Raw genomic sequence first — 56372 nt, 5'->3', positions numbered from 1 at the left:
TGGGCGACTACGAGCAGACCGTGCGCGCCCATGCGCTGGGCCGTTTCCGCGACCTGCTGGGCGCCACCCTGTACCACCCGGCCATGATACGGTACCTGGACAACGAGCAGAACGCCGCCAACCGCATCAACGAGAACTACGCGCGCGAGCTGATGGAGCTGCACACCCTGGGCGTGGATGGCGGCTACAGCCAGCGCGACGTGCAGGAACTGGCGCGCATCCTGACCGGGGTCGGCATCAACCTGGGAGGGGCCAAGCCGAATGTGAAGAAGGAGCTGGCCGACCAGTATGTGCGCCGCGGCCTGTTCGAGTTCAATCCCAACCGCCACGACTACAAGGACAAGGTGTTCCTGGGCCAGACTATCAAGGGCCGAGGCCTGGCGGAAGTGGAGGAAGCGCTGGACCGCCTGAGCCGCAACCCGGCCACGGCGCGCTTCATCAGCCGCAAGCTGGCGCTGTACTTCGTGTCCGACGACCCGCCGCCGGCCCTGGTCGAGCGCATGGCGGGCGCGTTCACATCTTCAGACGGCGACATCGCCAGCGTGATGCAGGCCATGATCGCCAGCCCCGAATTCGCGCAGTCGCTGGGCCGCAAGTTCAAGGACCCGGCCCATTACGTGGTGTCGGCCGTGCGCCTGGCCTATGACGACAAGGCCATCCTCAACGCCGGCCCCATGATGCAATGGCTGCAGCGCATGGGCGAGCCCCTGTACGGGCGCGCCACCCCGGACGGCTATCCGCTGACCGAGTCGGGCTGGGCCAGCTCGGGGCAGCTCAGCACCCGCTTCGAGATTGCCAAGGCCATCGGCTCCGGCAACGCCGGCCTGTTCAAGACCGACGGCCCGCAACCGGTCGAACAGCCGGCCTTCCCGCAGCTGGCCAACGCCCTGTACTACCAGAGCCTGGAGAGCAGGCTGGGACCGCGCACGCGCGAGGCGCTGGCCCAGGCCAATTCGCCGCAGGAATGGAACGCCTTCCTGCTGTCCTCGCCCGAACTGATGCACCGCTAATGCACCGCCAAGGAGACGCCATCATGAAACGCCGTACCCTGCTCCAGTCCATGGCGGCCCTGCCGCTGGCCGCCCTGGGCGGCAATCTGTGGGCCGCACCGGCCGGCAATCCCCGGCTGCTGGTGGTCTTCATGCGCGGCGGCTACGACGCCGCCAGCCTGCTGGTGCCCATCTCCAGCGATTTCTACTACCAGGTGCGGCCCAACATCGCCATCCCGAAACCGGGAGCGGAGCCGAACACGGCCCTGCCCATCGACGCCGACTGGGGCCTGCACCCGGCCCTGCGCGACTCGGTCTATCCGCTGTTCCAGGCCGGCCAGGCCGCCTTCGTGCCCTTTGCCGGCACCGAAGACCTGTCGCGCAGCCACTTCGAGACCCAGGACAGCATCGAACTGGGCCAGCCGCTGGACCGCAGCCGCGACTACCGCTCCGGCTTCCTGAACCGGCTGGCCACTACCCTGAATGCGGACCGGGCCAGCACCATTTCCTTCACCGACCAGCTGCCGCTGGTGATGCAGGGCGGCGCGCAAGTGCCCAACATGGCGCTGCGAAATGTCAGCAAGGCGGCGCTGGACCCGCGCCAGAGCAAGCTGATCGCCGCCATGTACCAGGGCACCCGCCTGGAAAAACAGGTGGAGGAAGGCTTTGCCGTGCGCGAGGACGTGATGAAGCAGATGATAGGCGAGATGGCGGCCGCCAACCGCAACGCCATCACGGCCAAGGGCTTCGAGCTGGAGGCACGCCGCATCGCGCGCCTGATGCGCGACAAGTACAACATCGGCTTCGTCGACGTGGGCGGCTGGGACACCCACGTCGGCCAGGGCAACGGCAGCGGCTACCTGGCCGGCCGGCTGGACGAGCTGGGACGCGGCCTGGCCGGCTTTGCCCAGGAAATGGGACCGGAGTGGAACAACACGGTGGTGGTGGTGCTGAGCGAATTCGGCCGCACCTTCCGCGAAAACGGCAACCGCGGCACCGACCACGGCCACGGCTCGGTGTACTGGGTGCTGGGCGGATCAGTCCAGGGCGGCAAGGTGCGCGGCGAGCAGCAGCAGCTGGTGCAAACGACCCTGTTCCAGAACCGCGACTATCCGGTGCTGAACGAATACCGCGCCCTGTTCGGCGGCCTGTTCGCACGCATGTACGGCCTGAACGCGGGCCAGGTCGAGCACATCTTCGGGGTCAAGGGCAAGGACCTGGGCCTGGTGTAGCGGCCTCGCGCCGCAGCCAGGCCTCCAGCTCGACGGGTTCCAGGGCCGGCGCATACAAATGGCCCTGGAACAGGGTGCAGCCCTGGGCCGCCAGGAAGGCGGCCTGCTCGCACCGCTCCACGCCCTCGGCCACCACCTGCAGCCGCAGCTGGCGCGCCAGCGCGATCACGCTGCCGGCCACGGCGTTGGCGTCCGCCTCGCCCGGCACGTCCATCAGGAAGCTCTTGTCCAGCTTGATGCCGCTGACCGGCAGGCGGCGCAAGTAGCTGAGCGAGGAATAGCCGGTGCCGAAATCGTCCAGCACCAGGCCGCAGCCGCGTTCGCGCAGCCAGTACAGCACCTGGCTGCCGTGGCTTTCCAGTTCGATCACGTCGCGCTCGGTGAGTTCGATTTCCAGCGCCGCCGCCGGCAGCCCTGAGGCCTGCAGCGCGCTGTCCAGCTCCGCCAGGTAGCGGCTATCCATCAGTTCGCGCGCGCAGACGTTCAGGCACAGGCGCAGGTCGGGGCGTCCGCCGTCGTGCCAGCGCCGCAGCTGCGCCATGGCCAGGGGCAGGCACCAGTGCGAAATCTCCCACAGCAGGCCGTATTCCTGGGCCAGGGACACCACGTAATCGACAGGATACTGGGCCAGCACCGAGTCCGGCGCCACGCGCAGCAGGGCCTCCACGGCGCGGGTATGGCTGCCGCCCGCGTCCACGATGGGCTGGTAGGCCAGCCGGCAGCGGCGCTGCGCCACCAGGCGCCGCAGCTCGCTCACATCGGCGCTCTTGCGGTGCGCCGCCTGGTCCAGTTCATCCGTGTAGTATTGGAAGCGGTTGCGCCCGCCATCCTTGGCCTGGTACAGCGCCAGGTCCGCCTTGCGCAGCAGCGCGCCGGCCTCGGCCGCATCAAGCGGGCAGATGGCGATGCCGATGCTGGCGCTGATGCCGGCCTCGCGCCCATCGAGCAGGAAGGGCTGCGCCAGTGCGGCCAGCAGCTTGTCGGCCAGCGCGCCGCCCGCCATGGCCGAGGGCGCGTCCAGCTGCATCAACGCGAACTCGTCGCCGTCCAGGCGGGCGATGAAGTCACTGCCGCGGCTGACCTGGCGGATGCGGGCGGCGGCCTGGCGCAGCAGCTCGTCGCCAGCCTGGTGGCCGAGCGCATCGTTGACGGCCTTGAACTGGTCCAGGTCGATCAGCAGCAACAGCAGGAAGCGCCCGCTGCGCTGCGACAGCGCGGCCAGTTCGCCGCTCTGCATGTCGAAGGCGGCCCGGTTGGCCAGGCCGGTCAGGGGATCGCTGGTGGCCAGGCGGCGGATTTCATCCTCGTCCTGTTTGCGCTGGGTGATGTCGCGCAGGATTTTCAGGTAGCCGGCAGGCTGCGGCCCGCCCGCATAGACCGGCGAGAGCACGCCGTCGGCCCAGAAGCGCGTGCCGTCGCGCCGCAGGTGCCAGCGGTAGTCGGCGGCGCGGCCGGTGGCGGCGGCCTGCGCCATTTCGCGGCGCGGCTCGCCGCGGGCGATGTCTTCCGGCGTGAACAGCATGTCGGTGGGGCGGCCGCGCATGTCGTCGGCGCGGCAGCCGAATATCAGCTCGGCGCCGATATTCCAGCTGGTCACCAGGCCCTCCGTGTCCATGGTGAAGACCGCGAATTCGGTGGCGTTGTTGTAGATGCTGTCGAGCAGGATCTCGGGGGTCAGCTGGTTATGGCCCAGCATGGTGCGCGGCATGGCCTGCTCCTGGCGGGTGGCGATAATGCTTGGATCGCGCCGCCCTGCCCCGGTTCCGTCAGCGCGCCAGCGCCTGCTGCAGCGTGTCCGGCGAGCCGTCCGACGGACGGGCCGGCAAGCCGGCCAGGCGCATCAGCAGCGGGTAGACATCGACGTTGTCGAAGGCCGGCAGCAGTACGCCCTGGCGGAACGCCGGCCCGGCCGCCACGAACAGCGCCTGCATGGCGGGCGCGCCATTGTCGTAGCCGTGGCTGCCGGCCTTGAGCCGCTTGTCGCTCTGGTCGCCGGCGCGGATGTTCCAGCCCGGTTCGGCCAGGCAGTACAAGGACGGCACGCGCGCATGGCTGCCGTAATGCAGGCGCGCGGGGATGTCCTGCTTGCGCCAGCATTGCATGTGCGGGTGCGGGCGCAGCAGGGCGGCTGCCACGGCGACCTCCCGTCCCGGTTGCGGGATGATGCCGGCAGAGGGCCCGCGCGTGAGCAGGCGGTAGCCGCCGGCCGGGGCGACGCGGTTCAGGTCTATGGTGCGCGCCGGGTCGTTGGCCGACATGCCGTGGTCGGACACGATCACCAGGTTGGCGTCGATGCCGCGTGCGCGCAGGCCGTCCTGCAAGCGGCCCACGGCGGCGTCCACCCGCGCCACGGCGGCCAGCACTTCCCTGCTGTCCGGGCCGTGGTCGTGGCCGGCGTGGTCGACATCGCTCAGGTACAGGGCCAGCATGCCGGGGCGCTGTTCTCCGGCCAGATCCAGCCAGCCAAGCAGGATGTCGGCGCGGCGATCGGCGGGGATGTCGTCGTCGAAGCGCATGCGGTAGGTGGGCAGCACGCCGTGGATGGGCGTCTCGGCGCCGGGCCAGAACAGGATGGCGGTGCGCATACCCTGCTTCTCGGCCGTGACCCAGGCCGGTTCCGCCTGGTCCCACCAGAACGGGTCCAGCACCTGCTCACGCTGATGCATGTCGAACTTCTGTCCGGGGCGCGCCGCATCCTCCATGGTGTTGTCCACCATGCCGCTGTGGTCGGGGCGCAGGCCGGTGACCAGGGTGTAATGGTTGGGGAAGGTAAGCGACGGGTAGGACGGGCGCATGGCCTGGGCCCGCACGCCGCGCGCCGCCAGCCGCTCCAGGTGGGGACTGGCGCCGCGCCCCAGGTAATCGGCGCGGAAACCGTCCAGCGAGATCAAGACGACCGGGTGGTCGTCAGCCGCTGCCACGGTATTCTGCGCCAGCACTGCAATTGCTGCCGGCACCGCCAGTATAGCCCTCACACAGCACTTGTACATGCGGAAGAACGACTTCATCCGATAATTATTTCTCGTGTTTTTATCGCACGCGATGGTATCACGCCAGCCCGCTTTTTCGCCCAGCCTATGCGCAGCGTCAACATCTCGGGATTCCAGTCAGCCTAAGGTGAAATCCCGCTTTGGCCTGCCAGGGTGCTATAGTGAAGCAAGAACCGAAGGCACGAGTATTCAAGACACGCTGGTTCACAAAAGCGGCCATCAAGCGAGGCATTGCCGACCACGAACTTTGCGCTGCCATCGAGCACATCAGGAAGGGCAAGGCAGACGATCTCGGCGGTGGAGTGTGGAAAAAGCGCCTCAATCAGAATCGCGACCGCGCCATCGTTCTGGCCAAGGGGCGACGGAATTGGATACTCGTCTATCTATTTCAGAAGCAGGACAGGGAAAATATACAGCGCGACGAGTTGGAGATATTTCGCCGGCTTGCCGCCGACTATGAGCGAATGTCCGAAGATTCGCTTGAACAAGCAATTGCAAACAAGGATTTGACGGAGATCTGCCATGAGTAAGGCTCAGCTGAAATATCGCCCGGGCGCTTTCGAGGCCGTGCACAGCGCCGCATCCGGCTTGCAGGCGGCCGGGGCATTGGACCGGGAGGCCATGCGCGGCTACGACGCCGCCTGCTTGGCCCGGCAGGAGATCACTGCGGCCGATATCCGCCGCCTGCGCCAGGAGCTGAATGTAAGCCAGGACGTGTTTGCCAGCTATCTGGGCACCTCGACATCCACCGTAAAAAGGTGGGAGTCCTCAGCGAACTCGCCCAATCCACTCGCCCAGCGGCTGCTGCACATCATTGCCAAGCACGGCTTGGGCGTGCTCGAATAACTCTTACCAGACGTATTCCACGCAGCCGTCCTGGCGGCAGAAACTCACCAGTTTCAGGCCGGCCTGGCGGGCGATGTCGATCGCCAGCGAGCTGGGGGCGGAGATGGTGGCCAGCATGGGGATGTTCATCCGCGCCGCCTTGCGCACCAGCTCGTAGCTGGCGCGGCTGGACATGAACACGAAGCCGCGCTGCAAATCGGCGCCCTCCAGCGCCAGGTAGCCGATCAGCTTGTCCAGCGCATTGTGGCGGCCCACGTCCTCGCACACGCGGACGATGGCGCCGTCCGGCCTGCACCAGGCGGCGGCATGCACGCCGCCCGTCATGCGCATCAGTTCCTGGTGGGCGCCCAGTTCGCGGGCGGCGCGCGCCACGGCCGGCACGATGGCGGCGGAATCGAACAGCGGACCGTCGCCGGGATGCGCTATGGGCTCAGGCTGCAGGTCCAGCAGTTCCAGGCTTTCGATGCCGCACACCCCGCAGCCGCTGCGCCCCGCCAGCGAGCGGCGCTTCTGCTTCAATCCCATGAAGGAGCCGGTGGCGATGCGCAGTTCCACTTCATAGCTGCGCTCATGCGCGTGGACTTCCGATTCGTACAAATCGGAACGCTCGGCGATCAGGCCCTCGGTCAGCGCGAAACCCAGCGCGAACGCCTCCAGGTCGCGCGGCGTGACCATCATGACGGCGTGCGAGATGCCGTTGAATACCAGCGCCACCGGCATTTCCTCGGCCACCCGGTCGGTGCCGGCCGCCACCGCCGGCACGCCGCCGCGATGGCGCAGCACCGCCTGCTCGCGCCAGCCGTCGCGTTCCGCTGGCGTATCGTCGTCCCTGTCCATTGCCGCTCCCGTGTTCAGCGCAAAAGCGCATTATTACACGGGGCGCGGCCGGGCATCAGGCGGCTACCGCTTCTCCAGCCACGCCGTAGTGGCGCGCGTAGCGCGCGTCCAGGTTGGACAGCGGCAGCAGCAGGAACAGGTCGGCGCTTTCGAAGTCGGGATCCCAGGCCGGCTCGCCGCAAATCCAGGCGCCCGAGCGCATATAGCCTTTCAGCAGGGCAGGCACCTGGGCGCGCTGCGCCGGCTCCAGCTTGGCGAAGGGGAATGGCAGGTGCGGGGTGACGCGGTACTCGGCCGGGGCCAGAAAACTGTTTTTTAGCTGGTTGTAGACGGCGACGGCGTTGTGGCCGCCATCGGCCAGGCTGATGCTGGCGCAACCGATCAGGAATTCGGAACGCTCCCGGCGCATGTAGTCGGCCAGGCCGGACCACAGCAGCATGATGACGCTGCCGCCACGGTAGTCGGGATGGATGCAGGCGCGGCCGGCCTCCACCATGCGGCCGCGCACATTGTTCAGGCGGTTCAGGTCGAATTCGTTCTCCGAGTACAGGCGGCCCAGCTTGCGGGCGCGCGAGGGGCTCAGCAGGCGGTAGGTGCCCACCACTTCCAGGCTGTCGGTATCGCGCACGATCAGGTGATCGCAATGCTCGTCGAATTCGTCGCTGTCCAGGCCGTCGGCGCGCATCAGCGAGGTCAGGCCCAGGGTCTCGATGAAGACCTTGTAGCGCAGCCGCTGTACTTCGCGCAGTTCCTCCGGGGTGCTGGCCATGCTCAATACCAGCTTGCCGGCGGATGCCCTGACGTCTGCTTGTATGATCGATTGTTGCATGCTTTCATCCTTTCTGTTGGAGAACGAAAGCAAGCGTAACGACGTAATACTTCAGGAAAATGACATGGACATGTCATTTTGGTTACATCAGGGCAGTGTTGTTTTTCCTCAATCCTTTTTGGGACGGCCGGTTTTCAGCTGCGGCAGGCTGGCCAGGACTTTTTTCACGCCGGCGGCGTCCAGCTTGGCAATCAGCGCCACGCCGATGCGCAGCAGTTCGCTTTTCTTGACCTCGAAACCGGCCTTCAGGCAGGCTTTTTTCACCTGGCCCAGCACCGCGTACTCGGTTTCCGGCATGGTGAAGCTGTCGCGCACCAGCTTGTCCTTGCGCGGTTTTTCCTCGGCCTTGCCAGGAGCGGCCTTGCGTGCTGCCTTGGCTTCCGGCTTGGCGGCGGACTTGGCGGCTGCGGGCTTGGCGGCGGTCTTGGCAGCGGGTTTGACCGGGGCGGCTTTCGCGGCCGGCTTGGCGGCGGCCGGCTTGGCTGGCTTGGCCTTGTCGGCAACCGGGGCCTTGGCTACGGCCGCAGCCTTGGCGGTGGCAGGTTTTTCGGCAGCCGGCTTGGGGGCAGCCGATTTTTCCGCACCAGCCTTGGCGGCGGCAGGCTTGGCGGCAGCGGTTTTTTCCGTGGTGGCCTTGGCGGCGGCCGGCTTAGCCGCGCCAGCCTTTGCCGCTGCCGGTTTTGCCGCAGGTTTGGCGGCGACGGCTTTGTCGGCGGCCGGCCTGGCCGCAGCCTTGGCGACCGGCTTGGCCTCGGACGGTGCAGCTTCCGGCAGCGCCGCGGCCTTGTCGTTGACGGGGTTTTCGGTGCTGATCTTGCTCATGTCCACTCCATGTTGTTCATTCATATAAACAATATATACCATTTACGGAGTTTTTGCTTGCACAAAACAAGTTCACCCCTGCGCGCGCAGGGTGAAATCGACCCCCACCTCATCCCAGAATTCCTGCTCCTTTTCCAGCCAGTAGGCCACGGTCGGGTGGCCGCCGATGCAATCGCGCTTGATCTCCAGCTCGATGCGGTTCTTCAGGCGCAGCCGTATCGTGCGGCTGTCCACCTCTATGCGCGAGTGCATGAACAGGATGGCCAGGCGCAGCGCCACCACGGCCTTGCAGAAATCCGGCTCCCCCAGCGCCTCGCCGATCTTGCGCAGGTTGCCCTTCTGGGCCAGGATCAGGCGCCCCATGGTGCGCTGCTCGCGGGTGGTGAAGCCCGGCAGGTCGGCGTTTTCCACCATGTAGGCGGCGTGCTTGTGGTAGCCGGTCTGCGACACCACCAGTCCCACCTCGTGCAGCAGCGCGCTCCAGTACAGCGGGCGGCTATAAACATCCGTGGCGGGCTTCATCTGCGCGTACAGGGCCAGGGCGTCGTCCGCCACCCGGTTGGCGCGCTGCTCGTCGACGTGGAATTTCTGCAGGAAGCCGCGCACCGACTGTTCGCGGCGGTCACGCTTGGTGGAGCGCAGGTACAAGTCCCACATCACGCCCATGCGCAGTCCGGCCTCGATAGGCTGCACCTGGGGGATGCCCAGTTCGTGCACCAGGCCGATCAGGATGGCCAGGCCGCCAATGATGGTGGAGGCGCGGTCCGGGCGCAGGCCCGGAATGTCGATGCGGCTGACCTGGCCGAATTCGATGAAGCGTTTTTTCAGCGCATCGAGGCTGCCGGCGTTGATGTCGCGCCCCAGGTTGTTCTTGACGATAATCTCGCCGATGGTGCGCGCGGTGCCGGAGGAGCCATAGCAGCGCTTCCAGTGCTGTGGCAGATAGGCCGCCGCCGCATCCTCGAAATGGCTGCGCGCCGACAGGATGGCGGCTTCGAACGAAGGCGCGTCGATGCGGCCGCCGACGAAGAAGGACAGGCTTTGCTTGACGGTGCCGACGCTGAACGACTCGACCCGCTCGATTTCCGGACCGCGCCCCAAAATCAGCTCGGTGGAACCGCCGCCGATGTCGATCACCAGGCGCCGCTCGACCGGCTGGGCCAGCGAGCAGGCCACGCCCATGTAGATCAGCCGGCCCTCCTCCTCGCCCGAAATGATTTCGATGGGATGGCCCATGGCCTCCTCGGCCAGCGGCAGGAACACGGCGGAGTTGCGCGCCACCCGCATGGCGGAAGTGGCCACCACGCGCACCGCCTCCAGGTCGTAGGCGGCCAGCGCTTCGCGGAAGTTGCGCAGGCAGTTGAGGGCGGACTGCATGGCCGCCTCGGTGAGGTTGCCGGCGGCGTCCAGGCCGGCGGCCAGGCGTATCGGTTCGCGCATGCTTTTCAATACGCGGATCTCGCCATCCTCGTATTGTCCGATGTGGAGGCGGAAGCTGTTGGAACCCAAGTCGACTGCTGCGTACATTTCTAGGCTTTCAGGCACGGTATCTGACAATACGGAATAAACGGTTTACATGGTTTAATCCGTAACACTAAAGGCCGATTATGACGGCCTCATGACATGCTGTCTACCATGTCAGGCTTCCAGCGGACTGGCGCTGCCGGCCTGGGCCACACGGTTGCGGCCATCCTGCTTGGCCTGGCGCAGGGCGTCGTCGGCGCGCTGGAACAGCAGCACCGGGGTATCGTCTGCGCGGATGGTGGTCACGCCCAGGCTGGCCGTCATGTTGATCAGGGCGCGCTCGGCCTTGACCGGGGTGGCGGCCACCGCGCCGCGGATGCGCTCGGCCACCAGCAGCGCGTCCCCGGCCGAGGTGCGCGGCAGCAGGATGGCGAATTCGGCGCCGCCCAGGCGGCCCATCAGGTCGCTGTCGCGCAGCTGGCGTTGGCAGATCTCCACCATGGTTTTCAGCACCAGGTCGCCCACCGGATGGCCATAGCCGTCATTGACGCGCTTGAAATGGTCGAGGTTGAGCACCAGCAGGGCTGTCGCCTGTCCGGGACGGCGCGCCAGCGCCAGCCACGGTCCCAGCGCCTGGTAGAAGCCGCGCCGGTTGGGTACCCCGGTCAGGCCATCCACCACTTCCAGGCGCGCCAGCTCGCCGCGCAGGCGGTCGCCGGACAGCAGCAGGTAGCCGTAGGCGCTGCCCAGGGTCAGCAGGTAGAGCAGCGCCACGCCCAGCCATTGCAGCACGGCCGGCGTCAGCCAGCCCCAGCCCTCGGGACGGATGGCGCCCAGCATCCCGCGCGCGGCCAGGGCCAGGGCCAGCACGCCGGTGGACAGCACCAGGTAGCGCCGCAGCGCGCCGGCCGTGGCCCAGCCCTGCGCCAGGGCGGCCACGCCGGCGCAGGCGAAACCGGACAGTATCAGGGAGGCGGCCGCCACCCGCTGGCCGGGCGGCAGGTCCATCACATAGCAGGCGGCGAACACGGCGATGGCGCCGCCCAGCGCCGGCAGCAGGACGCGGCGCCAGCCGCGCCTGCCGGCCTGCTCCCACAGGGCGCCCGCGTCCAGCGCGAAGCCGGTGAACAGCAGGGCGTTGGCCAGGCCTATGGTCAGCAGATCAGGGGCGATGTCGCGCAGGGCAAGCAGCAGCCAGGCCACGGCCTGGCACAGGCGTGCGCTGGCGAAGGTGGACGGGCGGCGCGGCGGCCGGCCTTCATGTCCGGAGAAAAACAGGGCCGCGCACAGGCTCAGGTTGGCCAGCGCCAGCGCCAGGAGCAGCGTCTTGATATCCATGCGGCGGCCGGCGGCGCAGCGCCGCCCTTAAACCTCGTGCTCGACGTTGCGGGTGCCGTCGCCCATCCTGCTGGACCAGGCCTTGGCGAAGTATTCCTTCTCTTCCTCGGTCGGGCTGTCGTGCCAGAACACGATCAGGGTGCCTTTATGGTCGTGGATCTGGCTGAATTTCTCGATGAACTGGTTATTGCCGTCGGCCTCGGACAAGGCCACCGCATAGCCGTAGACGCGCGTCAGCCGTTCCAGGCGGTCCGGCTCGGTGAAGCTGTTGGTGGCGGTAATGGTCGGGTGGTCTAAAAACATCGTTCTCTCTCCAAGGGGGCCGTAGGCGGCCCGTGCTAACGCCAATGTACCTATAATTTTTCCGTCTGTAAATGACGGCAACTGTCGAAACCGTCGAAGGCGGCATGCTACTATAAATGCCGCCATGCCGCCCGCCTCCAGTCCACATTCGCCCGCCGACGACCACGGCCCCGCGCCGCGCGTGCATACGCGGGGCGACCGCCGCACCCTGGAATTCCGGCCCGGCATGGTGCAAAGCGAGATGCGGCTGTCGCGCCCGGACGATATCCTGCTGGCCTACGTGCGCGCCATGATGTGCTTCACCCTGTTCCAGCCGCAGCCGAAACACATCGTCATGGTGGGCCTGGGCGGCGGCTCGCTGGTCAAGTTCTGCCACCGCTACCTGCCGCACAGCCGCATCACGGTGCTGGAACTGCGCGCCGACGTGATCGCCCTGCGCGAACAGTTCGCCATCCCGCCGGATGGCCCGCGCCTGCGCGTGATCGAAGCCGACGCCGCCGCCTACCTGCCCCGGCTGGCCGGCAGCGCCGACGTGCTGCTGGTGGACGGCTTCGACCAGGACGGCCTGCCGCCGGCCCTGGGCAGCGCCGCCTTTTACGCCGACTGCCGCCGCGCCCTGCGCCCGGGCGGCGTGATGGCGGCCAATATCTTCAGCTACGACCCGCACTATGCCGCCATGCTGCGCCGCCTGCGACTGGTGTTCGAGCAGCGCGTGTGCCAGTTCCCCGGCATCGCCGGCAACAACCGCATCCTGTTTGCCGTGGCCGGCGGTGCCCCCTCGCCCGCCCTGCGCATGCTCGAGCAAGTCCGGCGCGGCGGCGGCTGGGGCCTGGGACCGCTCAACCGCCTGCTGGCGCGCTGGGTGGTGTTCAAGCTGCAGCGCGGCCGGCGCTAGCATGTCGCAATTTGACCGCAGCCGGCCTTGCTAAACTGTCGGTTAGGAAATTTTTGTGACACACTAGCAGCAAAGCCGGCCATTGCCGGCGCGCAGAGTGAGCCATGCCCACGTCCCGTCCCTTGCCATCCATGCCGCTGGCCGCCATCCTGACCCTGCTCAGCGGACTGGCGCTGACGGGACTGCTCTACTCGGCGGTGTGCTCGCTGGAGCGCGGCACCCTGGAACTCACCTTCCGCCAGCGCGCCGAGCAGCGCGTGGCGGCCATTCGTCGCGGACTGGACGACACGGTGGAGGTGGCCACCGTGGTCGGCGGCCTGTTCGGCAGCATGGATACGGTCAGCCGCCAGCAGTTCCGCGACTTCACGGCGCCGCTGCTGGCGCGCTATCCCTTCATCCAGGCCTTCAGCCGCCACCGCGTGCTGGACCATGAGCAGGCCGAGGCCCACCAGGCGGCGGCACGGCGCGAGCTGCCGCAATACACGCTGCACGAGCAGTTCGGCGGCGAGGCGGCGCCGCTGCAGCCGCGCACGCCCCACATCATCGTCGACTACCTGGAGCCGCTGGCCGGCAACGAGCCGGCGCTGGGGCTGGACATCGCGCCCAATCCCCTGTTGCGCGCCACCGTGGAGCAGGCCGTGGCCAGCGGCCAGCCCACTGCCACCCCGCTGCTGCAACTGGCGCAGGACCGCCAGCGGCAGACCAGCTTCCTGCTGCTGGTGCCCCTGTACCGCTCGGGCCCGGCGCCGCGCGATGCCGAGGCCCGGCGCGCCGCCTGGGTAGGCAACGTGGCCGCCGTGATACGCTCCACCGACCTGGTGCAGCGCATCCTGCGCGGCGCCGGCCTGCACGACGAGGAGGGGCTGCGGCTGCAGGTCTACACCGGCATCCAGCTGTCACCCGCCAACCTGGTGTACGGCGCCGACAGCACCCCGCCAGAGGCCCCGCTGCCGCGCTGGATGGGCGGTCCCGACACGGAGCCCTACCACGCCAGCTTCCAGGCCGCCGGCAAGGCCTGGCAGGTACTGGCCACGCCGCTACCCGGCTCCTACCTGGCGCAGCACCTGGGGTCGGTGTCGGCCCTGCTGGGCGGCCTGCTGTTCACCCTGCTGACCACGGCCCTGGTGCACACCCTGGCGCAGCGCTCGCAGCGCGTGCAGCGCCTGGTGGACGCGCGCACCGCCGACCTGCGCGAGGCCAACGCGGCGCTGGAGCGCGACGTGGCGGCCCGCATCCGCGCCGAAGTAGCGCTGCAGGAAAGCGAGCACCGCTTCCGCCGCCTGCTGGCGCTGTCGTCCGACTGGTACTGGGAACAGGATGCGCAATTACGCTTCACTCACATCACCGATGGTTTCTACCAGAAGAGCCGTTTGTCGCCGGCCGACTTCATCGGCCGCCGCCGCTGGGATAACGGCGGCATGGCCGATACGCACTGGGGCCGCGACCACATGGCGGTGCTGGAGGCGCGCCAGCCATTCTCCAATTTTGAATATGCGCTGACCGGCGCCGACGGCCAGCTGCACTGGTTCCGCATCAGCGGCGAACCGGTGTACGACCGCCATGGCGTGTTCGCCGGCTACCGCGGCACCGGGGCCGAGATCACCGAGCGCAAGCTGGCCGAGCAGCGCATCGAACACATCGCCCACCACGACGTGCTGACCGGCTTGCCCAACCGCGCACTGCTGCAGGACCGCCTGAACCAGGCCGCCGCCCACGCCAACCGCAGCGGGCGTCCGCTGTGGGTGATGCTGATCGACCTGGACCGCTTCAAGTTCGTCAACGACAGCCTGGGGCACAAGGCCGGCGACCTGCTGCTGCAAACCGTGGCGCGCCGACTGCGCGAGAGCGTGCGCGACAGCGACACCGTGGCGCGCCTGTCCGGCGATGAATTCGTGGCCCTGCTGACCGAGTATCCGGACGAGCAGCTGTCGCCCGAGGTCACGCAGCGCGTGATGCATGCCGTGGCCCAGCCAGTCATGTTGGAGGGTAAGGAATTCTTCGTCACCTGCAGCATAGGCGTGGCGGTGTACGCCGGTGACGGCAGCCCGGCCCAGCACCTGATCGAGCATGCCGACATCGCCATGTACCGCGCCAAGAAGCTGGGGCGCAACAACACCCAGTTCTACGAGCCGGCCATGAACGAGGAAGCGCTGGAGCGGGTGCGCATCGTCAGTGCGCTGCGCAATGCGCTAGAGCGCGACGAGCTGGTGCTGCACTACCAGCCGCAGGCCGACGTGCGCAGCGGCGCCGTGGTCGGGGTGGAAGCGCTGCTGCGCTGGCGCCATCCGGAGCTGGGCATGGTGGCCCCGGACCGCTTCATCGGCCTGGCCGAGGAAACCGGGCTGATCGTGCCGATCGGCGCCTGGGTGCTGCGCACCGCCTGCCTGCAGGCGCGCGCCTGGCAGGAGGCGGGCCACGGGCCGCTGCGGGTGGCGGTCAACCTGTCGCCGCGCCAGTTCGCCGAAGCGGGGCTGGCGGACCAGGTGGCGGCCGTGCTGGCCGAGACCGGGCTGGCGCCAGCCTGCCTGGACCTGGAGCTGACCGAGGGGCTGTTCATGAACGATGTCGGACAGGCGGTGGAGCAGCTGCAGCGCCTCAAGGCGCTGGGGGTGGCGATTTCCATCGACGACTTCGGCACCGGCTATTCGAGCCTGTCCTACCTGCGCCGCTTCCCCATCGACGTGCTCAAGATAGACCGCTCCTTCGTGTCCGATATCGCCGGCGACGAGGCCGCCATCGTGGACTCCATCATCGCCCTGGCGCACAACCTGGCGTTGAAGGTGATAGCGGAAGGAGTGGAGACGGCAGCCCAACTCGATTACCTCCGCGGCCACGGCTGCGACGAATACCAGGGCTATTACCTGAGTCCAGCGCTGCCGCCGGAGGATTGCGCCGCCATGTTTGAACGTGGTAGCAGATAGTTACAAAGTGCGCAATTTTGCGCAAACGAAACTGCTATGCTGTACGCTCTGTACGCTGCGAGAGCCGTGATGAAAAAACTGATCGCCATATTGCCGCCCCTGATGATGTGGACCGGCGCGTCCTCGGCCCGGCAGGTGGAGCAGCTGGCGCAGCCGGAGCCGCTGGAGAGCAGGGAAGCCATCCCGGCAAACTGGGCAGACAAGGATGGCAAGCTGGACCTGAATGCGCGAGCAGAAGGCGAGCGCCGCGCTGCCCGCGAGGAAGTGCGCAGCGAGGAAAGCAAGGAATACACGCGCCGCCACGAGATCGACACCTACCGGCTCACCACCAACGACAGGTTCACCCGGCAGTTCGCCAGCGCCAAGATCCCCAGCTGCCTGCATGCGGACGGCCTGAAGTTCCAGCCCACCAACATAGGCCCCATCGGCGTCTGGGGCATCTACGCCCTGCCCTTCATCCCCATCGCCTACCTGCGCGGCAAGTGCAACTGAGTCAGGCGTGGCGTTCGTGTTCGAGGAACTCGGCCAGTTCCTCGGCCGTCGGGGCAGCAAAAGGGTAGACGCGCACTTCGTACTCTTCCACCAGCCGGGCCAGGGCCAGCAACCGCTGTCCCTCGGCGCTACCCGGGGCGGGATCGCAAACGATCAGCTCGCCCAACTCGGCCAATGCCGCCCTGTACTCGGCCTCTGTCGCCACGATATTAGCTGCCATGATGATGCCTCCTCATGTACTGAACGTGCGAGCCTATCCACGTTACGGCGACCGCGCCCACGCGATAGGCAACCTGGGTCTCCAGGTGGTACGCATTTCCGCGCACATTAAATATAACCACATTGCCGGGCAAAAAACTCGCAGACCGGTAACGAAGTTTGATGTCATGGCTGCTGCGCCACTGGCTAGCCGTCACGTCGGCAAGCCACCTCTCTATCCAGGAGCGGCAATCGGCATGCTGCTGGCAAAATTGGTTGAGCAACTCCCGCCCTGAAACTATCACATCAGCTCCTTAGATTAGCACGTGCGCGCAGGGCGCACGTCATGCAAACTTTAAGGAATCGCTATCCGTGGAGATTGAGCCAGCTCAAGCCCTGCGTTGCCTGGGCAGCAGGCGGACAACCTTGGACTGCAGCAGGCTGGCGAGTTCAGGCTGCAACATGCTCGGCGGTCGGGCTGCGCAGGCGATTCTGGGTGCAGATAAACAGCAAACGCTTCATAATGGACGGATGAAATACGCGATAACCATCATGATACTGTCTGCCGCCTGCGCGGCCCACGCAGGAGAAGCCATGAAGCAAATCAGCGGCACCTTCGAAGTCAAGCTGACGCCGCAGCCGGCCGAGGAAGGCATTCCCTGGGGACGGCAGCGCATCGCCAAGACTTTCCACGGCCCGCTGGACGGCAGCAGCGTGGGCGAGATGGTGGCGGTGCTCACCGCCACCAAGGGCTCGGCCGGCTATGTGGCCCTGGAGCAGGTCAGCGCCACGCTGGAAGGCCGCAGCGGCTCCTTCTTCCTGCAGCATTCCGGACAGATGGACCGCGGCCAGCCGCACTTGTCCGTGACCGTGGTGCCGGACTCCGGCACCGGCGCACTGGCCGGCATCAAGGGCGACATGAGCATAGACATCGCCAACGGCCAGCACAGCTACACCTTCCGCTACAGCCTGCCGGAATCCACGGTAAAATAATTCATTCATGAATTTTTCATGAGAGCTAGCGTGCTGTCCCACTTATCAGGCAAGCTTGCTTTCATTACTATATTGCTGGGCCAGGCCGTCATCCGGCCCGCAATGTAGCTGTTTTCCCCGAAACGAGGCCCAAACAACGCCTCACCCACCGGAGTTTTTAGTGCTGATTGGTGCCGTCCGCGTCGCCCTGCGACGCCCATATACGTTTGTCGTGATGGCGTTACTCCTGTTGATAGCCGGCCCGCTGGCTGCCCTGCGTACCCCCACCGATATCTTCCCCGAGATCCGCATCCCCGTCATTGCCGTGGCCTGGCAGTACACCGGCCTGCCGCCGGACCAGATGGCAGGCCGCATCTCCACCCTGTTCCAGCGCAGCCTGACTACCACCGTCAACGATATCGAGCATATCGAGGCCAACACCTACCCGGGCGTGAGCATCGTGAAGATCTTCTTCCAGCCCGGCGTCAATGTGGCGGTGGCCAACGCCCAGGTGACGGCCATCTCGCAGTCCACCCTGCGCCAGATGCCGGCCGGCGCCACCCCGCCGCTGATCCTCAACTACAACGCCGCCACCGTGCCCATCCTGCAGCTGGCCCTGTCCGGCAAAGGACTCACCGAACAAAGCCTGTTCGACCTCGGCATGAACACGGTGCGCACCCCGCTGGTGACGGTGCCCGGCGCCGCCATCCCCCTGCCCTACGGCGGCAAGCAGCGCCAGGTGCAGATCGACATCCGCCCGGAAGCGCTGCAGGCGCGCGGCCTGTCGGCCCAGGATGTGTCGGCCGCGCTGGCCGCGCAAAACATCCTGGTGCCAGTCGGCAACCAGAAAATCGACAGCCTGGAATACACCATACAGCTCAACAGCGCTCCCTCCGCCATTGCCGACCTGGGCCTGCTGCCGGTCAAGGCCGTCAACGGCAATGTGATCTACCTGCGCGACGTGGCCGACGTCCACGACGGCAACGCGCCGCAGACCAATGTGGTGCACGTGGACGGCGGCCGCTCGGTGCTGATGTCGGTGCTGAAGAACGGCGCCACCTCCACACTGGCCATCGTGGACGGCGTGCGCGACAAGCTCAAGGCGCTCAAGCCCGGCTGGCCGGAGGCGCTCAACGTCACCCCCATCAACGACCAGTCGGTGTTCGTGCGCGCCGCCGTGAAAGGGGTGGCCACCGAGGGCGCCATCGCGGCGGCCCTGACTTCGGTCATGATATTGCTGTTCCTGGGCAGCTGGCGCTCCACCGTCATCATCGCGGTGTCCATTCCGCTGTCCATCCTGGGCTCCATCCTGGCCCTGGCGGCCATCGGCGAGACGCTCAACCTGATGACCCTGGGCGGGCTGGCGCTGGCGGTCGGCATCCTGGTGGACGATGCCACCGTGACCATCGAGAACATCAACTGGCACCTGGAGCACGGCAAGGACGTGGAAACCGCCATCATGGACGGCGCGGCCCAGATCGTGACCCCGGCCTTCGTCTCGCTGCTGTGCATCTGCATCGTGTTCATCCCCATGTTCTTCCTGGAAGGCGTGTCGCGCTTCCTGTTCGTACCCATGGCCGAGGCGGTGATCTTCGCCATGGTGTGCTCCTTCATCCTGTCGCGCACCCTGGTGCCGACCATGGCCAACTACCTGCTGCTGCCGCACCATGACGGCGAAGGCCACAACCATGGCGCGGCGCCCTCGCGCAATCCGCTGGTGCGCTTCCAGCGCGGCTTCGAGGCCCGCTTCGAACGCCTGCGGGTCGGCTACCGGGGCGTGCTGGAAGGCGCGGTGCGGCACCGCAAGTCCTTCCTGGCCGGCTTCCTGGCGGTGGTGGCGCTGTCCTTCGGCCTGCTGCCCTTCATCGGCTCCAACTTCTTCCCGGCCGTCGATTCGGGCCAGGTGCTGATGCACGTGCGCGTGCCGATCGGCACCCGGGTCGAGGAAACGGCGGTGCGCTTTGCCGCCATCGAGAAAGCCATCCGGCGCGTGATTCCCAGCGGGGAAATCGTCACCATGGTGGACAACATCGGCCTGCCCTCGTCCAGCATCAACCTGACCTACAACAGCACCGGCACCATCGGTTCGCAGGACGGCGACTTCCAGATCGCCCTGCACGAAGGCCACCGCCCCACCGCCGACTACGTGCGCAAGCTGCGCGAAGTGCTGCCGCGCGAGTTCCCCGACACCACCTTCTCCTTCCCGCCGGCCGACATCGTCAGCCAGATCCTGAACTTCGGCGCACCGGCGCCCATCGACCTGCAAATCCGCGGCAGCAAGGTGGAAGAAAACTACGCCTATGCGCAGAAGCTGCTCAAGCGCGTGCGCGCCATCCCCGGCGTGGCCGACGCCCGCATCCAGCAATCGAACAAGGCCCCGGTGTTCAATGTGAACCTGGACCGCACCCAGGCCCAGCTCCTGGGCCTGACCACGCGCGACGTCACCAACAGCGTGGTGGTCAACCTGGCCGGCAGCAGCCAGGTCTCGCCCACTTACTGGCTCAATCCGCAGAACGGGGTCAGCTACCCCATCGTGATGCAGACCCCGCAATACCAGATGGACTCGCTGGCGGCGCTGCGCAACCTCCCGGTGGGCAACGGCAGCAGCAGCGGCACCACGACGCTGGGCGGCGTGGCCACCTTCGAGCGCGCCAACGGCAGCGCCCTGGTCAGCCAGTATGACGTGCAAGCCATGGTGCAGATCCTGGCCACCACCCAGGACCGCGACCTGGGCGCGGTGGCGGCCGAGATCCGCCGCGTGATCGAGGACACCCGGGCCGAGGCGCCCAAGGGCTCGACCGTGCAGCTGCTGGGCCAGGCCCGCACCATGGACAGCGCCTTCAAGGGCCTGCTGTTTGGCCTGCTGGGCGCGGTGGTGCTGATCTACCTGCTCATCGTGGTGAATTTCCAGAGCTGGACCGATCCGGCCGTGATCGTGTCGGCCCTGCCGGCCGCGCTGGCCGGCATCGTGTGGATGCTGTTCGCCACCCAGACCACGCTATCGGTGCCGGCCCTGACCGGCGCCATCATGTGCATGGGCGTGGCGACCGCCAACAGCGTGCTGGTGGTCAGCTTCGCCCGCGAGCGCCTGGAGGAACTGGGCGACGCCACCGCCGCCGCGCTGGAAGCGGGCTTCGTGCGCTTCCGCCCGGTGCTGATGACGGCGCTGGCCATGGTGATCGGCATGCTGCCCATGGCCCTGGGCCTGGGCGAAGGCGGCGAGCAGAACGCCCCGCTGGGCCGCGCCGTGATCGGCGGCCTGGTGTTCGCCACCATCGCCACCCTGATTTTCGTTCCCGTGGTGTTCAGCCTGGCGCATGGCCGCAAGGCGCGCCGCCACGCCACGGTGCAACCATAACAGTTCCGGAGTCTTCATCATGCAAAAAACCGTTTTCCGCTCGCCGCAAACACTGCTGGGACTGACCGCGATCGCCATCGCGGCGGCCGTGGTGGTGACCGGCTTGAGCACCCGTCACCTGCAGGCCGAACAGCTGCAGCAAGGCGCCAGCGAGCACGCCGTGCCGACCGTGAACGTGGTGAGCGCCTCGCCCGTCGATGGCGCCGCGCTGGAACTGCCGGCCCGCATCGAACCGTGGTCGCGCGCGCCCATCTACGCCCGCGTCAGCGGCTATCTGAAACGCTGGAACGTGGACATAGGCGGCGCCGTGAAGGCCGGCCAGGTGCTGGCCGAGATCGAAACGCCGGACCAGGACCAGCAGCTGGCCCAGGCCCGCGCCGACCTGGTCACGGCGCGCAGCAACCTGGCGCTGTCGGCCAGCACCGCCAAACGCTGGGAAGCGCTGCTGGCGTCCAACGCCGTCTCCAAACAGGAAGCCGACGAGAAGGCCGGCGACCTGGCGGCCAAGCAGTCGGTCGTCAACGGCCTGCAGGCCAATGTCGAGCGCCTGCAGGCGGTGCAGCGCTACGCCAGGCTGACCGCGCCTTTCGACGGCGTGGTCACGGCGCGTAACACCGATGTCGGCGCCCTGATCAGCGTGGGCGGTGCCGCCGGGACGGAATTGTTCGTGGTGTCGGACGTGAAGAAACTGCGCATCTACGTCAGCGTGCCGCAAAGCCAGGTGGGGCTGGTCAAGGCCGGCAGCACGGCGCGCATCACGGTGCCGGAGCGTCCCGGAAAATCGTACACGGCCACGGTGCAATCGACCTCGCAAGCCATTTCAGCCGGCACCGGCGCCATGCTGGTGCAGCTGGTGGCCGACAATGCCAGCGGCGAACTGCTGCCGGGCGGCTTCGCCACGGCCAGCTTCGACACAAAAGGACAGGCCGGCCTGCTGGCGGTCCCGCCGGGCGCCCTGATGCTGGGCAAGAATGGGACCCGGGTGGCCACCGTGGGCGCCGACAACCGGGTCCAGATCAAGCCGGTGCAGGTGGCGCGCGACTACGGCAACGTCATCGCGCTGGGCGGCGGAGTCTCCGCCTCGGACCGCGTGATCGACAGCCCGCCGGACGGCCTGGCCAACGGCGACCTGGTGCGCATCGCCACGACGCAGAAGTCCAAGCCGTAGATCGCCACCATAGCCCTATCCATGAAACCAGCCCTGGAGGCCACCCGATGACTGTCTTTGACTGGCACGGCGGAAAAATCGATTCCGCCACCCTGATCGACGCCAACTACCGCAACACGCAAAACGTGCGCCGCTTCCTGCTCCTGCAATGCGGCGCCGGCTTCAAGTTCGACCGCGAACTGATGGCCTGGATACGCAGCGGCGCCCCAAAAACCATGGGCGACGTGGCCGAAGAATGGCGGCGCCGCCACAACGCGGAGACTCCGGCATGAAGATGGCGCGCCTCATCGTGCTGGCCGCCAGCCTGTGCGCTTTCAACACTTACGCCGACCAGCCATGCGGCCAGGACCATCTCTCGCAAGTCCAATGCGGGGCTGAACAGAACAAGCGGCTGGACGCGGAACTGAACGCGGCCTACCAGGCGGCGCTGGCCAAGCTGCCCGACCAGGACCAGTGGGACATCCGCAAAGGCAAGGAACAGCTGCGCAAATCGCAGCGCGCCTGGCTCAAGTTCAAGGATGAGAACTGCGCCCTGGAGGGTGGCCTGGAAGGCGGCAGCAACCTGGCGGTCAGCGAGTTCGCCAACCAATGCGCGGCGCGCGAACTGGCCGAGCGCATCAAGTTCCTGCGCCGCGTGGCTGACGGCGGCTTCGGCGGATAAAAGGGATTGGGGACTGTCAGTTCTTTTTGGCCCCATGCACCATCTGCCGCGCCTGCTTGCGCAGCACCGCCTGGGCATGGCGCTGTTTCTGTTCCTCGGTTTCCGGCACCAGTTCCGGCACCGGCACCGGCTTGCGGTTCTCGTCCACCGCCACCATGGTGAAGTAGCAGCTGTTGGCGTGGCGGACCAGGCGCTGCTGGATGTTTTCCGTCACCACGCGGATGCCCACCTCCATCGAGGTGCGGCCGGTGTAATTGATCGAGGCCAGGAAGGTCACCAGCTCGCCCACGTGGATGGGCTGCAGGAACATCACCTGGTCCACCGACAGGGTCACCACATAGCTGCCGGAATAGCGGCTGGCGCAGGCATAGGCCACGCTGTCGAGGAATTTCAGGATGGTCCCGCCGTGCACGTTGCCGGAGAAATTGGCCATGTCGGGGGTCATCAGAACAGTCATGGTCAGCTCGTGCGCGGACCAGGTCATCGGTTTTTCCATGTGGGCTTCCTGTAGGTGGCGTTTCCTCCATGCTATCCGCTCAGCTGCCATCCGGCAAATAGTTAGCAGAAATATCCGGCATTCACTTATGATGCAGCCTTCCCCCCCGCCACAGAAAGGATCACCATGAAGTGGAAATTGCTGGCCGCCAGCGTGCTGCTGGGCTTGTCCGCAGCCGCCCAGGCCGCCCTGGCGCCGGACCAGGTGCAGACCTTCACCCTGGCCAACGGCATGAAGTTCATCGTGCTGGAAAGCCACGCCATCCCGAACGCCAATATGTACACGTTCTGGAAGGTCGGCTCGCGCAACGAGGCGCCCGGCATCACCGGCTTGTCGCACTTCTTCGAACACATGATGTTCAACGGCTCGAAGAACTTCGGCCCCAAGATGTTCGACCGCACCATGGAAGCCAAGGGCGGCTCCAACAACGCCTACACCAGCACCGACCTGACCGTGTACCAGGACTGGTTCCCGGCCACCTCGCTGGAAACCATCTTCACGCTGGAGAGCGACCGCATCGCCCACCTCAGCATCGATCCGAAGATGGTGGCCAGCGAGCGCGGCGTGGTACTGTCCGAGCGCAGCACCGGGCTGGAAAACTCCAACGCGCGCATGCTGCACGAGGCGGTCAACAGCGTGGCCTTCTCGGCCCACCCGTATTCCTGGTCCGTGATCGGCCATGAGTCCGACATCAAGGCCTGGACCCAAGAGGACCTGGTGCGCTACTTCCAGACCTACTACGCGCCCAACAACGCCGTGTCGGTGATCGTCGGCGACGTCAAGGCCGACGAGGTCAAGAAGCTGGCCAGCAAGTACTTCGGCGCCATCCCCAAGCGCCCGGCGCCGCCCGCCGTACGCACCGTGGAGCCGCCGCAGAAGGGCGAACGCCGCGTCTTCGTGCAGAAGGAATCGGCCACCGCGCCCAATCTCACCATCGCCTACAAGATCCCGTCCATCAGCGATCCCGATTACTACGCGCTGGACGTGCTGCAAAGCGTGCTGGCCGACGGCCGCACCTCGCGCCTGTACCGCGCCCTGGTCGAGCAGCAGCTGGCCACCCAGGTCAACGCGTCCAGCCTGGACGGCTTCGACCCCGGCCTGCTGTACCTGAGCGCCGTGGCCGCCGCCAAGGTGGAACCGGGCAAACTGGAGCAGGCGCTGCTGGCCGAAGTCGACAAATTGATCAAGGATGGCGTGACCGACGAGGAACTGCAGAAGGTGCGCAACCAGAAGCTGCTCAACCTGTACCGCACCCAGGAAACCATCAACGGCAAGGCCCAGCTGCTGGGCAATTACGAGGTGTTCTTCGGCGACTACAAGAAGCTGTTCGACGCCCCGGCCGCCTACCAGAAACTCAGCACGGCCGACATCCAGGCCGTGGCCGCCAAATACCTGAAGAAGTCGCAGCGCACCGTCGGCGTGCTGGCCGCGAAGGAGGACTGAACGCATGAAGCATTTGAACACCCTCGCCGCGGCAGCCCTGGCCGCGCTGGCCACCGCCGCCCACTGCGCCGAGTTCCGCCTGCCGGTCTACGACACCGCCACCCTGCCCAATGGCCTGACCGTGTACCTGATGGAGCGCCACGAGGTGCCGCTGATCTCGGTGCGCGCCGTGGTCAAGGCCGGCGCCGTGAACGATGCGGCGCAGCCGGGCGTGTCCAACCTGACCGGCGACGCCCTGCTGCTGGGCAGCACCAGGCACGACAAGAAAGCCATCGACCAGGCCTTCGACTTCCGTGGCGCGCGCCTGGCCGGCGGCGCCGGCGCCGAGCAAAGCTCGGTGCAAGCCAACTTCGCCAGCGGCGATGCGCCGGCGCTGCTGCCGCTGTTTGCCGAAATCGTCCAGCAGCCCTCCTTCGACGAGGCCGAGCTGGCCAAGCTGCGCGCGCGCAAGGTCAATGGCCTGAAGCAAGCCAAGGAATCGCCGCGCAACGTGGTGGCCAACTACTACCGCAGCATGCTGTACGGCGACGCCCCCTACGCCAACCCGGCGGGCGGCACGGCCGCCAGCGTGGCCGCGCTCGGGCAGGCCGACGTGCGCAGCTTCCACCAGCGCTACTACCGTCCGGACAACGCCGCCATCATCGTGGTGGGCGACTTCCAGGCCGGCGAGATGCGCAGGCAGATCGAATCCCTGTTCGGCGCCTGGAAGGCCAATGGCCCGGCCCTGCCGCGCCAGGATTACGGCCAGGTGCAGGCCGGCAAGGCGCGCGTCTGGCTGGTCAACAAGCCGGACGCCATCGAGACCACCTTCCTGATCGGCGGCGCCGGCATCGCCCGCAACGACCCGGACTACGTGCCGCTGCAGGTGCTCAACACCATCGTGGGCGGCCGCTTCACCTCCTGGCTGAACGATGAGCTGCGCGTCAATTCCGGCCTCACCTACGGCGCCCGCAGCGAGTTCGCCACGCTATCGCAAAGCGGCACCTTTGCCATCTCCAGCTTCACCGCCACCGCCAAGACCGAAGCGGCGCTGGCCCTGGCCCACAAGACCTATGAGCGCCTGTGGACCAAGGGCATAGACCAGGCCACGCTGGAATCGGCCAAGGCCTACGTCAAGGGCCAGTTCCCGCCGCGCTTCGAAACCAGCGAGCAGCTGGCCGGCCTGCTGGGCGATATGTACGTGTCCCAGGTCAGCCGCGACCAGATCGACAACTTCATGCGCGACGTGGACAGCCTGACGCCACAGCGCGCCAGACAGCTGGTGGACAAGCACTTCCCGCGCGCCAACCTGCAGACGGTGCTGATCGGGAAGGCGGCCGATATCCGCAAGGTGGCCGCCAGTTATGGCGAGGTGACCGAGCTGGAGATCGCCGGCGACGGCTTCAAGCCAAGCGCGACGCCTGTTACCCAGTAAGGCCGCGCATGGCGCGCAAGCTGGTCATCTTCGACTTCGACGGCACCCTGGCCGACACGCTGCCGTTCTTCCTGTCCGCCTTTGACGAGGCCGCAGCCAAGTACGGCTTTGCGCGCCTGGACCGGGCCCGGCAGGCCGAGCTGCGCGGCTTCGACGCGCACCAGATCATGTCGCATCACCGCATTCCATTCTGGCGCGTGCCGGCCATCGCCAGCTTCATGCGCAAGCGCATGGAGGACCATGCCGGCGGCATCGCCTTGTTCCCGGGCGTGCCCGAAGCGCTGAGCGAACTGTCGCGGCGCGGCGTGACGCTGGCCATCGTGACCTCCAATTCCAGGGCCAACGTGGCGCGCGTGCTGGGACGGGACTGCGCCGCCCTGTTCGGACAGATGGAATGCGGCGCCTCGCTGTTCGGCAAGGTGCCCAAGATACGCAAGGTGCTGGCCCGCACCGGCATCGCGCCGGCCGACGCCATCCTGGTCGGCGATGAAATCCGCGACGCCAGGGCCGCCGCCGAAGCGGGCCTGGATTTCGGCGCCGTGGCGTGGGGTTTCAATCACCTGGACGCCCTGCTGGAACAGCGGCCAAGGGAGGTGTTCATGCAAACAGCCGACCTCAGCGCCAAACTCAGTCCCTAGCCTCGGAACGTCGCTGCCGCGCACGCGGCAGCCTATGCCGAGCGTGCATCCCCCGGCGGCGCCTGCTCTGCATGGGCTGCCTCCCTCGCGGCAGCGACGGCGCGCACTCATGCTGGTTGCGCCGACCTGGGCAGGCCGAAAATGCGGTCGAAGGCGATATTGAACACCAAACCGTAGACCACGAAAAAGGCCACCAGCCCCAGGTTGACCACCAGCGCCTCCAGCAAGGTCACGCCCAGCCACCAGGCGAAGAAGGGCGCCAGCACCACGACCAATCCGCCCTCGAAACCCAGCGCGTGCACCACGCGCCGCAGGGCGCTGCGGCCCCGGGTGGCCTGGCGCGCCTCCCACATTTCGAACAGGCTGTTGTAGGCCATGTTCCACACCATGGCGAGGGCCGAGGACACCACGGCAGCCACGCCCGCATGGCCCAGGTCATGGCCCAGCAGGGCCAGCCCGGCGCTGGTGCAGAGCACGGCGATCACCTCGAACAAGGTGCTATGGACGATCTTGCGCTTCAGGCCTTGCATGTGCTTCTCCTCGATATGGGCGCATCATACCGTGGGAAAACTGAATGAAAAAGTCGACAGCCATCAGTTTTTCTGACAGCATTGCCCCATGGCTTTCTCAAGCGATAACGTGACCCTGTTCCTCGCCGTGCTCGACCACGGCTCCTTTTCAGCCGCCGCGCGGGCGCTGGGACGGGTGCCGTCCGCCGTCAGCATGGCAATTGCCCAGCTGGAGGCGGAGCTGGACCTGCCGCTGTTCGAGCGCAGCCCGCGCGAGGTGCGCCCCACCGAGGCGGCGCGCGCGCTGGAACCGGAAGCGCGCCAGCTGGCCGGCCAGCTGCGCCGCCTGCAGGCCCACGCCCTGTCGCTGCACCAGGGCCTGGAGCGGCGCCTGACATTGGCGGTCGCGCCCGAACTGCTGTCGGCGCCCTGGAACGAACCGCTGGCGCGCCTGGCCGAGGAATTCCCGGCGCTGGAAGTGGAAGTGCTGTCCGCGCCCCAGGCCGACGCGCTGCGCATGCTGCGTGCCGGGACCGCGCAGTTGGCCCTCATGTACGAACGCCCACAGGTGGACGAACACGAGAGTTTCCAGGAACTGGGCAGCGAAGTGCTGCAGGCGGTGATCTCGCCCGCGCATCCTCAGGCGCGTCAGTGCAATGGCTTGTTCCGGCTGGAGGAACTGGTGGACCTGCGCCAGATCGTGATCGCCAGCCGCGACGCCCAGGACGGCGATTTGCGCGTGCTCATTTCGCGCAAGGTGTGGCGCACCGACAGCCACCTGGCCGCGCTGGGACTGGTGCGCGCCGGCCTCGGTTGGGCCTATTTGCCGCGCCGGCTGGCGGCGCCGCTGCTGGAATCGGGCGAGCTGGCAGCCATCGCTTTCGAGCACATGAGCAACCAGCTGCGCCTGTGGGTGGACGTGGTGTGGCTGAACGACCGCCCGGTGGGCCTGGGCGCCCAGCGCCTGGTGGCGCTGATGAAGGATATCGCCGGGCTGGAAAGCCGCCCCGCCGCCGGCTAGTAGTTCGCGCAGGCTCCCGGGGGCTAGGCTGGGGTCGTCGCCGGCGTCCCACGTCCGGCCAGCGCCAGCGCATCCGCGCCGGCCGCAAACCTGAGGCGGTCACTGCCATCATTGACCGCTTCCCACACGACTTGCGCGACATCGCGCCCGGTGGTGACCGCGGCGATCTGGGCGAAGCCGGCAAACACGCTGTGGGCGAATGATTCATAGGCCGGCGGTATCAGGCCCTGCATGCGCTGCTGGCCATTGGCGGTGAAGCTGGTCGACGGCCCATAGCCAGGCTGCACCAATTTCACACGCACCCCGAACTCCTTGAGTTCCCACTCCAGCGACGCTGTAAATCCTTCGATCGCCGTCTTGCTGGCCGTGTAGGCTGCGACCAGCGGAAACGGCGCCAGCACCGCGCTTGAGGTGACATTCACGATGCAGCCCGCCCCGCGTTGCCGGAATTGCGGTATGACCGCCTGGCACATGGCCATGGTGCCGAAGGTGTTGGTCTCGAAGATATCGCGTACGGTGGACATGGGGGTAGCCTCGAAAGCCCCGAACAAGCCCAGGCCTGCATTGTTCACGAGCACGTCCAGCGGCCCGGCCGCGTCCAGCGCCTGGGCGATGCTGTCGGGCCGCGTCACGTCCAGCTGGAGCAGGCGCAGCCTGCTCGACTGCGGCAGTACGTCGGGGCGCGGCGTACGCATGGTGGCGATGACATTCCAGCCTTGTTCCAGGAAATAGGCAGCGGTTTCGCGGCCATAGCCGGAAGAACAGCCAGTGATCAGTACGGTTTTCATGTTGGGCTCCAAGTGTTGAGTTGACGTGGAGTGAACAATAAAGGAATATTCCCGAATGATCGATGATGGAAAGTGCATTTATGTTTAGCCAAAGTCCAAAAGTGGAGGACCCCCTCTCCGAGGTGGTGAGACTGTTGCGTCCCCATGCGGCGTTTGCCAACGTGATCAGCGGCAAAGGAAACTGGGCCGTCAGATATGCCGAATATGGCTTGCCCAGCTTCTGCATCATGCTGGAAGGGAGCTGCCTGCTGGCGGTGGATGGGCACGAGCCGATAGCCATCGGCGCAGGAGACTTCATACTGTTGCCTGCCACGCCGGCGTTCACCTTGTCGAGCTTTGCACCCGCGCCGGCGGTCTGCCTGGACCCGCATCAAGTGGCGCAAGACCGGGCGGAACTGCGCTACGGAGACCAGGCGGGCGAACCGGACATGCGCTCACTGGGCGGCGCCTTCCTGCTCAATTCCAGCAATGCGGGCCTGCTGCTGTCCTTGTTACCCGCCGTCGTGCATGTACGCGACTCGGCCCGCCTGTCGCTGCTGGTGCGGCTGGTGCGCGAGGAATCGGCCGGGCTGCAGCCTGGCGCCGGGTACCTGCTGTCGCGCCTGGCGGAAATGCTGCTGGTGGAAGCCATGCGTTGCAGCGCGGCGGGCAATGCGCCGCCAGGCCTGCTGCGCGGACTGGCAGACGCCCGCCTGGCGCCCGCCTTGCAGGCCATGCATGGGCAAGTTCACCATGCCTGGACCATCGATCAACTCGCCAGTATCGCGGCCCTGTCCCGCACCGCGTTCTTCGAGCGTTTCGCGCGCACGGTGGGCGCGACGCCCATGGACTACCTGTTGGCCTGGCGCATGGAGATCGCGAAGGAACTGCTCACCGCTGGCGAGCTCACCGTGTCCGCCATCGCGGAGCGTGTAGGATACGGATCAAGCAGCGCTTTCAGCGTCGCCTTCAGCAGATATGTGGGGCTGGCGCCCAGTCACTACGTGCGCTCCCGCCCAAGTCGGGGCATCGGCGCCAGCTCCCCATAGCCTGGGCGCCCAACGAAGGCGCCAGCATGGCCGCCCCGTGATGGCGGTGGCGGACCGTCCATCCGGTCGGCTCACGGGAGAGCAGCCAGGAAGGCGGCTAGACCCCGCCCTTGTGCTTGAGATACAGCGGCATCAGCCACCACGCCACGCTGACCAGCACCGCCATGATGGCCGCCGCGATAAAGCCCACCGTGGCGCCGAACACTTCCGACAGCACCAGGTCGGTGCCCAGCACCAGGGCGATGGCCAGCGCGATGGCGCCGGCCAGGATCTGGCGCGAGGCGATGCGCTTGAAGCGCTCGCGGTCCTTCAGCGGACGCAGCATGCGATGCTGGACTGCGGGCGCCGCCAGCAGCACCAGGCTGGTGAGGGACAGGAAGAAGGTGGCCAGGAACATCAGCTTCTCCGCATGCACGATCTTGGAGAAGCCGGCATTGAAAGGCAGGATGATGAGGAAGGCGGACAGCATCTGCGCGCCGGGCAGCAGGATGCGCATCTCGCTCAGCATGTCGGAGAAATCGCCGTCGCCGGCCTCCGCGCCGTTGTAGTCGTCGTCCTTGGACATGGGGCTCACAGGGGAAGATGGTGAGCCGATTATACGGTCGCGGCGCCCTAACCGCGCGCCCGCTACGCCACCACGCTCAGGGCTGGGTCACGGCGGCCGACGCCGGCACGCGCGTCGAGAGCGGGTTCTTGCGCACCTGGCCTTCCATCCACCAGGCTGCTTGCAGTCGCGCTTCTGGCGGCACCGGATTGGCGCGCCGCCAGCAACGGTGAGGGATGGGCTTAGCTGCCATACCACTGCAGCCGCACGCCGTCGCCGCTGCCTCCCACCGGACCGGGACTGTCCGCCGTCAGCTTGCCACTGTCCGGGTGGACGCGCAGGTAGCGGTTGGTGGCCAGGGACATCAGCAGCAATTCACCGCTGGGGGTCTCCATCCACTGGAAGCTTTGCGCCACGCCGGGCTGGCCGGCGGCCAGGGCCACGGCCCCATCCGGCGCCACGCTCAGGTAGCCGGCGGCTCCCTGCAGCGCGACCCGGCCCAGTCCCAGGTCGCGCACGGTGAGAGCGGCCAGCTGGCCGGCGCCGCGCAGGCGGATGGCCTGGCCGTAGGGAATGGGCCGCATCAGGCCGCGCGGATAGGGCTGGCGTATCTCCACGCTGTCGATATCGGCATAGCCGCCCTGCCCTGCTCCCTGGTGATAGTTGAACAAGGCGTAGCGCACGCCCTGGAAGGTGTTCAGCTGGAACACCATGGTGAATTCCTCGCCGATGCGCACGAAGTCCTTGCCGTTGACGGAATAGCTGAAGCGCGCCTTCTCGGTGAGGAAGTTACAATCGGCGCGCAGCCAGAGCCGCGCGGCCGCCACGCTGGCGCGCGCGCTGGCGCCGCTGGCCTGGTCGTAGGCCACCAGCGCCAGCCCGTCCGCGCTTTTTTCCACGGCCAGGGTGCCGTAGGGCGTGTTCAGCAGGCCCAGACCGGCCACGTCGCCGGGCCGCATGCCGGCCGTGTCCAGCAGCACGGTAGGCGTGGACAGCGGGCCGATGGCGCGCTGGGTCAGGGTATTGCGCGCATCCCAGAATGAGGTGGCCGGCAGCGCATGCAGGCGCAGGTAGCCGGGCCGCTGCGTCAACGACCACTGTCCGTCGACGGGCGCATGGTTCCACTGCCAGATGGGCTTGAGCGTCGCCGAGGCGAAATCGTCGCTGCGCTCGAATGGCGCCTGTGGGGCCTGGGGCGTGGCCGTGGCGGGCTTGACCCAGGTGCGCGGCGTGCGCGTGAGGTTGCCGGGCAAGCCGAAATACGGCCAGCCATCCTGCCAGGTGACCGGCGACAAATTCAGCAGCCGGCCCACCGAGTTATTGTCGCTCATGGAAAAGCCCCACCACTCGCCGGCCGGGGTCAGCACGATGCCGCCCTGGTGCAGCGGCGCCGCCGCGCGGGCCGGATCGGGCGGCTGGATCGAGGCCGGCGCTTTCTTGTCCCTCAGGCTGTAGCCCTGGCGCAGGCCGAAGGACTCGTCCTTGCTGATGGCGAGGTTGACCTCGTAGGGGCCATACAGGCTGTCGGCGCGCGCCGCCGGCATGCGGAAGCCACCCGCGTAATTGGCGCTGAGGATGTAGTATTTGCCGTTGATCTTGTAGAAGTGGGCGCCCTCGCCCATGCCGGCGGTCTTGGAAAACAGGGTGCGCTCGGTGCCAGGCACGATGTCGGTCAGGTCATCATTGAGGCGGGCCAGCTGCAGGTCCTGGTGGCCCCACACCACATAGGCCTTGCCGTCATCCTCGAACAGCACCGATAAATCGTGCAGGCCGCGCTTCATCTCGCGCCGGGTCCACGGTCCGCGTGGATCGGTGGCGCTGTAGACCTGGGTGGCGCGGCCGTTCACGTTGCTGAAGATGTAGAACACGCCGTCGCGGTAGCGCAGGCTGGGAGCCCAGATGCCCTGGCCGTGGATGGACTTGCCCTGCTCGAGCCGGTATTGCGGACCGTAGTCCAGCCTGGGCTCGGCGTAGGCCAGGAATTCCCAGTTGACCAGGTCGCGCGAGCGCAGCACCGGCAGGCCCGGCATGGCATGCATGGTGGTGCCGGTCAGGTAGAACCAGTCGCCGACGCGGATGATGTCGGGGTCGGAAAACTCGTCATGGAAAATCGGATTGGTGTATGTGCCGTTGCCGTTGTCCGCCATCCACGTCTGCGTGGCCAGCGCCGCCTGCACGTAGGGGCCGATCACCACGCCGACGAAGCCCTTGGCCTTTTGGGTGGACAGGAAGGTCACATCCACGTCGTCCTTCAGCAGCACCGCCTGCCCGCCGGAGCGGTAGGAGGCGCGGGCGCGGCCGCCATGCATGTCCAGCACCAGTTCGGCGCGGCTGCCGTCGTAGGGTGCGCTGGCCAGCAGGGTTTCCTGGCCGTTCTCGGTCTTGAGCAGGGCCACCACGCGCCGCCCTTCCAGCTGCGCCAGGCCCAGGAACAAATGGGCGTCGTCGTTCTGCAGCGCCAGCAGGCCGGCGCGGTCGCCGTCGCGCTGCGGCGCGTACTCCACCGTGGTGGCCACAGTGGCCTCGTGGTGCTGCTGGCGCCGCCCGATGAAACCGGGGACGCCGGACAGCTCGCCCAGGCGCTGGCCGGAGTTGAGCACCAGCGCGCCCTGCTCCAGCCGATATAAAGGAGCGCGCGGCACGCGCAGGCCTATCCAGGCCGGCGACAAAGGCCGGTCGAATTCATCCACGTAGCTGAAATCGCCATTCATGGGTGGCGCGGCCGGCGCCTGCGCGGGCAGCGCGGGCTTGGGCAGGCTGTAGGGCAGCACGCGGCCCTGCTCCAGGATCAGCGGCCAGCCATCCTTCCAGCTCACCGGCAGCAAAAAAGTTTCGCGGCCTATGTTATAGAAATTACCAGGGTAAGGCCGGGTGGCCAGGAACACGGCCCACCAGTCGCCGTTCTGGGTCTGCACGAACTTGGCGTGGCCGGCCGTGGTGACCGGGTGCGGCCGCCTGGGATCCAGGTCGCGCTGGGTCAGGATGGGATGCACGGGTCCCGGCACGTAGGGTCCCATCACCTCGCGCGAGCGGAACACCACTTCCGAGTGGTTGTCGCCAGTGCCGCCCTCGGCGCAGATCAGGTAGTAATAGCCATCCTTCTTGAACAGGTGCGGGCCTTCGATCCAGATCGGCTTCTGGTCCGGGAAGGTGCCGCCATCGACCAGCACCTTGCGCTGGCCGATGCGCTGCAGCGTGGCCGGATCCAGCTCCACGATCCAGATGGCGCGGTGGCCGTCGTAGCGCGGCTTGCCCTCGGGCGCATCGTTGTGGACCACATACAGCCTGCCGCCATCCCAGAACAGCGAGGGGTCGATGCCGTTCAAGCCCTGGATGGTGACCGGCTTGGACCACGGCCCGGCCGGATTGGTCGCCGTGATGACGAAATTGCCAATGCCGCCGGGGCAGCTGGAGCAGGTGGTGACGATGTAGTAGCGGCCATCGTGGTAGGAGATGTCCGGCGCGTAGATGCCCTGCGAGCCGCGCACGCCGCTGAAGTCGACCTGGTCCGGACGGTCCAGGGCATTGCCGACCTGGGTCCAGGTCACCAGGTCGCGGCTGTGCATGATGGGCAGGCCGGGGAAGTTGGTGAACGAGGAATTGACCAGGTAGTAGTCCTCGCCCACCCGGGTCAGCGAGGGATCGGGGAAGTAGCCGGACAGCACGGGATTGAGGAATTCGCCCGGGCCGGGGCGGACCTGTTCCTGGCTGTGTCCCGTGTAGCTGTAGCGCTCGAAGCGGGCGCTGGCCGAAGGGTCCGCCGCAGCGGATAAAGAAAGGCTGAGTGCGCACAGCAGTGTGGCCAAGGATTTCATCATGTATGCATTGCGAGCAAAATGGTAAAAACGTACTTTCTCAGATCAAAATGAATAGCGCAATCATTTTGATTAGCACCGTTGCTGAAAAGAGAATATTTTACGCCGCCAGGCGCCGCTCCATCAGCTCGCAGGCATCCAGCACAGCGGGCAACGCGGCCAGCACGGCTTCCAGCGGTTGCCACACCACGCCGGCCTCGGCCAGGTCCTTGAGCATCCACTCGGCCTGGGCACACAGGGTGGCCAGCTGGCTGGCGCCTATGGTTCCGGCCAGGCCCTTGAGGGTGTGCAGCGCGCCCAGCGCGGCGCCGCGGTCATGGGCCGCGCGCGCGCCTTCCATCCTGGCCGCCAGCTTGCCCGCCTCGGCGGCAAAGCTGCGCAGGGCCAGCAGGTAGACTTGCTGCAGGCCGCCCATGCGCTTGAGCGCGGCGGCGCTGTCCAGCCCCGTCACCTCGGGCGCCGGGGACGGCACGGGCGGGGTAGCAGGCGTGGAGGGCGTAGCGGCCATGGCGGGCATGGCGAACGTGGCGGGCGGAACCTGCGCGGCGGGCGTTGTGGAGCGGGCGGCGGACGCCGGGTCCGGGGCCGGTTCAGGGGCCGGGTCCGGCGCCGCCGGCCGCCGCGCATGGCGCAGGATGACCTCGACCAACTGGTCCAGGTCGAAGGGCTTGCCGATATGGTCGACCATGCCTGCCGCCAGAGCGGCGGTGCGGTCGGACGGCATGGCGTTGGCGGTCATGGCGACGATGGGCGGGCAGCGCCCGGCCAGGCGGGAGCGCAGCGCCGCCGTGGTGGCGTAGCCGTCCATGTCCGGCATCTGGATGTCCATCAGGACCAGGTCGGGCGGCGCGCCCGGGCCTGGCCCTTCCAGCACTTCCAGCCCGTCCAGCGCAGCTAGCGCCTGCAGCGCGGCCCGGCCGCTGCCGGCGATATCGACCGCAGCGCCCTCGTTGGCCAGCAGTTCGCTGGCCACCTGCTGGTTGGTCAGGTTGTCCTCCACCAGCAGCAGGCGCAGGCCGGCCAGCCGCCGGGTCGCGGGCGGCGGCGCCTGCGCGGCCGGAGCGCGGCCCAGGCGGGCGTCGGCCACGGCGTCGAACAGCATGGAGGCGGTGACCGGCTTGACCACCACCCCGTCCAGCACCGGCCCCATCCCGGCCTGGCGCTGCGCCAGCAGTTCACGGTCGTGCGCGGTCACCATCACCACCAGCGGCAGGCGGCCGGACGGCGCCAGCGCGCGCAGGCGCAGGCTGGTTTCCCAGCCATCCAGGCCCGGCATGCGCCAGTCGATGAACACCACGTCGTAGCCCTGCCCCGGCGAAGGTGCGGACACGGCGGCCAGGGCCTGTTCGCCGCTTTCCACCGCGTCCGCGCGCCAGCCGAAGGAGGCCGCCATCTCGGCCAGCACGGTGCGCGCGGTCGGATTGTCGTCCACCACCAGGCAGCGCAGGTCCTGCAGCGCCTGCAACGCGGAGCCTGTTGCGGCCGATGCCGGCATGGACTGGGCTGCGGGCGGAGCCTCGGCCGGTTCGCAATCCATCTCGAATTCAAAGGTACTGCCCTGGCCCAGCACGCTGCGCACCTGCAGCCTGCCGCCCATCAGCCGCACCAGGCGCGCGCTGATGGCCAGCCCCAGCCCGGTGCCGCCGTAGCGGCGCGCGGTGGAGGCCTCGGCCTGGGCGAAGCCGTCGAAAATGCGGCGGCACTGCTCCTCCGAAATGCCTATGCCGCTGTCGCTGATGGCAAAGGCGATCGCCATGCGGCCATCGGGCCGGGCCACAGGCCGCGCCGACAGCACCACCTCGCCGCGCTCGGTGAACTTGATGGCGTTGCCGGCCAGGTTGAGCAGCACCTGCTGCAGGCGCAGCGCATCGGCCACGATCCAGGACGGCAGCGCCGGATCGATGCGGAACAGCACCTCGACCTGCTTGTCGCCCACGTTGGCCGACAGGATCACGGCCAGGTCGCGCCACAGCTTGTCCAGGCAGAAGCGGTGCGGGTCCAGGCTCAGCTTGCCGGCCTCCACCTTGGAAAAATCCAGGATATCGTTCAGCAGGCCCAGCAAGGCGCTGGCGGCCGCGTGGGCCTTGACCGTGTAGTCGCGCTGGCGTTCGTTCAGCGCGGTCTGCTGCAGCAGCTGCAGCATGCCCAGCACCGCGTTCATGGGCGAGCGGATCTCGTGGCTCATGTTGGCCACGAATTCGGACTTGGCGCGGCCGGCCTTGTCGGCCGCCTCCTTGGCGCGCAGCAGCTCGTCGTGCGCCTGGCGCACCTCGGTGATGTCGGTGCTGCTGCCAACCCAGCCTGTGATGGCGCCGTCCGCGCCGCGCTGCGGCAGCGCGTGGTGGTCGAACATGCGCCATACGCCGTCGCGCCGGCGCAGGCGGGCGTCGGCGCGGAACACGCCTGTGGCCGGGGCCAGGTCCCAGGCGCCGCGCACGGCCTCCAGGTCGTCCGGATGGATCACGCTGCGCCAGTCGCCGCTGGCCAGCAGCTGGCTGGCCGGGATCCCGCTGTACTGTTCCCAGTGGTGGCTCATGAAGTCGATGCGGCGGTCGGCGCCGGCGGTCCACACCATTTGCGGCAAGCCCTCGGTCAGCGAGCGCCAGCGCGATTCGGACACGGTCAGGCGCGCCAGCGAGCCTTGCAGGGCGCCGTCGGCCTCGATCAGCCTGCGCACCGCATCGTACTGGCGCCGCAAGGCGTAGCGCACGCCCAGCAGCAGCGCGGCCGCCAGCATCACCTCCAGGCTGACAAAGATGGAGGCGTTGCGCGCCTCCTTCTGCCAGGGCGCCAGGAAATCCTCGCTGGCCAGGCCCACTACCACATACACCGGGTAGCTGCCGACCTTCTCCAGGCTCAGCACCCGCTCGCGGCCGTCACGCGCGCTGACGGCCCGGTAAGTGGCGCGCTGCGCGCCGCTGGCCAGCACCGATTCGGTGGCGGCCGAGACCCGTATCGGCGTGCCGGGGGGCTGGTCCGGCGCCGCCGGGTAGCGGTGCAGCACGCGCTTTTTATCGTCCAGCAGCACGATGCTGCCGTGCGGTCCGGTCGCCAGCGATGCGAACAGCTGGTCGATGCGCCGGATGTCCAGGTTGGCGTACAGCGCGCCGCCGAAACCGCCGTCCGGCAGCGTGAGCGCATAGGCCAGCGGCAGCACCAGTTCGTTATTGATGCGCGACAGCAGCGGCGCGCCGAAAATCAGGCCGCGCTCACTGCGGGCGCGCTGGAAGAATTCGCGGATGCCCAGGTCCTGCGGGTGGGCAGGATCGATCTCCTCGCCGTACACCACCCTGCCCCGCGCGTCGGCGCCGCGCACGGCGCGCGCCTGCGGCAAGCGCTCGCGCAGCGCCGCCACGTAGTCGCGGTAGCGCGCCTCGTCGTAGCGGCCCTGTTGATGCAGGGCCGTGTATTCCTGCGCGCCGCGCCGCAAGGCCAGGTCGGTTTCCTGGAAATGGGCGTGGAAGTAATACTGCAGCGTGATGGCGAGGTTGCGCGAGGTTTCCTCGGCCGCCGCATAGTAGCGCTGCTGGCTCTTATACAGCACATGCACCGCGAACAATCCCAGCAGCACTACCCCTGCCGCCACGGCGGCCACCAGCACGCCAAACAGCTTTTCCAGTTTGTGCAGGGTACGGAATCTCATGGTGGCGCTGCGGAACCGGGCAATGGCTCAGAAACCCAGCTGGTCGATATCGGCCAGCGAGGCGCGGCCCTTCTCGGTGAACTCATGTCCGGCGCCATCGGCGCGCGGCTGGATGTGGGATTTTTTGCCCAGGAACAGGGCGACGTCGGCATCGAGCACGGTGGCCGGATCGGCCGCCAGGGCGCGCATGCCCAGGATGCAACGGCGCAGCAGCAGGGTTTGCTGGCCTGCAGGGGTCAGGGTGACCTGGCCATTCTTGGCCACGGAAAACAGTTTTAAACCGGCCAGCCGCTTGGTGTTGCGGCCTACGCAGGCGCTGGGCTTGCCCTTGATGCCACGCGCCACTTCAGCCACCGCGTCATATTCGTCCTGCGTTAACTTCTCATTTTTCATTGCCATACATTCCATGAAAGACTGCTAAGCCCTCATGGTACGCGCCCGGCACAGCCAGGGCAAGGCAGGGACCGCCCGCGCGGTCCCGGAGACGCTTCAGAATGCGCGTATCAGCAGCCAGATGGCGCCGATGGTGGCGAAGGCCGCCGCGCAAATCAGGGCTTGCACACGCTTGTCGGCCAGCATGGCGGCGCGGCCGCGGCGGCCGAGATAGATCTTGTTGTGCAGGGAATTGCCCATGATGGCCTCCGGTTTAATTAATCAATGACATGAACAAATTATAGGAATTCTTGCGTGACGCCTATGTGACATACAGCACAAATATGAAAATATGTATCCACTAAGCAACACTCTGTGGCGCTGTACGCAACGTTGCTGAAACCTCACTCCGGGCGCCCTTGTACGACGCAGCATGGCGCTAGCTGCTAGCATGGGGGCAGCGGATTTCATCACTACGGGAGCACACCATGGATCAGGAGTTGCAGCAGAAAACGGAGCACGACCGGTCACCACGCAAGCGTCCGCCGCCTCGCGCAGGCGATAACCTGTACGAAGAGACGGACATCGGCAGCGGCGAAAAAACACCGGCCCAGTTGGACACGGAGGAGGATATCAAAAGCATACCGCCGTTGCCGCACGATACGCCGCCAGCCTCCCCGCCAGCTACATCCTGATGGGCGGCTTGGGCGGAGTGGGCTCCTCGATGGGCGCCTGATCGGGCGGCGGCAGCTCGTCCGGCGGTGGTTCGTGTGGCGGGTCCTTTTCCGGCTGGGGCGGCGGCGCCTCGGGATCGGGAGTGGTATGGGCCCTCAGCGGGGCGTGGTGCTTGTTGGTCATGCTGGCCTCCTGTATGAGTGAGATGTAACCCTTGCAGGAGGCAGATTAAGGGCAAGCGCGCGCAATCGAGCGCACGGTATGCGCGCTTGCGTGCAATGGCTCACTTGCCGATGCGATAAATCACGTCCACGCTTTGGGTATAGCGCAGCGATTCGACGCCGTAGAAATCCTTGGCCTGGGGCGCGGTCCGGCTGCCCGCCGCATTCTCGGCCGGCGCCAGGCCTACCGCACGGCTGATATTGCGCAGCTGGCCGGTAGAGACCGCGTTGACCGGCCCCAGCTTCTTGCCGAAGCCGGCCGCCAGGTTTTCTGCCTTGGCTTGCGCGTCGCGCAGTGCCTGGATGGCCAGTTCGCGTTCGAGCTGGGCGCGCGAGCTCAGTCCGAAACTGGCAGGACGGCGGCCACGGCAAGCTGCTTCAACATCGCGTGTCTCCTGTTGTTTTGAGGAAAGCGCAGTATTCAGGAGATTTTATTATTTAGCAACTTGCAAACTGAACAAATTGCCCCATTTGCACTTCCAATCACCATATAGATCAACACTTAGCCAGGATATCCCGCCATGCTCGCCCCCAAGCCGCCCCGCTCCGTCGTCAACAACAAACCGGTCGCCGTGCAGGTGGTCAAGCAGGAGCAATCCGGCGCCGTGAACAAGCATGTGCTGATCGTGGAGCGCAAGCCGGGCAAGGCCGACAAGCCGAAATGAGGGCCGGCGGCGCGCTGTAGCGCGGTTTGCGCTGCTTAAAGATAAGCGCCTATGGCCGCCATCATGCGGTCCACGTACGCTTCCTTTTCGCCGACCGGGGCAATGTAGTGCATGGCGTCGCGCGCCGCCTGTTCCCCCTCCAGCCTGGCGATCATCCAGCCAGCCAGGTAGGCGGAAGCGAGGCAGCCGCCCGCCGTGGCCAGGTTATCGCGCGCATGGAAAGGCTGGTCCAGCACCGTGGCGCCGGTCTCCAGCACCCATGGCCTGGTGGTGAGGTCGGTGCAGACCGGCAGGCCTTGCAGGATGCCCAGCCTGGCCAGCACCAGCGCGCCCGAGCACTGCGCGCCTATCAGCTGGCGCGCCGGGTCCAGCTGGAGCGAGGCCATGAAACCGGCGTCATTGACGTAATCGCGGGTCTTGATCCCACTGCCGATGATCACCGCATCCGCCGCGCAAGCCTCGGCCATGGTGGACTGGGCGTGCACGGACACGCCGTTCATCGACGTCACCGAGGCGCTGGGGCAGGCGATGGTCACGCGCCAGCCGGGCTTCTTGACCCGGTTCAGCAAGCCCAGGGCAATGAAGGAATCGAGCTCGTTGAATCCTTCCAGGGTCAGGATGGCGATGTGCATGGCCGCTTATTTGTTCAGCGTGGTCAGCAGGACGAAGACTTCATGCTCGATGGCCGGCTCCACGGCCTTGAAGGCCTTGTCGGCTTTCACGTAGGCGGGACGGCGCAGTTCGGCCGCTTCGGCGGCGGTCGGCTTGGGCGCGGTCTCGTACAGGGCCGGGCCGCTGTTGTAGGTTTGCTTGAGCACTTTCTGGCCGTAGCTGGACTGGTAGTAGCGCGTGATCTCGGTGGCGGTCTCGGTGTCGACCAGCTTGGAGACGGCCGGCGTCAATCGCGTGTAGACCTGCTCGGCCGGCAGGGCCAGCACCTTGTCCATCACGGCCTGGCGCTGCTGCGGCGTGGCGTAGCGGCTGGAGCCGGCCTTGTAGCGCAGCATTTTCTCGATCTGCATGGCGGCCAGCAGGTCGTGCGTGGCCTTGGGATCGGCGGGCGGCGCCGCCTGCGCCAGGGTCGAGACGAACACGGCGCCGGCGGCCATCAAGCTAGTCCACTTCATGGAATTCCTTTAGTTGCAGAAAGCTTAATGGTAGCGCCAAACGCACGTTACGCATAGGCCGGCATCTTGGCCAGCAGCTTGTCCAGCGTGATGGGATAGTCGCGCACCCGCACCCCGGTGGCGTTGTAGATGGCGTTGGCCACGGCCGCCGCCACGCCGCAAATGCCCAGCTCTCCCACGCCCTTGGCTTTCATGGGCGAGGATATGGGGTCGGTCTCGTCCAGGAACACCACTTCCTGGTGCGGGATGTCGGCATGCACCGGCACTTCGTAGCCGGCCAGGTCGTGGTTGACGAAGTAGCCGAGGCGCTTGTCCACCACCAGGTCTTCCATCAGGGCCGCGCCCACGCCCATGGTCATGGCGCCTATCACCTGGCTGCGCGCCGACTTGGGATTGAGGATGCGGCCGGCCGCGCACACGGCCAGCATGCGCCGCACCCGGGTTTCGCCGGTGGCAATGTCCACGCCCACTTCGACGAAGTGGGCGCCGAAGGTGGATTCCTGGTAGGTCTTGTCCAGCTTCCCGTATTCCATCGTATCCTCGGCCGACAGTTCGCCGGCCTGCGCCAGCGGCACGCTCCTGCCGTTCGCGCTGACCGCGCCGCCGGCGAACTGCGCGCCGGCCGGGTCCAGCCCCAGCTTGGCCGCCACCGCCTCGCGCAGCTTGACGCAGGCCGCGTACACGCCGGCAGTGGAGCTGTTGCCGCCCCACTGCCCGCCCGAGCCGGCCGACACCGGATAATCGGAGTCGCCCAGCCGCACCACCACCTGGTCCAGCGCCACGCCCATCATCTCGGCCGCGGTCTGGGCAATGATGGTGTAGCTGCCGGTGCCGATGTCGGTCATGTCGGTTTCCACGATGACCTTGCCCTTGCCGTCCAGGCGCACCCGCGCGGCGGACTTCATCACCAGGTTGTTGCGGAAGGCGGCCGCCACGCCGTAGCCGACCAGCCAGCGGCCGTCACGCAGCTGGCCCGGTTTGGCGCTGCGCTGGTTCCAGCCGAAGCGCTCGGCGCCGCCGCGCAGGCAGTCGATCAGGCGCCGCTGCGAGAACGGGCGCGAGGGCTTTTCGGGATCGACCTTGGTGTCGTTCAGGATGCGGAAGGTGACCGGATCCATCTTGAGCTTTTCGGCCATTTCATCGATGGCGATTTCCAGCGCCATCAGTCCGGGCGCCTCGCCCGGGGCGCGCATGGCGTTCCCCTCCGGCAGGTCCAGCACGGCCAGCTTCATGGATGTCATGCGGTGCGCGCCCGCGTACAGCAAGCGGGTTTGCATCACGGCCGTTTCCGGCTTCCCGTCGGGCAGGTCGCCGGACCAGCTTTCATGGGCGATGGCCGTGATCTTGCCGTCGCGGGTGGCGCCAATGCGGATGCGCTGTATGGTGGCCGGACGGTGGGTGGTGTTGTTCATCATGAGGGGACGCTGCAGCGCCACCTTGACCGGACGGCCGGCGGCGCGCGCGCCCAGCGCCGCCATCAGCGCTTCCGAGCGCACGAACAGCTTGCCGCCAAAGCCGCCGCCGATATAGGGCGACACCAGCCGCACCTGGTCCTTGGCCAGGCCCAGGGTCTTGGCGACGTCGCCCTGGCCCCAGGCGATCATCTGGTTGGAGGTCCACAGGGTCAGCTTGCCGCCGTCCCAGGCCGCGATGGAGGCGTGCGGCTCCATCATGGCGTGCGACTGGTCGGGCGTGGTGTAGCTGGCGTCCAGCTTGACCGGCGCCGCCGTGTAGGCCTTGGAGAAATCGCCCACTTTGGTCTCGGGCTTGTCATCGCCGCCCTTGGGCACGGTGGCGCTGTCCTTGGCCCTGGCCAAGTCGTAGGCGCCCTGCTCCTTGCTGTACTTGACGCGCACCAGGGCGGCGGCGGCGCGCGCCTGCTCGAAGGTCTCGGCCACCACCACGGCCACGGCCTGATGGTAGTGCTGCACCTCGGGGCCGGCCAGCAGCCTGGCGGTGTTCATCCTGCCCTTGCCCAGCTTGCCCGCATTCCCGGCCGTGACCACGGCCAGCACGCCCGGCGCCCGTTTGGCGGCGCTGGTGTCTATGGAGTCGATGCGGCCCTTGGCGATGGCGGCCCCCACCACGTAGCCATAGGCGGCGTTGGGCGCGGCGGCGTGCTGCTCGTAGGCGTAGGGCGCGGTGCCGGTGGTCTTGTACGGACCGTCGATGCGGTCGACCGGCTTGCCGACCACCTTGAGCTGGTCGATGGGATTGTTGGTGGCGGGAGTGTCGAATTTCATGGCTCAGCCTTTCTGCGCTTCCGCCAGCGCGGCGGCGATGGTCCGCTGTGCCAGCGGAAGCTTGAACTCGTTTTCCGGGGTCGGCCTGGCGCCGGCCAGCAGCTGCTCGGCCACCGCTTTGGCGCCATGGCGCAGGTGGTTGTCGGCCGCCTCCACCCGCCACGGCTTGTGCGCCACGCCGCCCAGCGCAACCCGGCCGGTGCCGTCGCGCTGCACCACGGCCGCCACCGAAATCAGCGCGAACGCGTACGAGGAGCGGTCGCGCACCTTGCGGTAGATGTGGGCGCCGCCCAGCGGCTTGGGCAGGGTCACGCCGGTAATCAGCTCGCCCGGCTGCAGCGCCGTTTCGATGTGCGGCGTATTGCCCGGCAGGCGGTGGAAATCGGCGATGGGGATGACGCGCGTGGCGCCATCGGCAGCCACGGTTTCCACCTGCGCGTCCAGCAGGCGCATGGCCACCGCCATGTCGCTGGGGTGGGTGGCGATGCAGGCCTCGCTGGCGCCGATCACGGCGTGCTGGCGCGTGTAGCCGCCAATGGCTGCACAGCCGCTGCCCGGCGCGCGCTTGTTGCAGGCCTGGTTGGTGTCGTAGAAGTAGGCGCATCGGGTGCGCTGCAGCAGGTTGCCGGCCGTGGTGGCGCGGTTACGCAGCTGCATGGAAGCGCCGGCCAGCAGCGCGCGCGCCAGCACGCCATAGTCGCGCCGCACCCGTTCGTCCGACGCCAGGTCGGTGTTGCGCACCAGGGCGCCGATGCGCAGGCCGCCATCCGGCGTTGCCTCGATCTTGTCCAGCGCCAGGCCGTTGACGTCGACCAGGTGCACCGGCGTCTCGATCTCCAGCTTCATCAAGTCCAGCAAATTGGTGCCGCCGGCGATGAACTTGGCGCCCGGGGTGCGCGCGGCGGCCGCCGCCTCGGCCGGCGTGGCCGCGCGCTGGTAGGTGAAGGCCCTCATGCCGCGCCTCCCGCCACCTCGGTGATGGCGTCCACGATGTTGGAATAGGCGCCACAGCGGCAGATATTGCCGCTCATGCGTTCGCGGATTTCCTCGGCGCTCAGCCTGGGTCCGGCCACCAGGTCGGCGGTCACGTGGCTGGGCTTGCCCTGGCGGATCTCGTCCAGCACCGAGACCGCGGAACAGATCTGCCCCGGGGTACAGTAGCCGCACTGGTAACCGTCGTGCTTGACGAAGGCGGCCTGCATGGGATGCAGCTTGGCCGGCGTGCCCAGGCCTTCGATGGTGGTCACCTTGCTGCCTTCGTGCATGATGGCCAGGGTCAGGCAGGAATTGATGCGGCGCCCGTCCACGATCACGGTGCAGGCGCCGCACTGGCCATGGTCGCAGCCCTTCTTGGTGCCGGTCAGGCGCACATGCTCGCGCAGCGCGTCCAGCAAGGTGGTGCGGGTGTCCAGTTCCAGCGTGTGCGGCTGGCCGTTGATGTGCAGCGTGACCTTGCCGGTCGATGGCGGCGGCCCGGGGTCCGGCGCCGCGCCGCCGCCCTGCCCGCCCTGTTCGGCCGCCATGGCCACCGGCGGCACCGCCGCCGCCGACACCGACAGCGCGCCCGCGATCAGCAGCTCGCGCCGGGTGATTCTGATATCGCTGAGATGATCCATGTCGTCCGCATCCTCGTAGATGTTGTATCGGCCAGTACCTGGATAAATTCTAAGTGAGCTTATGAGAATACCCGCGTACGATTGAACTCAACGCAGCAGCGGCAGGATGCGCTCCTTGAGTACGCGGTACTGGGCGTCGACCATGGCCTGATTGGGGTCGTGGCCGGCGCCCGGCACCATCACCAGCGCCTTGAAAGGCGCCCGCAAGCTGTCGTAATAACGGCGCGTGACCTCCGGCGTGGTAAGCAAGTCCTCCTCACCCTGCACCAGGAATACGGGCATGGGGAAGCCCACGCCCATCGCCGGCAGGTCCACCTGCGAGAACATGCCGTCGCCGTGGCGTCCCACGAAGTAAAGGAAGGAATAGTCCTCGCCCGCGTCGTAGTCGGCCTTGGCCTGGGGCGTCGCGTATTCGGGCGCAGCCTGCCACCAGTCCTCCGGTGACGGCGTGGTGACGGCCTCCTCGTATTTGCGGATCACGCGCCGCACTTTGCCGAAGCTGCGCGGATCGGTCCAGGGCGGCGGGCCCACCGCCTCCAGCACCTGCAGCGAGGCGGCGTCGCCCGCGCCGCGCGCGCGCTCGAGCAGCCTGGCATACCCGACCGGCTGGTTCTGGCGGTAGCCCACCACCTGGGAGGCGCCCAGGTAGGCGGCGAACAGACCGGGATCGGCCTTGAGCATGTAGACCGACAGGATGGAACCCCAGGAGCTGCCGAACAGGATCACCTGGCGCTTGCCGAGACGGCGCGCCAGGTAGCCAGCCAGCTCGACGCCGTCGCGCGTGAGCTGCTCCAGCGTCAGCGGCGCATCCGGCGCCGGTCTGCTGCGGCCATAGGTCATGCCGGAGCCGCGCTGGTCCCACTGCACCACGGTGAAGTCCCTGGTCCACGGCCCGTACATGCGGTCCGAATACAGGCTGAGCGGATTGCCGGGGCCGCCATGCACCACCAGGATCACCGGATTGGCGCAGCTCTCGCCCTTGATGGTGACCCACTGTTCGATGCCGCCTATGGCCACGTAGCCCTTTTCATCGAGCCTGCCCTGCCCGGCCGCGCAGGCCGGCGCCAGGGCGGCTCCCGGCGGCGCGTGCCGGGCCGGCGCGGCGACGCATGGCAACACGATGGACAGCAGCACGGCGGCAAGGGATGGCTTCAGCATGGACGGACCTCACGGATGCGCCGGCACGCCGCCGGCCACCAGATCATACGGAATCGGCACCGGCCCGTCTAGCGCGCGCGCCTCGGGCGCGGCGGCGCCGGCAGCGCCTTGCGGTCCACCTTGCCGGCCGGGCTGAGCGGCAAGCTATCCAGCAGGGCGAACTGGGCCGGCATCATGTAGGCTGGCAGGAAGTCCTGCAGGTGGCGGCGCAGTTCGGCCAGCGGCGGCAGCGCCGCGCGCCTGGCGGCCTCGCGCGCCAGCACCACGTAGGCCACCAGGCGTGGCTGGCCCGGGACATCCTCGCGCACGGCGGCTGCCGCGTCGGTCACGGCCGGGTGCTGGCGCAGCAGGCTCTCGATCTCGCCCAGTTCGATACGCAGGCCGTTCAGCTTGACCTGGCCATCGATGCGCCCCAGGTAGTCGATCACGCCGTCGGCCCGGCGGCAGGCCAGGTCCCCGGTGCGGTACAGGCGGGCGCCGGGCCGCTCCGAATAAGGATCGGGAATGAAGCGCTCGGCCGTCAGATCGGGCCGGTTCAGGTAGCCGCGCGCCACGCACACTCCGCCGATATGCAGCTCGCCGGCCTCGCCCGGCGGCAGTTGCCGCCCCTCGGGATCCAGGATGTGCAACTGCACGTTCTGGATGGGCGTGCCGATGGCGACCCGCGCCGGACTCGGCGGACAGGCCCAGTGGCTGACCTCGATGGCGGCCTCGGTCGGCCCGTACAGGTTGCAGATCGGCGCAGCGTGCAGCGCTTGGTGGCGCCGCACCAGGTCGGCGCTGAGCGCCTCGCCGCTGCAGAACACTTGCCGCACCGAGCTGCAGGCGCTCCATTCGCCCTCGCCCAGCATCAGGGCCAGCATGGATGGCACGAAATGCAGCGCGGTCACACCCTCGCGCCGTATCACCGCCGCCAGGTAGCCGACGTCGCGGTGGCCGTCCGGGCGTGCCAGCACCAGGCAAGCGCCCGCCGTGAACGGCCACACCAGCTCCGACACCGAGACGTCGAAGCTGAACGGGGTCTTTTGAAGGAACACGTCGGCGCCGTCCAGGGGATACTGCTTCTGTATCCAGTCGATGCGGTTGACCAGCGAGCGGTGCTCTATCATTACGCCCTTGGGCAGCCCGGTCGAGCCCGAGGTGTAGATCACATAGGCCAGGTTATCCGGCGACTGGCCCGGCTGGCGCGCCGGATCGCTGTCCGGGTAGCCATCCAGCAGGGCCAGGGTATCCGGCGCATCCAGCGCCAGCAGCCGCAGCGCGGGGCTGGCCCGGCCCAGCGCCGCGGCGCGCTCCAGGACCGATACATGGGTCAGCAGGAGGCCGAAGCCGCCATTCTCTATCATGTACAGCAGGCGCTGCTCCGGGTAGCCGACGTCGAGCGGGACATAGGCGGCGCCTGCCTTGAGGATGCCCAGCAGGCCGATCACCAGCGCCGGCGAGCGTTCCGCGCACAGGCCCACGCAGGTGTCCGGGCGCACGCCCTGCGCGCGCAGGTAGTGCGCCACCCGGTTGGCGCGCGCGTTCAGTTCCGCGTAGGTCAGGCTCTGGTCCTCGAAGCGCAGTGCCACGCGCTGCGGGGTGCGCGCGACCTGGTCCTCGATCAGCTCATGGATGCAGCGCTGGTGCGGATAATCTGTGCCCGTGGCGTTCCAGGCTGCCAGCTGGGGCAGCCAGTCCACCGTCGGCGCAGGAATGTCGGATAAGGCCATCATGGTATCTGCTCCCGGTTCATGTCAAAGGCCGGCCGCCGCATGGAGGCCAGCCGCCGCAGGGTAGGCTGAGGCACCGGCAGCGCGCGGGTGTCGACCTTGCCGCTGGGGCCCAGCGGCAGCGACTTGAGCGCGACGAACAGTACCGGCACCATGTAGGGCGGCAGGAACTGCTGCAGGTGGCGGCGCAGCGCGGCGGTGGGCGGCAGCGCGTCATGCGAGGCCGCCGCCCGCGTGAGCGCCACGTAGGCCACCAGCTGCTGCTCGCCGGGAATGTCCTCGCGCGCCAGCACGCTGGCGGCCGCCACCGCCGGGTGGCCCAGCAGCCGGCTCTCGATCTCGCCCAGTTCCACGCGCAGCCCGTTCAGCTTGACCTGGCTGTCGGCCCGGCCCAGGAATTCCACGTTGCCGTCCGGGCCGAAGCGCGCCAGGTCGCCGCTGCGGTACATGCGTGCGCCCGGCTCGCCGCAGAACGGATCGGCCAAGAAGCGCTCGGCGGTGAGGTCGGGCCGGTTCAGGTAGCCGCGCGCCACGCCAGCGCCGCCGATATACAGCTCGCCGGCCGCGCCCTGCGGCAGCCGTGCGCCGTGCCGGTCGAGGATGTACAGGCGCGCGTTCTGGGTCGGCTTGCCTATCGCCACCCGCGCCAGGCCCGGATCGCGCGGACACAGCCAGCCAGTGGCCTCGATGGTGGTCTCGGTGGGCCCGTACATGTTGTACAGCGGCGCGCCGTGCAGGGCATAGTGCTGGCGGATGATCTCGGGACTGAGCGCCTCGCCGCCGCAGGTCACGAGCCGCACCGAGGTGCAGGCCGCCCAATCGCCCTCGCGTACCATCATGGTCAGCATGGACGGCACGAAGTGCACGAAGGTGACCCCCGCTTCCTGAATCAGGCTGGTAAGATGCGCCACATCGCGGTGGCCGTCGGGGCGCGCCATCGCGATGCAGGCGCCGATGGTGAGCGGCCACACCAGCTCGGACACGGCGACGTCGAAGCTGAACGGGGTCTTGTGCAGAAATACGTCGCTTTCGCCGGTGCCGAACATCTTCTGGATGCCGTCCATGCGGTTGACCAGCGCGCGGTGCTCTATCATCACGCCCTTGGGCTGCCCGGTCGAGCCGGAGGTGTAGATCACATAAGCCAGGCTGGAGGCCGACTGGCCGGGCAGCCGCGCCGGGTTGCCGTCCGGGTAAGCGTCCAGCAGGGCCAGCGTGTCCGGCGCGTCCAGCATCAGCAAGCGCGGCGCCGGGTCTCCGTGCGCCAGCGCGGCCGCCTGCCGCGCCACCGCGTGGTGCGTCAACAGCAGCGCCAGGCCGCCGTCCTCGATCATGTAGCGCAGGCGCTGGGCCGGATAGTTGGCGTCCAGCGGCACGTAGGCGCCGCCGGCCTTGAGGATGGCGAGCAGGCCCACCACCATGGCCAGCGAGCGCTCCGCGCACAGCCCGACGCGGCTGTCGGCCCGCACGCCCAGGCTGCGCAGGTGGTGCGCCACCCGGTTTGCCCGCGCGTTCAGCTCGGCGTAGGTCAGGCTGCCTTCGGCGCAGCGCACTGCGGTGCGCCAGGGTACGCGCGCGGCCTGGTCTTCCACCAGCTCGTGGACGCAGCGCTGTCGCGGAAAATCCGCGGCGGTCTCGTTCCACGCCTCGAGCTGGCGCAGCCACCGGGGAGGCAGCTGTTCCTGCTGGTACGCCTGCTCCTGGTCCTGGCAAAACGCGCTCAATGCAAGTGCGGACATGGCGGGCTCCCTTCAGGCTGCAAGGACGAAGCGGCAGCCAGCCTGCGTGGCGCTTTCCTGCGCGGCGCAGGAAAGGTGGTGGCGGATCAGGCGCTTGGTCTGCACCAGGCGCTCGTGCTCGAGGGCGCAGGCATCGGCGAAATAGGACTTCACGTCCGGCCACACCTCCGGCTCCAGGCGCGACAGATAGATGCGCTCATGCTCGGCCTCGGGGGTGTCCATGACCTCCAGGTCGAGGTCGTCCTTGTGGATCCAGACACTGGTCAGCGAGACCCGGAACTTGTCCAGGTCGGCCGGCGGCAGCGCGCCCAGGTCCTTGTCGCAGCTCTTGGAACCGTGCAGCAGATGGCTGTTGAAGACGATGGACATTCCCTCGCGGTAGTCCAGGAAGCTGCGCTTGAGGCGGTCCGTATCGCAGCGCAGCACCGGACCGGCCAGGTACATGCAGTCGGACAGTTCGCCCTTCTTCTTGCTGATGAAATGGGTGTTCTCGCGTTCCATGCGCTGGTAGATGTCGGCGTGCGCCGGGTCCTTGTTGTCGACCACGAAGATGCCCATGTCCGAGCCGTCCAGGCCAGGGATGGCGTCGCGGTATACATTGGTCCAGATGGTCAGCATGCGCGACTGGTAGCCATTGCGCGAGAAATAGTGCACGCCGCCGTCCTGGTGGATATTGTCGATGCGGCGTACGTCCCGCAGGCGCAGCTTCCATATCGAATGGTAAAGCGGTACGTAGTCGCGGTAGACCGCGGCAAAGGCGTGCGCGTAGAAGCCGCGTGTGAGCTCATGCAGGCCGATGAAGTCCTGCTGGCCGGTGATGTCGCGCCGGCCCTCGGCGCGCAGGTAGCCGAATTGGCGCTCTATGCGCGCCAGCATGTCCTGGTAGGCGCTGCTGCCGGTGTCGTGCGATACGGTATAAACGGTGCTGTCGAACATGAAATGCTCCTGGTAGGTGATGGCGGTCAGGCGGCCAGCGGGGCCGGTTCGGCGCCATGCGCCTGCTCCAGCACGCGGCGGGCGACGGCTTGCACCTCGCCGATGAAACGGGCGCTGTCGCCGTGGATGAAGAAGTGGCCGCCATCGAAGTCCACATAGGCCGGGGCCGGCGTGACCAAGCGGTTCCAGGCCCGGGCATCGGCGAAAGGCACCGCGTCGTCTTCCCGGCCGCTGAAGATGGTGACCGGCGCCGCCAGGCGCGGCTCGGGATCGAACACGCGCGACTCGCTCAGGGTGAAGTCGGCGCGCAGCATGGGCATGAACACTTCCATGATGTCGCGGTTGTCCAGGATCTCGTGCGGGGTGCGCGAATACATCTTGATCTCCCGGATGAAGTCCTCGTGCGACAGCCCTGCCATCAACGGCTTGACGCGCGGCAGGTGCATGGCGCGCGCTGCCGACAGCACCACGTGCGCCAACCGGCCCTGGCCCTGCGCCTGCAGCGCGCGCGCCAGCTCGAAGGCCAGCATGGCGCCCATGCTGTGGCCGACGAAGATGGCCGGCAGGTCCAGGTAGGGCGCGATCTCCTGGCGCAGCGCCGCCACCTTGGTTTCCAGGCAGGCGATGGGCGCGGCCGAGTAGCGGTTCTCGCGTCCCGGCGACTGCACCGCGAACACGTCGATCTCGCGCGGGAAGTGCTTTTCCCAGCCGCGGAAGATGGAAGCCCCGCCGCCCGCATAATGGAAGAAGAACAGCCGCAGCCTGGCCTGCCGGGTGTGCTGCAGCTTGATGAACCAATCCGACATGATAGTCCTCTTTGATGGTTGGGTTGGGGTAGCGGCGGCCGCGCCTCACAGCAGCAGGTCGACCTGCTCCTCTTCGGCGCCGCCGTCGATGCGCGCCGCTCCCTGTTCCGGCAGGGCGCGGATCACATTCGCGACGCCCTCGATGTCGGGATATTCGAACAGGGTGACCAGCGGCAGGCGCACCCCGAGCCGCTTGCGGATATGGTTGACCGCGGTCATGGCCAGCAGCGAGTGGCCGCCCAGCTCGAAGAAATTGCATTTGACCCCGACCTGGCCGCGCTTGAGCACCTCGCTCCAGATGGCGCACAGCTCGCATTCGACGGCGTCGCGCGGCGCCACCACTGCGGCCGGCTGCGCCTCGCCGGCGACCGGTAGGCGGGCGCGGTCGATCTTGCCGGTAGCCGTGGTAAGGAAGCCGTCCACGAACACGTACAGCTCCGGCACCATGTAGTCCGGCAGGGTGCGGCGCAATTCGCCGCGCAGGGCCAGGCCGCGCAGGGCGTCTCCTCCATGCGCTTCCGCCCCCTCCTCCAGCGCCACGTAGGCCGCCAGCCGCCCGTCCCCGGCCGGCGCCACCACTGCCTGCCGCACGCCGTCGACCCGCAGCAGCGCGGCCTCGATCTCGCCCAGTTCGACGCGGGCGCCACGCACCTTGCACTGGGCGTCCTGGCGGCCGCAGTACTGCAGGGTCCCGTCCGGCAGCCAGCGCGCGTAATCGCCGGTGCGGAACAGCCGTTCGCCGGGCAGGAACGGGTCGTCGATGAAGCGCACGGCGTTGAGCTCGGGACGGTTCAGGTAGCCCAGCGCCAGGCCCGGGCCGCCGATGCAGATCTCGCCCACGGCGCCCTGGGGCGCCAGGCCCAGGTGGCGATCCAGCAGGCGCACCCGCATGTTCTGCAGCGGCGCGCCAGCCGGCACCAGTGCCGCCTCGCTGGTGGCCGCGTGGCTGCGCACGGCCCGCAGCGCCTCGGCGGTGCCGGCCGCCGCCACGCCCTGCTCCACCAGTCCGGCGGCGATCTCCAGCTGGTCGCACAGGACTTCGCGCAGGTCGCCGAAACCGACCAGCGGATTGGAGAACACCACCCTGAACACCGTCACCGGGCTGTCGCCGGTGGGCCGGTGCAGGACCCGGGTCTTGGACACGAAGCTGCGCGCGCGCAGGAACTGCTCCTGCTGGATGGACTCCACCGCGGCGCTGATGGCGGCGTTCTCGGCCTCGTCGTAGCGGCCGTACTTCTTGCCGCGCAGTGCGGCCGGGATATAGCGGTAGTTGACGATGTTGATCTCCGGACGGCCCACCAGCTCGAACGCGTCCGAGGCCTCGACCAGGGCGGCGAAGTGCGCCGCCTGCGCCATGCTCTGGTCCACCAGCCAGCCGTAGCCCTGGCGCCCCAGCAGATGCAGGGCGGCGTGCAGCAGCAGGGCATTGGCCGGGCGCGAACCTTCCAGCGTGTGCTGGCCCATGTCGAAGGTGCCGCGCTGGGCCTGGTAGGCGGTGTGCATGGGCAGGATGCCGGTGTCCTGCGGCTCGCGGAACAGCACCAGGCTGATGCCCTGCGGCAGGTACATCTGCTTGTGGCCGCAGAAGGTCACCGTGTCGGCCTGCTCTATGCCTTTGAGCTTGCCGCGGAAGCGGGACGAAAAGCGGATCGCGCCGCCCCAGGCCGCATCGACGTGGAAGTGCAGCCGGTAGCGGCGGGCAATGGCCGCCATCTCAGGCAGCGGGTCTATGGTGCCGGTCTCGGTGGCGCCGGCAATGCCGATCAGGGCGATGATGAAGCGTCCCTCGGCGCGGCAGCGCTCTATGGTCTGCACCAGGTGCTCCATGGACAGGCGCTGCTCGTCGTCCTGGTCGATCAGCAGGATGTTGCGCTCCCCCACGCCCAGCAGGTTGGCGGCCTTGCGGATCGAGTAATGCGCCAGGCGCGAACCGATGATCACGCCCGGGCCCAGGCCGGCCTGGTGCAGCAGCGCGGTGGCGCCCTGGGCCGCGATCTCGGCCGGGCTGTGGCCCAGTGCGCGCAGGCCGCGGTTGCGGGCGCACAGCATGGCGGTGATGTTGGAGGTCGTCCCTCCGCTGGTGACCAACCCGAAATTGCTGTGCGGGTCCTGGGCATGGTCGGCGTAGGCCTGCTCCGGGAGGTCGAAGAACTGGCGGTGCACCATGGCCACCGCCTGGCGCTCGGCCAGCGACAGGCTCTTGGAAGTCTCGATCTTCACCATGTTCTGGTTCAGGATGGTGAGCACGCGCGCGAATTCGGCCATGAAGTTCGGCAGCTGCGAGGTCATGTGGCCGATGAAGCGCGGCGAGGCCACGTTGACCACGTGCGGCATCACCTGCCGGTTCAGGTAGTCCAGGTAGCGCTCGAACGGCTGGCTGGACTCCGGCGTGGCGGTGTCGCTGAACCCGGCCACCAGGCTGCCCAGGGTGACGCCGGGCGCGACCACGGCGCCGCCCAGGGCCAGCGGCGTGGCGGCGCCGTCCAGGCCGCAGGACAGCTCGACCTCGCGCGGGAAGTAGCGCATCACCTCGGCCGGCAGTCCGTCATGGACGACCTGGAAGGTGGCGTCGGCCCCGGTTTCGGTCGAGCCGTACAGGTTGACCAGGGTGGCGCGCGGCAGGCGCGCCCGCAGCCGCGCCGCCAGCGCGCCGCCCAGGGGTTCGCCGCTGCTGGCCAGGTAGCGCAGGCTGTCAAGCTGCTCCAGGTCGGGATGATCGGCCAGCAGCGCCAGCAGCGAGGGCACGGCGGTCAGGCGGGTGACGCCGTGGGCGCGCAGGTTGCCGAGCAGCAGGTCGAGGTCGCGCACCTCATGGTCGCGGACCAGCACCAGCGGGCTGCCCTGTATCAGGGGCTGGAACACCTCGGCCACGTGGTCGACGAAGTTGAGCGAGGTCTTCTGGCTGTATACCTCGCCGGCGGCAGGCGGGAATACGCGCCGCATCCAGGCCAGCCGGTTGACGATGGCGCGGTGCGGCACCAGCACTCCCTTGGGCTCTCCGGTCGAGCCCGAAGTGTAGATCACGCAGGCCGGGTCGTCCGGCCCGGCCTGCGCCAGCGGCGCGGCATCGCTGAAGGCTGCCAGCTGCGCGGCCACCGCCATGTCGTCCAGGCATACCAGTGGCGCGCGGCCCGGCGGCAGCGCGCCGGCGTGTGCCGACTCGCCCAGCACCAGCACCGCGCTGGCGTCGGCGGCCAGGAAAGCCAGGCGCGCCGGCGGATGGGCCGGATCGAGCGGCAAGTAGGCGGCGCCGCTCTTCATGATGGCGAGCATGGCGGCCACCATGGCGGCCGAACGCTCCATGCACAGGCCCACCACCGCGCCCGGTCCGGCGCCGTGACCGCGCAGCCAGCGGGCCAGGCGGTTGGCGCGCGCCTCCAGTTCGCCATAAGGCACCGCCAGCGCGCCATCCAGCAGGGCGTGCGCGTACGGCGTGGCTGCGGCCTGGTCCTGGACCAGGCCATGCACGGTAGCGGCCCGCGGCCACTCGGCGGCGCTGTCGTTCCAGGCATCCAGCAGGCGCCTGCGCTCGGCCGCCCCGAGCAGCGGGAGGTCGGCCAGTGCGGCGTCCGGCTGGGCCACGATGCCGCGCACCAGCACCTCGAAGTTGGCGGCCATGCGTTCGACGCTGGCGCGCGCGTACAGGTCCACGTTGTAGTCCCAGTCCAGGTACAGCCGTCCGTCGGCCTCGGTGACGGTCAGCTCCAGGTCACACTTGATGCCGTTATGGCTGGTTACATTGCGCTCCAGCTCCAGGCCATGGAACGCCAGCGGCTGGGCCTCGTTGTTCTGCAAGGTCAGCGTGACCTGGAACAGCGGGCTGTGGCTCATGCTGCGCTCCGGCTGCAGTTGCTCGACCAGCATCTCGAACGGGACCGCCTGGTGCTCGTAGGCGCCCAGTATCATCTGCTTGTTGCGCGCCAGTTGGGTGCTGAAGCCCGGGTTGCCGGACAGGTCGCTGCGCAGCACCAGGCTGTTGACGAACAGGCCCACCAGCGGCTCGGCGTCGCGGTGCAGGCGGCCGGCGATGGGCGCGCCGATCACGATGTCGTCCTCGCCGCTGTAGCGCTGCAGCAGCGTGGCGAAGGCGGTCTGCAGGAACATGAACAGGGTGACCTGCTGGCGCTGGCACAGGGTCTGGACCGCCGCCAGCAGCGAGCCGTCCAGGGTCTGCGCGTGGCATTTACCCTTGAAGCGCTGGCGCGCCGGACGTGGCTTGTCCAGCGGCAGGCTGTGCATGGCCGGCAGGCCATCCAGCTGTTCGCGCCAATATCCCAGGTGCCGCTCCAGGGCGTCGCCGCGCAGCTGGTCGCGCTGCCACTGGGCATAGTCGGCGTACTGCACCGCCAGCGGCGCCAGCGGTGAAGGCTGGCCCTGTGCGTAGGCGTTGTACAAGGCGTTGAGCTCGCGGAACAGGATGCCCAGCGACCAGCCGTCGGCCGCGATGTGGGGCAGGTTGAGGAACACACGGTGGCGCGCCCCGCCCAGGTGGAACAAATGGGCGCGCAGCAGCACGTCGCGGGTCAGGTCAAACGGCGCCGCCGCGTCGGCGGCAGTGATGCGCGCCAGGGCCTGCGGCTGCGCCGTCTGGTCCAGCTGCTCCAGGTCGTGTACCTGCAGCGCCAGTTCGGCGTCCTGCTGGATCAGCTGCACGGCCTGGCCTCCATCCATCGCAATCGAGGTACGCAGGGCTTCGTGGCGCTCGACCAGGGCCTGCAGCGCGCACCGCAGGGCGGCCACGTCCAGCGCGCCGCGCACCTCGAACTGCATCGGCAGGTTGTACTCTGCGCTGCCGCCCTCCAGCTGGTCGATGAACCACAGGCGCTGCTGGGCGAAGGACAGTGGCAGCGGGCCGGCGCGCGTGGCGCGCGGTATGGGCGCCGCGGCGCCGCGCCCATGACCGGACAGCGCGGCGCTCAGGGCGGCAATGGTGGGGTGCTCGAACAAGGCGCGCAGCGGCAGCTCGACCTGCAGCTGCTGGCGGATCTGGCTCAAGAGGCGGGTGGCCAGCAGAGAATGGCCGCCCGATTCAAAGAAATTGTCCTCGATGCCGACCCGCTCGCGCCGCAGCAGCTGTTGCCACAGCCGGCACAGCGCCTCCTCCGTGGCGTCGCGCGGCGCCACGTAGCGGGCGTTCTCGAGGTCGGCGCCGCTGGGCGCTGGCAGCGCGGCGCGGTCGGTCTTGCCAGTGCGGGTCAGCGGCAACGCATCCAGGAACAGGTACACTTCGGGCACCATGTAGTCCGGCAGCGCCATTTTTAGCGACTGGCGGCAGGCGGCGGCGGAGGGCGGCGCGCCCTCCGCCACGATATAGGCCACCAGCCGGCCGGGCTGCTGCTCGCCCTCCAGTGCGAAGGCGGCCACCAGCGCCTCCTTCACGCCGGGCAGCCGGCGCAGCTGCGCCTCCACCTCGCCGGCCTCGATGCGCATGCCGCGCAGCTTGATCTGGTG

51 protein-coding genes (1 of these 51 running past the window's edge) are annotated in these 56372 nt (G+C 67.8%); 19 read left to right on the top strand and 32 right to left on the bottom strand.

Annotated elements, in window-relative coordinates:
* Together ACLB1G_RS26065 and ACLB1G_RS26060 are read left to right on the top strand one after the other, a co-directional pair.
* Positions 1-1010: the 3' portion of a DUF1800 domain-containing protein gene (locus ACLB1G_RS26065; RefSeq protein ID WP_491630177.1), read on the top strand. It extends 520 nt beyond the left edge of the window; 1010 of the gene's 1530 nt are visible here — the last part of the coding sequence; the start codon falls outside the window, past its left edge; it ends in the stop codon at positions 1008-1010.
* 23 nt (positions 1011-1033) lie between these two features.
* Positions 1034-2221, top strand: coding sequence for a DUF1501 domain-containing protein (locus ACLB1G_RS26060; RefSeq protein WP_491630176.1), 1188 nt, complete (start codon positions 1034-1036; stop codon positions 2219-2221).
* On the opposite strand, the gene ACLB1G_RS26055 is transcribed toward ACLB1G_RS26060, so the two are convergent.
* Together ACLB1G_RS26055 and ACLB1G_RS26050 are read right to left on the bottom strand one after the other, a co-directional pair.
* Positions 2193-3929, bottom strand: coding sequence for a putative bifunctional diguanylate cyclase/phosphodiesterase (locus tag ACLB1G_RS26055; RefSeq protein WP_491630175.1), 1737 nt, complete (start codon positions 3927-3929; stop codon positions 2193-2195). The genes ACLB1G_RS26060 and ACLB1G_RS26055 overlap by 29 nt on opposite strands.
* A 58-nt stretch (positions 3930-3987) precedes the next feature.
* Positions 3988-5178: an alkaline phosphatase family protein gene (locus ACLB1G_RS26050; RefSeq protein WP_491630174.1), complete on the bottom strand. Its 1191-nt coding sequence runs from the start codon at positions 5176-5178 to the stop codon at positions 3988-3990.
* 194 nt (positions 5179-5372) lie between these two features.
* Here ACLB1G_RS26050 and ACLB1G_RS26045 point away from each other — a divergent pair, with 194 nt between their 5' ends.
* Positions 5373-5741 carry a type II toxin-antitoxin system RelE/ParE family toxin gene (locus ACLB1G_RS26045; RefSeq protein ID WP_491630173.1) on the top strand — a complete coding sequence of 123 codons (369 nt, stop codon included), beginning with the start codon at positions 5373-5375 and terminating at the stop codon, positions 5739-5741.
* Positions 5734-6057, top strand: a complete 324-nt coding sequence (locus tag ACLB1G_RS26040) for a helix-turn-helix domain-containing protein (protein ID WP_491630172.1) — start codon at positions 5734-5736, stop codon at positions 6055-6057. Before ACLB1G_RS26045 ends, ACLB1G_RS26040 begins: the two co-directional genes overlap by 8 nt.
* A gap of 3 nt (positions 6058-6060) precedes the next feature.
* On the opposite strand, the gene fdhD is transcribed toward ACLB1G_RS26040, so the two are convergent.
* From fdhD to ACLB1G_RS26010, 6 genes are all read right to left on the bottom strand, one after another.
* Entirely contained in the window at positions 6061-6894 is an 834-nt protein-coding gene (gene fdhD, locus ACLB1G_RS26035) for a formate dehydrogenase accessory sulfurtransferase FdhD (RefSeq protein WP_491630171.1), read from the bottom strand.
* A 55-nt stretch (positions 6895-6949) separates the two neighbouring features.
* Positions 6950-7723 carry a GNAT family N-acetyltransferase gene (locus ACLB1G_RS26030; RefSeq protein WP_491630170.1) on the bottom strand — a complete coding sequence of 258 codons (774 nt, stop codon included), beginning with the start codon at positions 7721-7723 and terminating at the stop codon, positions 6950-6952.
* Positions 7724-7831: 108 nt separating this feature from the next.
* A complete protein-coding gene (locus ACLB1G_RS26025; protein WP_491630169.1) occupies positions 7832-8545 on the bottom strand; it encodes a hypothetical protein in 714 nt (237 codons plus the stop codon).
* Between the two features lie 72 nt (positions 8546-8617).
* On the bottom strand, positions 8618-10072 hold the full coding sequence (locus ACLB1G_RS26020) for a Ppx/GppA phosphatase family protein (RefSeq protein WP_491630168.1): 1455 nt from the start codon (positions 10070-10072) through the stop codon (positions 8618-8620).
* Between the two features lie 111 nt (positions 10073-10183).
* On the bottom strand, positions 10184-11347 hold the full coding sequence (locus ACLB1G_RS26015; RefSeq protein ID WP_491630167.1) for a GGDEF domain-containing protein: 1164 nt from the start codon (positions 11345-11347) through the stop codon (positions 10184-10186).
* A 27-nt stretch (positions 11348-11374) separates the two neighbouring features.
* Complete coding sequence (locus ACLB1G_RS26010; RefSeq protein WP_491630166.1) at positions 11375-11650, bottom strand: hypothetical protein; 276 nt, start codon at positions 11648-11650, stop codon at positions 11375-11377.
* A 124-nt stretch (positions 11651-11774) separates the two neighbouring features.
* Here ACLB1G_RS26010 and ACLB1G_RS26005 point away from each other — a divergent pair, with 124 nt between their 5' ends.
* The 3 genes from ACLB1G_RS26005 (at position 11775) to ACLB1G_RS25995 (ending at position 15958) form a co-directional block, all read left to right on the top strand.
* Positions 11775-12545: a spermine/spermidine synthase domain-containing protein gene (locus ACLB1G_RS26005; protein ID WP_491630165.1), complete on the top strand. Its 771-nt coding sequence runs from the start codon at positions 11775-11777 to the stop codon at positions 12543-12545.
* Positions 12546-12649: 104 nt separating this feature from the next.
* Entirely contained in the window at positions 12650-15466 is a 2817-nt protein-coding gene (locus ACLB1G_RS26000; protein ID WP_491630164.1) for a bifunctional diguanylate cyclase/phosphodiesterase, read from the top strand.
* A gap of 69 nt (positions 15467-15535) precedes the next feature.
* On the top strand, positions 15536-15958 hold the full coding sequence (locus ACLB1G_RS25995; protein ID WP_491630163.1) for a hypothetical protein: 423 nt from the start codon (positions 15536-15538) through the stop codon (positions 15956-15958).
* 1 nt (position 15959) lies between these two features.
* Here ACLB1G_RS25995 and ACLB1G_RS25990 read toward each other — a convergent pair whose 3' ends face one another.
* Complete coding sequence (locus tag ACLB1G_RS25990) at positions 15960-16178, bottom strand: hypothetical protein (RefSeq protein WP_491630162.1); 219 nt, start codon at positions 16176-16178, stop codon at positions 15960-15962.
* A complete protein-coding gene (locus tag ACLB1G_RS25985) occupies positions 16168-16374 on the bottom strand; it encodes a type II toxin-antitoxin system HigB family toxin (protein ID WP_491630306.1) in 207 nt (68 codons plus the stop codon). The genes ACLB1G_RS25990 and ACLB1G_RS25985 overlap by 11 nt, the downstream gene beginning before the upstream one ends.
* A 376-nt stretch (positions 16375-16750) precedes the next feature.
* On the opposite strand from ACLB1G_RS25985, the gene ACLB1G_RS25980 reads away from it, so the two are divergent.
* The 5 genes from ACLB1G_RS25980 (at position 16751) to ACLB1G_RS25960 (ending at position 22315) form a co-directional block, all read left to right on the top strand.
* A complete protein-coding gene (locus ACLB1G_RS25980) occupies positions 16751-17149 on the top strand; it encodes a DUF3224 domain-containing protein (protein WP_491630305.1) in 399 nt (132 codons plus the stop codon).
* A 163-nt stretch (positions 17150-17312) separates the two neighbouring features.
* Positions 17313-20486: an efflux RND transporter permease subunit gene (locus ACLB1G_RS25975; RefSeq protein WP_491630304.1), complete on the top strand. Its 3174-nt coding sequence runs from the start codon at positions 17313-17315 to the stop codon at positions 20484-20486.
* A gap of 19 nt (positions 20487-20505) precedes the next feature.
* Positions 20506-21654, top strand: coding sequence for an efflux RND transporter periplasmic adaptor subunit (locus tag ACLB1G_RS25970; protein ID WP_491630161.1), 1149 nt, complete (start codon positions 20506-20508; stop codon positions 21652-21654).
* Positions 21655-21701: 47 nt separating this feature from the next.
* Complete coding sequence (locus ACLB1G_RS25965) at positions 21702-21926, top strand: DUF6434 domain-containing protein (RefSeq protein WP_491630160.1); 225 nt, start codon at positions 21702-21704, stop codon at positions 21924-21926.
* Positions 21923-22315: a lysozyme inhibitor LprI family protein gene (locus ACLB1G_RS25960; RefSeq protein ID WP_491630159.1), complete on the top strand. Its 393-nt coding sequence runs from the start codon at positions 21923-21925 to the stop codon at positions 22313-22315. Before ACLB1G_RS25965 ends, ACLB1G_RS25960 begins: the two co-directional genes overlap by 4 nt.
* 16 nt (positions 22316-22331) lie before the next feature.
* Here the strand turns inward: ACLB1G_RS25960 and ACLB1G_RS25955 are convergent, their stop codons facing one another.
* Entirely contained in the window at positions 22332-22811 is a 480-nt protein-coding gene (locus tag ACLB1G_RS25955) for an acyl-CoA thioesterase (RefSeq protein WP_491630158.1), read from the bottom strand.
* A 126-nt stretch (positions 22812-22937) separates the two neighbouring features.
* Between ACLB1G_RS25955 and ACLB1G_RS25950 the strand changes: the two genes are divergently transcribed.
* Genes ACLB1G_RS25950 through ACLB1G_RS25940 form a run of 3 tightly spaced genes read left to right on the top strand, consistent with a single transcriptional unit; the run spans position 22938 to position 26306 of the window.
* Complete coding sequence (locus ACLB1G_RS25950; protein ID WP_491630157.1) at positions 22938-24254, top strand: M16 family metallopeptidase; 1317 nt, start codon at positions 22938-22940, stop codon at positions 24252-24254.
* 4 nt (positions 24255-24258) lie between these two features.
* Positions 24259-25668, top strand: a complete 1410-nt coding sequence (locus tag ACLB1G_RS25945; protein ID WP_491630156.1) for a M16 family metallopeptidase — start codon at positions 24259-24261, stop codon at positions 25666-25668.
* Positions 25669-25676: 8 nt separating this feature from the next.
* On the top strand, positions 25677-26306 hold the full coding sequence (locus ACLB1G_RS25940; protein WP_491630155.1) for an HAD hydrolase-like protein: 630 nt from the start codon (positions 25677-25679) through the stop codon (positions 26304-26306).
* 107 nt (positions 26307-26413) lie between these two features.
* Here the strand turns inward: ACLB1G_RS25940 and ACLB1G_RS25935 are convergent, their stop codons facing one another.
* On the bottom strand, positions 26414-26836 hold the full coding sequence (locus tag ACLB1G_RS25935; RefSeq protein WP_491630154.1) for a PACE efflux transporter: 423 nt from the start codon (positions 26834-26836) through the stop codon (positions 26414-26416).
* A gap of 88 nt (positions 26837-26924) precedes the next feature.
* Between ACLB1G_RS25935 and ACLB1G_RS25930 the strand changes: the two genes are divergently transcribed.
* Positions 26925-27836, top strand: a complete 912-nt coding sequence (locus ACLB1G_RS25930; protein WP_491630153.1) for a LysR family transcriptional regulator — start codon at positions 26925-26927, stop codon at positions 27834-27836.
* Between the two features lie 23 nt (positions 27837-27859).
* On the opposite strand, the gene ACLB1G_RS25925 is transcribed toward ACLB1G_RS25930, so the two are convergent.
* The gene (locus ACLB1G_RS25925; RefSeq protein WP_491630152.1) at positions 27860-28624 is read right to left on the bottom strand and encodes an SDR family oxidoreductase; all 765 of its coding nucleotides are present in this window, start codon (positions 28622-28624) and stop codon (positions 27860-27862) included.
* 101 nt (positions 28625-28725) lie between these two features.
* Here ACLB1G_RS25925 and ACLB1G_RS25920 point away from each other — a divergent pair, with 101 nt between their 5' ends.
* Positions 28726-29652 (top strand): AraC family transcriptional regulator, encoded by a 927-nt coding sequence (locus ACLB1G_RS25920; protein ID WP_491630303.1) that lies wholly within the window; start codon positions 28726-28728, stop codon positions 29650-29652.
* Between the two features lie 97 nt (positions 29653-29749).
* On the opposite strand, the gene ACLB1G_RS25915 is transcribed toward ACLB1G_RS25920, so the two are convergent.
* The 6 genes from ACLB1G_RS25915 to ACLB1G_RS25890 form a co-directional block, all read right to left on the bottom strand.
* Complete coding sequence (locus ACLB1G_RS25915; RefSeq protein WP_491630151.1) at positions 29750-30217, bottom strand: DUF6328 family protein; 468 nt, start codon at positions 30215-30217, stop codon at positions 29750-29752.
* A 76-nt stretch (positions 30218-30293) separates the two neighbouring features.
* A complete protein-coding gene (locus tag ACLB1G_RS25910) occupies positions 30294-30449 on the bottom strand; it encodes a hypothetical protein (protein WP_491630150.1) in 156 nt (51 codons plus the stop codon).
* A complete protein-coding gene (locus tag ACLB1G_RS25905) occupies positions 30439-34014 on the bottom strand; it encodes a family 43 glycosylhydrolase (RefSeq protein WP_491630149.1) in 3576 nt (1191 codons plus the stop codon). Before ACLB1G_RS25905 ends, ACLB1G_RS25910 begins: the two co-directional genes overlap by 11 nt.
* A gap of 97 nt (positions 34015-34111) precedes the next feature.
* Positions 34112-37654 (bottom strand): response regulator, encoded by a 3543-nt coding sequence (locus ACLB1G_RS25900; RefSeq protein WP_491630148.1) that lies wholly within the window; start codon positions 37652-37654, stop codon positions 34112-34114.
* A gap of 27 nt (positions 37655-37681) precedes the next feature.
* Positions 37682-38047: a hypothetical protein gene (locus ACLB1G_RS25895; protein WP_491630302.1), complete on the bottom strand. Its 366-nt coding sequence runs from the start codon at positions 38045-38047 to the stop codon at positions 37682-37684.
* Between the two features lie 96 nt (positions 38048-38143).
* A complete protein-coding gene (locus ACLB1G_RS25890; RefSeq protein ID WP_491630147.1) occupies positions 38144-38287 on the bottom strand; it encodes a hypothetical protein in 144 nt (47 codons plus the stop codon).
* Between the two features lie 227 nt (positions 38288-38514).
* Here ACLB1G_RS25890 and ACLB1G_RS25885 point away from each other — a divergent pair, with 227 nt between their 5' ends.
* Positions 38515-38721 carry a hypothetical protein gene (locus ACLB1G_RS25885; protein WP_491630146.1) on the top strand — a complete coding sequence of 69 codons (207 nt, stop codon included), beginning with the start codon at positions 38515-38517 and terminating at the stop codon, positions 38719-38721.
* On the opposite strand, the gene ACLB1G_RS25880 is transcribed toward ACLB1G_RS25885, so the two are convergent.
* Both ACLB1G_RS25880 and ACLB1G_RS25875 read right to left on the bottom strand, forming a co-directional pair.
* Positions 38711-38884, bottom strand: coding sequence for a hypothetical protein (locus tag ACLB1G_RS25880; protein ID WP_491630145.1), 174 nt, complete (start codon positions 38882-38884; stop codon positions 38711-38713). The genes ACLB1G_RS25885 and ACLB1G_RS25880 overlap by 11 nt on opposite strands.
* Positions 38885-38984: 100 nt before the next feature.
* Positions 38985-39263, bottom strand: coding sequence for an SIMPL domain-containing protein (locus ACLB1G_RS25875; protein ID WP_491630301.1), 279 nt, complete (start codon positions 39261-39263; stop codon positions 38985-38987).
* A 180-nt stretch (positions 39264-39443) separates the two neighbouring features.
* On the opposite strand from ACLB1G_RS25875, the gene ACLB1G_RS25870 reads away from it, so the two are divergent.
* The gene (locus ACLB1G_RS25870; protein ID WP_491630144.1) at positions 39444-39587 is read left to right on the top strand and encodes a hypothetical protein; all 144 of its coding nucleotides are present in this window, start codon (positions 39444-39446) and stop codon (positions 39585-39587) included.
* 35 nt (positions 39588-39622) lie between these two features.
* On the opposite strand, the gene ACLB1G_RS25865 is transcribed toward ACLB1G_RS25870, so the two are convergent.
* The 11 genes from ACLB1G_RS25865 to ACLB1G_RS25815 form a co-directional block, all read right to left on the bottom strand.
* The gene (locus tag ACLB1G_RS25865; protein ID WP_491630143.1) at positions 39623-40219 is read right to left on the bottom strand and encodes a DJ-1/PfpI family protein; all 597 of its coding nucleotides are present in this window, start codon (positions 40217-40219) and stop codon (positions 39623-39625) included.
* Positions 40220-40225: 6 nt separating this feature from the next.
* Positions 40226-40714, bottom strand: a complete 489-nt coding sequence (locus ACLB1G_RS25860; protein ID WP_491630142.1) for a hypothetical protein — start codon at positions 40712-40714, stop codon at positions 40226-40228.
* A 47-nt stretch (positions 40715-40761) separates the two neighbouring features.
* Positions 40762-42957: an aldehyde oxidoreductase molybdenum-binding subunit PaoC gene (gene paoC, locus ACLB1G_RS25855; RefSeq protein ID WP_491630141.1), complete on the bottom strand. Its 2196-nt coding sequence runs from the start codon at positions 42955-42957 to the stop codon at positions 40762-40764.
* 3 nt (positions 42958-42960) lie between these two features.
* Positions 42961-43911 carry an FAD binding domain-containing protein gene (locus tag ACLB1G_RS25850; protein ID WP_491630140.1) on the bottom strand — a complete coding sequence of 317 codons (951 nt, stop codon included), beginning with the start codon at positions 43909-43911 and terminating at the stop codon, positions 42961-42963.
* On the bottom strand, positions 43908-44573 hold the full coding sequence (paoA, locus tag ACLB1G_RS25845; protein WP_491630139.1) for an aldehyde dehydrogenase iron-sulfur subunit PaoA: 666 nt from the start codon (positions 44571-44573) through the stop codon (positions 43908-43910). Before paoA ends, ACLB1G_RS25850 begins: the two co-directional genes overlap by 4 nt.
* An 87-nt stretch (positions 44574-44660) precedes the next feature.
* Complete coding sequence (locus ACLB1G_RS25840; RefSeq protein ID WP_491630138.1) at positions 44661-45731, bottom strand: alpha/beta fold hydrolase; 1071 nt, start codon at positions 45729-45731, stop codon at positions 44661-44663.
* Between the two features lie 68 nt (positions 45732-45799).
* The gene (locus ACLB1G_RS25835; RefSeq protein ID WP_491630137.1) at positions 45800-47446 is read right to left on the bottom strand and encodes a non-ribosomal peptide synthetase; all 1647 of its coding nucleotides are present in this window, start codon (positions 47444-47446) and stop codon (positions 45800-45802) included.
* Complete coding sequence (locus ACLB1G_RS25830; RefSeq protein ID WP_491630136.1) at positions 47443-49179, bottom strand: non-ribosomal peptide synthetase; 1737 nt, start codon at positions 49177-49179, stop codon at positions 47443-47445. The genes ACLB1G_RS25835 and ACLB1G_RS25830 overlap by 4 nt, the downstream gene beginning before the upstream one ends.
* 12 nt (positions 49180-49191) lie before the next feature.
* A complete protein-coding gene (locus ACLB1G_RS25825) occupies positions 49192-50115 on the bottom strand; it encodes a hypothetical protein (RefSeq protein WP_491630135.1) in 924 nt (307 codons plus the stop codon).
* A 26-nt stretch (positions 50116-50141) separates the two neighbouring features.
* Positions 50142-50921, bottom strand: coding sequence for a thioesterase II family protein (locus ACLB1G_RS25820; protein ID WP_491630134.1), 780 nt, complete (start codon positions 50919-50921; stop codon positions 50142-50144).
* A gap of 45 nt (positions 50922-50966) precedes the next feature.
* Positions 50967-56372: aminotransferase class V-fold PLP-dependent enzyme (locus tag ACLB1G_RS25815; RefSeq protein ID WP_491630133.1), on the bottom strand; the 5406-nt coding region annotated here is incomplete at its 5' end.

It is taken from the genome of Duganella kummerowiae (assembly GCF_053572355.1).
The sequence above is the reverse complement of the archived record's forward strand: the minus strand, read 5'-3'. Positions and strand labels throughout refer to the sequence as shown.

Coding starts and splice junctions, on each gene's coding strand:
- ACLB1G_RS25950 (WP_491630157.1), top strand. CDS start 22,938: ATGAAGTGGAAATTGCTGGCCGCCAGCGTGCTGCTGGGCTTGTCCGCA.
- ACLB1G_RS25860 (WP_491630142.1), bottom strand. CDS start 40,714: ATGAAGTGGACTAGCTTGATGGCCGCCGGCGCCGTGTTCGTCTCGACC.
- ACLB1G_RS25970 (WP_491630161.1), top strand. CDS start 20,506: ATGCAAAAAACCGTTTTCCGCTCGCCGCAAACACTGCTGGGACTGACC.
- ACLB1G_RS26060 (WP_491630176.1), top strand. CDS start 1,034: ATGAAACGCCGTACCCTGCTCCAGTCCATGGCGGCCCTGCCGCTGGCC.
- ACLB1G_RS25830 (WP_491630136.1), bottom strand. CDS start 49,179: ATGTCCGCACTTGCATTGAGCGCGTTTTGCCAGGACCAGGAGCAGGCG.
- ACLB1G_RS25885 (WP_491630146.1), top strand. CDS start 38,515: ATGGATCAGGAGTTGCAGCAGAAAACGGAGCACGACCGGTCACCACGC.
- ACLB1G_RS26010 (WP_491630166.1), bottom strand. CDS start 11,650: ATGTTTTTAGACCACCCGACCATTACCGCCACCAACAGCTTCACCGAG.
- ACLB1G_RS25840 (WP_491630138.1), bottom strand. CDS start 45,731: ATGCTGAAGCCATCCCTTGCCGCCGTGCTGCTGTCCATCGTGTTGCCA.
- ACLB1G_RS25890 (WP_491630147.1), bottom strand. CDS start 38,287: ATGGGCAATTCCCTGCACAACAAGATCTATCTCGGCCGCCGCGGCCGC.
- ACLB1G_RS26015 (WP_491630167.1), bottom strand. CDS start 11,347: ATGGATATCAAGACGCTGCTCCTGGCGCTGGCGCTGGCCAACCTGAGC.
- paoC (WP_491630141.1), bottom strand. CDS start 42,957: ATGAAATTCGACACTCCCGCCACCAACAATCCCATCGACCAGCTCAAG.
- ACLB1G_RS25900 (WP_491630148.1), bottom strand. CDS start 37,654: ATGAGATTCCGTACCCTGCACAAACTGGAAAAGCTGTTTGGCGTGCTG.
- ACLB1G_RS25835 (WP_491630137.1), bottom strand. CDS start 47,446: ATGATGGCCTTATCCGACATTCCTGCGCCGACGGTGGACTGGCTGCCC.
- ACLB1G_RS25820 (WP_491630134.1), bottom strand. CDS start 50,921: ATGTCGGATTGGTTCATCAAGCTGCAGCACACCCGGCAGGCCAGGCTG.
- ACLB1G_RS25905 (WP_491630149.1), bottom strand. CDS start 34,014: ATGATGAAATCCTTGGCCACACTGCTGTGCGCACTCAGCCTTTCTTTA.
- ACLB1G_RS26030 (WP_491630170.1), bottom strand. CDS start 7,723: ATGCAACAATCGATCATACAAGCAGACGTCAGGGCATCCGCCGGCAAG.
- ACLB1G_RS25955 (WP_491630158.1), bottom strand. CDS start 22,811: ATGGAAAAACCGATGACCTGGTCCGCGCACGAGCTGACCATGACTGTT.
- ACLB1G_RS25825 (WP_491630135.1), bottom strand. CDS start 50,115: ATGTTCGACAGCACCGTTTATACCGTATCGCACGACACCGGCAGCAGC.
- ACLB1G_RS25915 (WP_491630151.1), bottom strand. CDS start 30,217: ATGTCCAAGGACGACGACTACAACGGCGCGGAGGCCGGCGACGGCGAT.
- ACLB1G_RS25995 (WP_491630163.1), top strand. CDS start 15,536: ATGAAAAAACTGATCGCCATATTGCCGCCCCTGATGATGTGGACCGGC.
- ACLB1G_RS25935 (WP_491630154.1), bottom strand. CDS start 26,836: ATGCAAGGCCTGAAGCGCAAGATCGTCCATAGCACCTTGTTCGAGGTG.
- ACLB1G_RS25930 (WP_491630153.1), top strand. CDS start 26,925: ATGGCTTTCTCAAGCGATAACGTGACCCTGTTCCTCGCCGTGCTCGAC.
- ACLB1G_RS25945 (WP_491630156.1), top strand. CDS start 24,259: ATGAAGCATTTGAACACCCTCGCCGCGGCAGCCCTGGCCGCGCTGGCC.
- ACLB1G_RS26055 (WP_491630175.1), bottom strand. CDS start 3,929: ATGCCGCGCACCATGCTGGGCCATAACCAGCTGACCCCCGAGATCCTG.
- ACLB1G_RS25940 (WP_491630155.1), top strand. CDS start 25,677: ATGGCGCGCAAGCTGGTCATCTTCGACTTCGACGGCACCCTGGCCGAC.
- ACLB1G_RS25870 (WP_491630144.1), top strand. CDS start 39,444: ATGCTCGCCCCCAAGCCGCCCCGCTCCGTCGTCAACAACAAACCGGTC.
- ACLB1G_RS26005 (WP_491630165.1), top strand. CDS start 11,775: ATGCCGCCCGCCTCCAGTCCACATTCGCCCGCCGACGACCACGGCCCC.
- ACLB1G_RS25865 (WP_491630143.1), bottom strand. CDS start 40,219: ATGCACATCGCCATCCTGACCCTGGAAGGATTCAACGAGCTCGATTCC.
- ACLB1G_RS25960 (WP_491630159.1), top strand. CDS start 21,923: ATGAAGATGGCGCGCCTCATCGTGCTGGCCGCCAGCCTGTGCGCTTTC.
- ACLB1G_RS25990 (WP_491630162.1), bottom strand. CDS start 16,178: ATGGCAGCTAATATCGTGGCGACAGAGGCCGAGTACAGGGCGGCATTG.
- ACLB1G_RS26000 (WP_491630164.1), top strand. CDS start 12,650: ATGCCCACGTCCCGTCCCTTGCCATCCATGCCGCTGGCCGCCATCCTG.
- ACLB1G_RS25965 (WP_491630160.1), top strand. CDS start 21,702: ATGACTGTCTTTGACTGGCACGGCGGAAAAATCGATTCCGCCACCCTG.
- fdhD (WP_491630171.1), bottom strand. CDS start 6,894: ATGGACAGGGACGACGATACGCCAGCGGAACGCGACGGCTGGCGCGAG.
- ACLB1G_RS25850 (WP_491630140.1), bottom strand. CDS start 43,911: ATGAGGGCCTTCACCTACCAGCGCGCGGCCACGCCGGCCGAGGCGGCG.
- ACLB1G_RS26040 (WP_491630172.1), top strand. CDS start 5,734: ATGAGTAAGGCTCAGCTGAAATATCGCCCGGGCGCTTTCGAGGCCGTG.
- ACLB1G_RS25880 (WP_491630145.1), bottom strand. CDS start 38,884: ATGACCAACAAGCACCACGCCCCGCTGAGGGCCCATACCACTCCCGAT.
- ACLB1G_RS26025 (WP_491630169.1), bottom strand. CDS start 8,545: ATGAGCAAGATCAGCACCGAAAACCCCGTCAACGACAAGGCCGCGGCG.
- ACLB1G_RS25925 (WP_491630152.1), bottom strand. CDS start 28,624: ATGAAAACCGTACTGATCACTGGCTGTTCTTCCGGCTATGGCCGCGAA.
- ACLB1G_RS25980 (WP_491630305.1), top strand. CDS start 16,751: ATGAAGCAAATCAGCGGCACCTTCGAAGTCAAGCTGACGCCGCAGCCG.
- ACLB1G_RS26020 (WP_491630168.1), bottom strand. CDS start 10,072: ATGTACGCAGCAGTCGACTTGGGTTCCAACAGCTTCCGCCTCCACATC.
- ACLB1G_RS25895 (WP_491630302.1), bottom strand. CDS start 38,047: ATGAAAAATGAGAAGTTAACGCAGGACGAATATGACGCGGTGGCTGAA.
- paoA (WP_491630139.1), bottom strand. CDS start 44,573: ATGGATCATCTCAGCGATATCAGAATCACCCGGCGCGAGCTGCTGATC.
- ACLB1G_RS25910 (WP_491630150.1), bottom strand. CDS start 30,449: ATGGCAGCTAAGCCCATCCCTCACCGTTGCTGGCGGCGCGCCAATCCG.